This window comes from Streptomyces endophyticus (genome assembly GCF_035798155.1).
GTDB lineage: Bacteria > Actinomycetota > Actinomycetes > Streptomycetales > Streptomycetaceae > Streptomyces > Streptomyces endophyticus.
Genome location: NZ_JAOZYC010000170.1, coordinates 1 through 54,148 on the forward strand (window position 1 = coordinate 1; position 54,148 = coordinate 54,148).

The following is a 54,148-nucleotide window of genomic DNA, read 5'->3' on the forward strand; positions in this document are numbered from 1 at the left end:
GCCGGGCCCGCAGCTGATCTGCCGCACCAGCTCGACGGCCCGCTCGCGCGCGGCGGTGTCCGGCGCCGCGGGTGCCGCGGGTGCCGCGGCGCTCCGGGACAGGCCTGTGTGCACCGCGCCGTGGTCGCCGAGGACGAAGACGGCGGCGTCGACCCCGGTGAGCCGGGCCGTCGCGGCGGCCGCCGTCCGGGCGAGTTCTTCGAGGTCGCGGGCGCCCTGTACGTCGACGACGGCCCGGGAGAGCAGGGTGAGGTGGTCGAACTGGGCCTGGCTGTCGGTGAGTTCGCGGGCCCCGCGGAGCGCGGCGCGTACCACGGCGCGGATCTCCTCCGGTTCGGCGGGCACCGTCAGATAGGCCTCCCCGCCCGCGTCGAGCGCCCGGCAGCGGTCCGCCGGGACCGAGGGGCGGGCGGAGAAGTGCACGACGGGGATCCCGGCGAGCGAGGGCAGCGCCTTGACCCTGCGGCACAGCTCGAACCCGCTGAGGTCGGGAAGGCCCACGTCCACGAGCGCCACATCGGGCAGCGCCCCCGCGCGCAGCCGCACGTCGAGCTCGACGAGGGCCTCGCCCGCGGAGCCGACCGGGATGACGACGTGGCCCGCCCGGCTCAGGACGGCACCCAGGGCGTACCGGCTGGCGGCGCTGTCGTCGACCACCAGGACGGTGCATCCGACGGCGGTCCCAGGTCTGCGAACCATGGCGTTCACGAGAAGGCCCCTCAGGAAACGGAGCGGGTGCGGGCCCCCTCGGCTCGCCGCACCAAACTACCGCCGGACACCCGTGTGGCGACCTGTGCTTCGTCCGGTTCACCGTTCCGGGTGGCGCGGCCCAACCCGGCTTACCTGCCCGGTACTTCCCGCCCGGTACTTCCCGTTCGGTGGGCAATGCGGCGAGTGACGGGTAAGGTCGCGTCCCGTGACCGCACGCCTAGCCGACATCGCAGCACAAGCGGGGGTCAGCGAAGCGACCGTCAGCCGCGTGCTCAACGGGAAGGCGGGGGTCGCCGCGGCCACCCGCCAGTCCGTCCTCGCCGCCCTCGACGTGCTCGGCTACGAGCGCCCCGTGCGCCTCAAGCAGCGCAGCGCGGGCCTCGTCGGCCTGATCACGCCGGAACTCGAGAACCCGATCTTCCCCGCGCTCGCGCAAGTCGTGGTGCAGGCCCTGACCAGGCAGGGTTACACCCCGGTCCTGGCCACCCAGACCCCCGGCGGCTCCACCGAGGACGAGCTCACGGAGATGCTCGTCGACCGCGACGTCAGCGGCATCATCTACGTCTCCGGGCTGCACGCCGACACCACCGCCGACACCCAGCGCTACGAACGCCTTCGCGGCCAGGGCGTCCCCTTCGTACTCGTCGACGGGTACGCGCCGGCGGTCGCGGCGCCCTTCATCTCGCCGGACGACCGGGCCGCGGCCCGGCTCGCGGTGACACATCTGCTCTCGCTCGGCCACACCCGGATCGGCCTGGCGGTGGGGCCGCGCCGCTTCGTGCCCGTACAGCGGAAGATCGAGAGCTTCGTACGCACGATGGCGGAGCGGCTCGACCTGTCCGGGGACGAGATCGAGCACGACCTCGTCCAGCACTCCCTCTACACCCTGGAGGGCGGGCAGGCCGCGACGTCGGCGCTGCTCGACCGGGGCTGCACGGCGGTGGTGTGCGCGAGCGACATGATGGCGCTCGGTGCGATCAGGGCGGTGCGCGAGCGCGGCATGGACGTGCCGAAGGACGTCTCCGTGGTGGGTTTCGACGACTCTCCGCTGATCGCCTTCACCGATCCGCCGCTGACCACGATCCGCAAGCCGGTGCACGCGATGGGTCAGGCTGCGGTGCACACGTTGCTGGAGGCGGTGGGCGGCACGCCCGCACCGCCGAGCGAATTCGTGTTCATGCCGGAGCTGGTGGTGCGGGGGTCCACGGCCGCGTCAGCAGCGGTATCCGTAGGGGTTCGGCCTCGTCCGTAGGGCGTAGCGGGTGCGTCCGTGACCCGCCCAAGGGATGATCGGTCGGGGGGTCGTGATCTGGCAGACTCTGTGCCTATGGGTGAAATGACCGTGACGACACGTGAAGGCCGAAAAGGGGCCACACCCTCACCCATCGCGGAAGACCGCGCCGGGCGTCGCCTTCGGGCGCCGCGGCGCCCGCGCCTCTGGTTCGAGATCCTGCTGATCGCGGTGAGTTACTACACGTACTCCCTGATCCGCAACGCGGTCCCGGAGCAGAAGGCACAGGCGCTGCGCAATGCCGACTGGATCTGGCAGGCGGAGCACAGCCTCGGGATCGCCGTCGAGCAGACCGTCAACCATGCCGCGAATTCGGTGAGTTGGCTCATCGTCGGCATGAACTACTACTACGCGACACTGCACTTCGTCATCACGTTGGGCGTGCTGGTGTGGCTGTTCCGCTACCATCCCGGCCGCTACGCGGCGACCCGTCTCGCGCTGTTCGCGACGACGGCGGTCGCCCTCGTCGGTTACTACTTCTATCCGCTGGCGCCACCGCGCCTGATGACCGGCAGCGGCTTCATCGACACCGTCGCGGTGCACCAGACCTGGGGCTCGATGGCCTCGGGCAACCTGAAGAACATGTCGAACCAGTACGCGGCGATGCCGTCGATGCACATCGGCTGGTCGCTGTGGTGCGGCATGACGATCTTCGCGCTCGCCTCGGTGCCGTGGGTGCGGGTCCTCGGGCTCGTGTACCCGGCGCTGACCCTGGTGGTGATCGTGGCGACCGCGAACCACTTCTGGCTGGACGCGGTGGGCGGCATGCTGTGCCTGGCGTTCGGGTTCGCGGTGGCGCGGGCCTGGTACGGGGCGCTGCCGCACGCGCTGCCGCGGCTGGTGGCCCCACCACAGATGCCGGTCAAGGCCTGAGGCCTGTCGGCGCAGGGGCGGCACCGGACGGTGCCGCCCCTGCGCCGTGCGTCAGGCGCCCCGGTGCGTGATCCGGCCGTCCGTCACCGTGAGGACGACGGGGGCCTCGGCGACCTCGTCCGCGGGGGCCGTGACCGGGTCGAGGCCGAGCACGGTGAGGTCCGCGCGCAGGCCGACCGCGATCCGGCCGCCTTCCGCCGCCTGGCCTGCGGCGATCGCCGCGTGCGAGGTGACGCCTTCCAGCGCTTCGAGGCCGGTGAGCCCCTGTGCGGGGCCCGCCGCGCCTTCCGGCACCCGTGCCATGGCGAGCACCTTCCGGGCGTCGTAGTGGGCGATCGGCCAGTCCGAGCCGAGCGCGAGCACGGCGCCCGCGTCCCGCAGGTCACGGGTGCGCCAGGCGCGGGCGGCGCGCGCGTCACCGAGCCGCTTGGACCACTCGTCGCTGTGGTCGCCCTTCGTGTACGCGGTGTGCGGGGGCTGCATCGACGCGGCGACGCCGAGCGCGGCGAACCGAGGGATCGTGTCGTCGGGCACGGACTCGATGTGCTCGATCCGGTGCGCGCCGCGGCCGCTCTCCCCGAGCGCCTCGATGGTGTCGAGGGCGTGCCGGACGGCGGCGTCGCCGATGGCGTGCGTCGCGGTCCGCACGCCGGCCGCGTGCAGATGACGCACGGCTTCGCTGTACGCCGCCGGGTCCGGCCAGAAGGCGTCGGTGCCCTGGCCGTGGCAGTCGGCGTGCTCCAGCCAGGCGGTGCCGCCCTCGACGGTGCCGTCCATGAAGAACTTGACGCCGCCGACCCGCCAGCGGCGTCCGCCGAGCTTCTGGAGCGCGACCAGCTCGTCGAGCCCGGCGCGGTCCACGCCCGGCATGCACCAGGGCGAAACGGTCAGCCGCAGCGGCAGATCGGCGCCCTCCTCCACGGCGGCGAGCAGGTCGAGTCCCGAACCGTCCATGACGTGGGCTCCGGTGAGACCGGTGGCGGCCATGGTGCTCAGCAGCTCGACGAGTCCGGCGCGGCGGTCCTGGTCCGAGGCCCGGGGAGCGACCTCGTACACCAGGTCCATGGCGGCGTGCTCGACGAGGTATCCGGTGGGCCGCCCCTCGCCGTCGCAGACGACCTCGGCCCGCTGGTCGAAGGAGCGCGGTCCCGTGATCCTCGCGGCGTCCAGGGCGGCGCCGCTGACCAGCGCGGAGTGGCCGTCGTACAGCCGCAGGAAGGCGGGCGCGCCGCCGAGTACGTCCTCGATGAGCTCGCGGTGGATGGGCCGCCCCTCGAAGGCGTTGTGGTCGAGCCCCCACCCGACGACCCACCCGCCGAGCCGGTCTGCTGTGCGCAGGGCGCCCCGGAGTCCGTCCAGGTCGACCACTCCGCTGAGGTCGACGCCGGTCGCCATCTCCAGGCCCCAGACGGGGTGACTGTGCGAGTCGACGAGGCCGGGGAGAACGTGGGCTCCGGCGAGGTCGATCCGTTCGGTGCCCGGCCCCTGCCAGTCCCGTACGAGGTCGTCCGTGTCACCGACGGCGACGATGCGGCCTCCGGCCACGGCCAGGGCGGTTACCTCCGGCTGGGCCGGGTCGAGTGTGCGGATGTGGGTGTCGGTGAGGAGGAGGTCGGCGGATGGCATGGTGCGGTTCGCTCCGTTTCTGGTCACGCCGTTGCGTCGGCGGGTGCGGTTCTTGCTGTGGCTGGGTTCGCGCCCCGCGGCGGAGCCGCATATGGACACAGCCCCGCGCCCCTAATTGCCGAACCGTGCATACGTCTCCGGGCGGGATCGCCGTAGGCGCCACGCCAGCGCGAGGCCCAGCACGAAGACCGCCGGGGCCACCGCCAGGAGGATCCAGTTGACCAGCGGGGACGCCCCCGTGAAGAGGTCGACGTGCGTGGCCACCAACCCGATCGCGACGGCCAGGAGAACCGTCGCCACGACCGGCGCGACGACCGTCCGCAGCACACCCTCCTGGTGCGTGATCCGCCGGAAGAAGAACGGGACGGCGAGCGCCGCGAGGAGCTGGAGGGCCATCAGGCCCAGCATTCCCGGGGTGTTGACCCACAGCAGCAGCTGGTCGTACGGGTCCGCCCCGGCCGCCCAGAAGCCGAGCACGACGACCGCGCCGAGAACCGTCTGCGCGAGCCCGGCGACGTACGGGGAACGGTGCTTGGGGTGGATGCGGGCGATAAAGCGCGGCAGGACACCTTCGTCGGCGAGGGCGAGGGCGTACCGGTTGATCGCGTTGTGGAAGGCGAGGAGCGAGGCGATGACGCTGGTGACGATGAAGACGTGCATCAGGTCCGCCGCCCAGCCGCCGACGAAGGTGGTGATCGCGGTGAAGAAGAGGTTCGCGGGGTCGTCGCCCGCCGCCTTGACCACCTGCGCGTCGCCGAAGGACTGGATGGCGATCCAGACGGTGAAGGCGTAGAAGAGGCCGAGGAAGGCGACCGCGATGTACGTGGCGCGGGGCACGGTGCGGTCCGGGTCGCGGGCCTCGCGGCGATAGATGACGGTCGACTCGAAGCCGGTGAACGCGGCGAACGCGAAGGCGAGGACCGCGGCCGTGCCGGGCACGAGGACGTTGCCGGGTGCGAAGGAGGCCAGGGACAGGCCGTGCGCGCCGCCCTTGAGGAGCACACCGCCCGCCAGCAGGATCAGGATGCCCGTCTCCGCGACGAGCAGGACACCGAGCACCTTGGCGCCGAAGTCGATCGAGCGGAAGCCGCCGTACCAGATCAGGACCAGGCCGACGAGGGAGACCGGCAGCCAGGGCACGTCCGCGCCGAAGAGGGAGTGCACGGTGTCCTGCGTGGCGGAGCCGAGGAGCCCGTAGACGCCGATCTCCATGCCGTTGTAACCGACCATCGCGAGCAGCGCCGCCCCGATTCCGGCCGGCTTTCCGAGGCCCTGCGCGATGTACGAGTAGAAGGCGCCGCCGCCGGTGACGTGGCGGCTCATCGCGGTGAAGCCGATGGCGAAGACGGCGAGCGTGATGCCGGCGAGCAGGTATCCGGCGGGCGCTCCGACGCCGCCGAGGGAGATGGCGATGGGCGCGACGCCCGCCATGACGGTGAGCGGGGCGGCGGCGGAGATCACGAAGAACGCGATGTCGGAGGTGCCGAGGGTGCCGGTGCGCAGGCCGGGTGGCGCGCTCGGCGGTGCGGTCTCGGTCTTCGGGGAAGTCACGGTCATACGGCAGGAAGCCCCTCTGGCGGACGGCCCGGACTGCGGACGGGCGTAAATCTAAAGGCTTTTGGTTTTCGCAATGTAACCTCCCGTTGGGCATACGGGAAGACCCGATTTTGTGGAGCCACGGAGGAGGAACCTGGATGGGGCGGCCGCGCAAACCCCTCCTGGACCGGGAGCGGATCACCACGGCGGCGCTCGCCATCGTCGACGAGAACGGCGAGTTCAGCGTCCCGCAGGTGGCCCGCAGGCTGGGCGTGCAGACGGGCTCGCTCTACCACCACGTCGACGGCCGCGACGGCATCGTGGAGCTGCTGCGCGAGCGGATCTGCTCCGCGATCGACGAGACGCCGCTGACCTCGGGCCTCCCGTGGGACGAGGCGATCGCCGGGTGGGCCCGCTCCTACCGCGCCGCGTTCGCCGCGCACCCCAAGGCGATCCCGCTCCTGACGACCCATCCCGTGCGGGCGCCCCGGGTCCTCGCCCAGTACGAGCTGGGGGTGGCGCTGCTGCTCGACGCCGGGTTCGCGCTGCCGGACGTGATGCCGGTGATCATCGCCCTGGACAACACGGTGCTCGGCTCGGCGCTCGACATGGCGGCGCCCGACGCCATGTGGGAGCCGACGGAGGAGGGCCTGACCCCGCTGCTCGAACGGGCCCTGGGCGCCGGGCCCGAGGGCCGTACGGACGCGGCGTTCGAGCTGGCGCTCACCGGGTTCGTCGCGCGCTGCCGGGTGCTGCTCGACGCGTAGGGCTCGTGTAGGGCCCGCGTAGGGCGCCGGGACCTTCGTCCCGCGCGTTCACGACCGATGGCATCTGCCGCCGGGGCCCGTCCGGGGGGATCGTCGAAGGTCCAGACCTCGACGGTACGGACGGAGCGCCGGTTTCATGGCAACGGCTACGGCAACGGTACGCAAGGGCACGGCAGGCGCGAAGGTGGCGGCTCCGGGCGACGAGTCCCACCCCTTCGGCGCGCTGCAGCGCAAGCACGCCCCCGAAGACGAGGGGACGGCCGTGGCGACGACCTTCGTCCACCGGGGGCCTTCGGGTCTGCCGTGGCTGTCGGGCACGACGTCGGTGAAGGTGGCGTGACGGCAGAGACCGGGTGACGGGGCCCGTCACCCGCCGTAGAACCGCTCCTCCATCACGGCCCGCGCGCGCCGCGTAGTGCGCCGGTAGTCGTCCAGCATGTCCCCCACATGCCCGGGGTCGTACCCCAAGTACCGGCCCACCGCGCCGAGTTCACGCCCGTCCGACGGGAACGTGTCGCCGGGCCTGCCGCGCACCAGCATCACCGCGTTGCGCACACGGGCGGCAAGGACCCACGCCTCGTCGAGGATCTCCGCGTCCTCGGCGGGGATCAGCCCGGCGGCGCACGCCGCGGCGAGGGCCTCGCGGGTGCGCGTGGTGCGCAGACCCGGTTCCGCCCAGCCGTGCCTGAGCTGGAGCAGCTGCACCGTCCATTCGACGTCGGAGAGGCCGCCTCGGCCCAGCTTCGTGTGCAGCGTGGGGTCGGCGCCGCGCGGCAGCCGCTCCGACTCCATGCGGGCCTTGAGGCGGCGGATCTCCAGAACGGCGTCGTCGCCGAGGCCCTCGGCGGGATAGCGCAGCGGGTCGATCAGATCGATGAAGGCGCGGCTCAACTCCCCGTCCCCCGCGACGGGTTGGGCCCGCAGCAGCGCCTGCGACTCCCAGACGAGGGACCAGCGGCGGTAGTACGCCTCGTAGGACTTGAGTGTGCGCACCAGCGGGCCCGACTTGCCCTCGGGGCGCAGGTCCGCGTCGATGAGCAGCGGCGGATCGGCGCTCGGCAGGGCGAGGAGCCGGCGCATCTCGGAGACGACCTTGTTGGCGGCCTGCGCGGCCTCGTGGTCGTCGACGCCCTCGCGGGGCTCGTGCACGAACAGTACGTCGGCGTCGGAGCCGTAGCTCAGCTCGTGCCCGCCGAAGCGGCCCATGGCGATGACGGCGAAGCGGGTGGGCAGCGTGTCGCCCCAGCCGTCGCGGACCACGGCGCGCAGCGTCCCGGCGAGCGTGGCGGCCGTCAAGTCCGATACGGCGGCGCCCACTTGGTCCACCAGGGCGCCCCGGTCGGTGACGGCGGGCGTGTCCTCGGTGCCGTACGAGGCGATGATGTCGGCGGCCGCCGTGCGCAGCAGCTCGCGGCGGCGCACCGCGCGCGCCGAGGAGACGCCCTGCTCGCCGCCCTCCGCCCGCCGCACCGCCGCGAGCGCCTCCTGCTCCAACTGGGCCTGGCCGCGCGGCTCCAGGCCCCGCTCGTCGCCGAGCAGCGCCACCGCTTCGGGGGCGCGCATCAGCAGGTCGGGGGCGAGGCGCCCGGCGGACAGGACCCGCGCCAGGTTCTCGGCGGCCGCACCCTCGTCGCGCAGCAGCCGCAGATACCAGGGCGTCTTGCCCAGCGCGTCCGACACCTTGCGGAAGTTGAGGAGCCCCGCGTCCGGGTCGGCGGAGTCCGCGAACCAGCCGAGCAGCACCGGGAGCAGCGTCCGCTGGATGGCGGCCTTGCGGCTGACCCCGGACGCCAGCGCCTCCAGGTGGCGCATCGCGGCGCTCGGGTCGGCGTAGCCGAGCGCGACGAGCCGCTCGCGGGCCGCGTCCGCACGCAACCTGGTCTCACCCGGGGCGAGTTGGGCGACGGCGTCGAGCAGTGGCCGGTAGAACAGCTTCTCGTGCAGGCGGCGGACGACGGAGGTGTGCCGCCGCCAGGCCCGCTTGAGGTCCGTGATGGGTTCCGTGCGCATGCCCATCGAGCGGCCGATGCGGCGCAGGTCGGGATCGCCCTCGGGCACCAGGTGCGTACGCCGCAACTTGTAGAGCTGGATACGGTGTTCGAGCGTGCGCAGGAACCGGTAGGCGTCGTCGAGCTGCACGGCGTCGACCCGGCCCACGTATCCGCCGTCGGCGAGCGCGGCGAGCGCGTCCAGGGTCGTTCCACTGCGCAGTGCGATGTCCGTGCGCCCGTGCACCAACTGCAGCAGCTGCACGGCGAATTCGACGTCGCGCAGGCCGCCGGGCCCGAGCTTCAGCTCCCGGTCCTTCTCCCCCGCCGGGATGTTCGCCACGACCCGCTTGCGCATCTTCTGCACATCGGGCACGAAGTTCTCCCGCTCGGACACCTGCCACACCATCGGCGCCACGGCCGCGACGTACTCCTCGCCGAGGTCCAGGTCGCCCGCGACCGGGCGGGCCTTGAGCAGCGCCTGGAACTCCCAGGTCTTGGCCCAGCGCTGGTAGTAGGCGAGGTGCGAGGAGAGGGTGCGCACGAGCGGCCCGTTGCGCCCCTCGGGCCGCAGGTTGGCGTCGACGGGCCAGATGGTGCCCTCGACGGTGGTGTCGGAGCAGATCCGCATCATGTGCGAGGCGAGCCGGGTGGCGGCCTGGATCGCCTTCCCCTCGTCGGCGGACCCGTCGGCCGGCTCCCCGACGAAAATGACGTCGACGTCGGATACGTAATTCAGTTCATGGCCACCGCACTTGCCCATCGCGATCACGGAGAGCCGGCACAGCGCGGCGTCGGCGGGGGACGCCGTGCGGGCGATGGCGAGGGCCGCGCGCAGCGTCGCCGTCGCCAGGTCGGCGAGTTCGGCCGCGGTCTCGGTGATGTCGGTCGTGCCGCACACGTCGCGGGCGGCGATGGACAGCAGGCAGCGCCGGTAGGCGATGCGCAGCGACACCTCGTCGGTGACGTCGACGAGCCCCTGCTCGAACTCCTCCACGCCGGGGTGCAGATCGCCCGACTCGTACGTGACCAGGGCCCGCCAGTCCTTCGAGTGCCGGGCCAGGTGGTCGGCGAGCGCCTCGGAGGAACCGAGCACGCCGAGCAGCCGGTCGCGCAGCGGCTTCGCCGCGACGAGCGTGTCGACCAGCTCGCGCCGCGCCGTCTCGTCGTCCTGCGCCTCGACCAGTCTGACGAGGCCGAGGAGCGCCAGGTCGGGGTCGGCGGCGGCGCCGAGCGCGTCCAGGAGCAGCGGGTCGGAGCGCACGGCGGACAGGCCGGGGGCGTCGAGCAGCCGCTCGGCGGTGGACGGGTCGGTGAAGCCGAGCCGCAGCAGCCGGGTGAAGGTGCTGCTCCTTCGGCCGCCCGTCCACCGTCCCCCTTCGTGCGGCACCGACATCATCGCCCGGCCTCCTGTTCGATCAACGGTGGCCTTGAGCCTACTGCGCTGCGGGCTGCACCGATGAGTTGTGCGGCCGTGGCAGGTCCCCACTTGCGTACGAGTGGCCACGTACAAGGAAAGGAACGCCCACGATGGAGCACGACGCCCGCACCGGCACCGGCACGCCGCGCACGTCGATCGATCCGCGCTACAGCTCCCCCGGCGCCGAGCCCACCCCGTGGGCGGCGGCCGAACGGCTGCTGACCGGCGCCGAACTGTTCTGGGTCTCCACGGTGCGCCCCGACGGCCGCCCCCACGTCACGCCTCTCCTCGCCCTCTGGCGGGACGGGGCCCTGCACTTCACCTCCGGCGAGCGCGAACGCAAGTCGCTCAACCTCGCCGGGAACCCGGAGGTCGTCCTCACCACCGGCACGAACGCCTGGGCGGCGGGCTTCGACGTGGTGGTCGAGGGGCGGGCGGCACGGGTCACGGACGCGGACCGCCTGCACGCCCTCGCCAAGGCCTGGGAGGAGAAGTACGGCCCGGCCTGGCACTTCGAGGTCCGTGCCGACGGCGCGTTCCAGGGCCAGGAGGGCCCGTCCCTGGTCTACGCGGTCGCGCCGCGCACGGTCTTCGGCTTCGGCAAGGGCGAGGAGTTCACACAGACCCGCTGGCGATTCGAGTGACCGCAGGACACCCGGTGAGAGGACAGACCATGGAGTGGACCCTCGAGGTGATCGTCGTTCCCGTCTCCGACGTGGACCGCGCCAAGGACTTCTACGCGAACAAGGTGGGCTTCAAGGTCGACCTGGACAGCCAGGTGGCCCCGGGCATCCGCATCGTGCAGCTCACGCCGCCGGGCTCCCGCTGTTCGGTCACTCTGGCGGAGGGCCTGCCCGGAGCGCCTGGCCAGCCGACCATGGCCCCCGGCTCGCTCACCGGTCTCCAGGTCTGCGTCACCGACATCGCGGCGGCGCGCGAGGAACTGCTGACGCGCGGTGTCGACGTCAGCCCGGTGCAGCACGCGGGGCCGCAGGGGTGGCAGGAGGGCCCCGGCGAGGTGTGGAACTCGTTCATGTTCTTCACGGACCCGGACGGCAACGGCTGGACGGTGCAGGAGGCGCCGGCGCCCCTGTCGGAACGCTGAGCACCGGCGTCCACGTGGGTCCGGAACCGGCGATTCGCCCCTACCTTGTCCCCATGGAAATGACCCTTGAGGTAATCGGCCTGCCGGTGTCGGACATCGACCGGTCCAAGGCCTTCTACGTCGACAAGGTCGGCTTCCGCTGCGACGTCGACCGCGAAGTCATGCCCGGCGCCCGCATCGTCCAGCTCACCCCGCCCGGCTCCGGCTGCTCGGTCACCCTCGCCGCGGGCGTCCCGTCCCCGACGGGCACCGCGACCCCGGGCACGTACCACGGCCTGCAACTGTGCGTCACCGACATCAAGGCGGCCTACGAGGAACTCCGCGCCCGCGGCCTCGACGTCTCGGAACCGGTCCAGTACGCCCCCGACGACGGCGGCACCTTCATGCACTTCACCGACCCGGACGGCAACGGCTGGTCCATCCAGGAATACCGAAAGCGCTCCGCTGTGCCGTTGCGGGACGCGTTGTAGACCGGGCGGGTCCCGGAACGTTCGCCCCTGCCTTGGCGGACCAATGCCTCACGGGCTGCCGGCGGCCGAGATGCTCTGCACGACGTTGCCCAGGACGGCGAGAATCCCCTGCCCGAACCCGGTCGGCGCGATCAGCACGCCGAACACCAGCACGATGAACACGGTCGTCCACTGGTTGGCCTTGCTCTGGAACTGGCCCTTCCGACCTATGCGGAAGTAGATGATCACGGCCAGCAGGACCGCGACGTTGAGCGTCAGGATCACTTGGCCCACCCCCTTCTGATCAGGACCGTGCCGTCGGCCGCCGTGGTGGCGGTGCTTGCACTGGATCGCCCGGACAGCCGACGGCGGGCCGTGCGCCGCGCCGGGCGACGGCCGCTCACCGGGACGCACCCGGTGGCCGCAGCCCTTCTCCGCCCATCACACAGTCCTCACCCCGTGCCCCCATGAACGAACTCCCCCTCAGGCCAGATGCGTTGGCGCAACCCCGCTCCAGTCATATGACAGCACGCACCACTGACATGACGTAAGGATGCGATCACAGAGAGCAGTGTCATTCGGCCAGCACAGCTCTCCCTTGCGCCCACCCCGCAGCAGCGGCCTGCTCGCTCGACGCCGCCGATGCCTCGCCGCTCCCACCACACACGGCGGGGCCGCCGGTCACAGACCGGCGGCCCCGAAAGCCTGATGCGGTGCGAAACCGCGCTGACCTGCCCTTACAGCACCGGCAGGTTCTTCCGCAGCTCGAAGGCCGTGACCTCCGAGCGGTACTCCTCCCACTCCTGCTTCTTGTTGCGCAGGAAGAAGTCGTAGACGTGCTCGCCCAGTGTTTCGGCGACCAGTTCCGAGCGTTCCATCAGGGTGATCGCCTCGCCGAGGTTCTGGGGGAGCGGCTCGATGCCCATCGCGCGGCGTTCCGCGTCGGAGAGGGCCCAGACGTCGTCGTCGGCGCCCGGAGGGAGTTCGTAGCCCTCTTCGATGCCCTTGAGGCCGGCCGCCAGGAGGACCGCGTAGGTGAGGTACGGGTTGGCGCCGGAGTCGATGGAGCGGACCTCGACGCGGGCCGAGCCGGTCTTGCCGGGCTTGTACATCGGGACGCGGATGAGGGCCGAGCGGTTGTTGTGGCCCCAGCAGATGTAGGACGGGGCCTCGCCGCCGGCGCCGGCCGTGCGCTCCGAGCCGCCCCAGATGCGCTTGTAGGAGTTCACCCACTGGTTGGTGACGGCGGAGATCTCGGCGGCGTGCTTGAGCAGGCCCGCGATGAAGGAGCGGCCGACCTTCGAGAGCTGGTACTCGGAGCCCGACTCGTAGAACGCGTTCCGGTCGCCCTCGAAGAGGGAGAGGTGCGTGTGCATTCCGCTGCCCGGGTGTTCCGAGAACGGCTTCGGCATGAAGGTGGCCTGGACTCCTTGTTCCAGCGCCACCTGCTTCATGACCAGGCGGAACGTCATGATGTTGTCCGCCGTGGAGAGCGCGTCCGCGTAGCGGAGGTCGATCTCCTGCTGGCCCGGCGCGCCCTCGTGGTGGCTGAACTCGACCGAGATGCCCATCGACTCGAGCATCGTGATCGCCTGGCGGCGGAAGTCCATGCCCACGTTCTGCGGGGTGTGGTCGAAGTAGCCGGAGGTGTCGGCGGGCACCGGGCGGGTGCCGTCCAGCGGCTTGTCCTTGAGCAGGAAGAACTCGATCTCGGGGTGGGTGTAGAAGGTGAAGCCGAGGTCGGAGGTCTTGGCCAGGGCCCGCTTCAGGACATAGCGCGGGTCGGCGAAGGACGGCGAGCCGTCGGGCATCAGGATGTCGCAGAACATGCGCGCGGTGCCGGGGGCCTCCGCGCGCCACGGCAGGACCTGGAAGGTGCCCGGGTCCGGCTTGGCGATCATGTCGGACTCGTAGACACGGGCGAAGCCCTCGATCGCGGAGCCGTCGAAGCCGATGCCCTCATCGAACGCCTGTTCCAGCTCGGCCGGGGCCACGGCCACCGACTTGAGGAAGCCCAGCACGTCCGTGAACCACAGACGTACGAACCGGATGTCGCGCTCTTCAAGCGTACGGAGCACGAATTCCTGCTGCTTGTCCATCTCTCGCTTCCACCCATCCTTGCTGGTCAGACCGCCTGTTCCCACGCCGTACAGAGGGCCTGGTCACATCCCACCACATGCCGGTTTCCGGCGCGTTGCCGACCTTGATCGTCACTGATCGGCCGGTGATGTGTTCATAGTGCCTGGCGAAACCCTCAGGGCCATAGTGCGCGCCTTACGACCCGTACCGCCGGACGACCGGCGGGGGCCTCGCGCCAGGGGCTGCGGGCCGACCCTCGATGCGCCCAAATCAGCCTATCCCGACCGGAGTTGAGCCGACTTGACGCCTTCTTGATCGTCTCATTCCCCCCGCGTGAACGGTTGTTGGCAAGAGTGGCCTCCTCTGCGTGTGCATTACACATGCACCTCAGCATCTCCAGTACCTCTATCCAGGGGGGTTCCACATGAGATCCAACCGCGGCACACGCCGCACCCGGGCAGGCCTGAGCATCGCGGCCACCCTTCCGCTGCTCGCCGGCGCCCTTGCCCTCGCCGCCCCGGCACACGCCCAGCCGAGCCGCGACACCCTCTCCGGCACCAGGCCGCTGTGGGCCACCGGCGCCGCCGACAAGGGCGACACCGCGGACGGCGGCAAGGTCACCGCTCGCGTCTACCTGGCGGGCCGGGACGCCAAGGGCCTCGCCGCGTACGCGAAGGCCGTGTCCGACCCGTCGTCCGCGCGGTACCAGAAGTATCTGAGCGCCAAGGAGGCGCGCGGCCGCTTCGGGGCGACGAAGGAGCAGATAGCCGGGGTCACGGCCTGGCTGAAGTCCTCGGGCCTGACCGTGACCGGATCCACCGCGCACTACCTCTCCGTGTCGGGCGACGTGGCCGCCACCGAGAAGGCCTTCGGCACGCAGCTGCACGACTACACCAAGGGCGGCCACACCTACCGCGCCCCGTCCGGCACCGCCTCCGTCCCGGCCTCCCTCGACGGCGCCGTGCTCACGGTGACCGGCCTGGACAGCGCCCCGCACAAGGCGACGAAGCAGGACCAGCTGCCGCCGCCGAGCGCCGTGTTCCGCAACGCGGGCCCGTTCTCCACGTACTACGGCTCCCACACCGCGAGCACGCTCCCGGACGCGTACGGCACCAAGGTCCCGTACGCCCCGAAGGGCTACACGGGCAAGCAGCTGCGCGCCGCGTACGGCGCCGGCAAGGCGACCGGCAAGGGTGTGAAGGTCGCGATCACCGACGCGTACGCCTCGCCGACCATCGCCAAGGACGCGGCGGTGTACGCGAAGAAGCACGGTGACGCGGCGTACAACACAGGGCAGTTGAAGCAGGTGCTGCCGAAGACGTACACGAAGACCAAGGAGTGCGACGCGGCCGGCTGGTACGGCGAGGAGACCCTCGACGTCGAGGCCGTGCACGCGACGGCCCCGGCCGCCGACATCACGTACGTGGGCGCGGCCTCCTGCTACGACGACGACCTGCTCGACTCGCTCGGCAAAGTCGTCGACAACCACCTCGCCGACATCGTCTCCAACTCCTGGGGCGACATCGAGGCCAACCAGACGCCGGAGCTGGCCGCCGCGTACGACCAGGTGTTCCAGCTCGGCGCCGTCGAGGGCATCGGCTTCTACTTCTCGTCCGGCGACAACGGCGACAACGTCGCGTCGACGGGCACGAAGCAGGTCGACACGCCCGCCAACTCGGCGTGGGTGACGGCGGTCGGCGGCACCTCGCTCGCCGTCGGCAAGGGCGACCGGTACCAGTGGGAGACCGGCTGGGGCACCCTGAAGTCCAACTTGGCCGCGGACGGCAAGAGTTGGACCGACTTCCCGGGTGCGTACACCTCCGGCGCGGGCGGCGGCACCAGTAAGACGGTCGCGCAGCCCGACTACCAGAAGGGCGTCGTACCGGACGCGCTTGCCGGTGCCAACGGCGGCAAGAACCGCGTCGTGCCGGACATCTCCGCCATCGCCGACCCGAACACCGGCTTCCTGGTGGGGCAGACGCAGACCCTTCCCGACGGCTCGCTGGGCTACGACGAGTACCGCATCGGCGGCACCTCGCTCGCCGCGCCGGTGGTCGCGGGCGTGCAGGCGCTGGCGCAGCAGACCGGCGGCGGCAAGTCGCTCGGCTTCGCGAACCCGGCGATCTACGACCGGTACGGCTCGGCGAAGTACCACGACGTGGTGGACAAGCCCGGGGGCAAGGACCTCGCCGTGGTCCGCGTCGACTACGCCAACAGCTACGACGCGTCGGAGGGCCTGCTCACCTCGGTGCGCAGCCTCGGCAAGGACGCCTCCCTGAAGGCCGTCAGCGGCTACGACGACGTGACGGGGGTCGGCTCGCCGGCTCCGGGTTACGTGAACTCGTACCGGCGCTGACCCGAGGACGCCCCGGCGGCGGGTGGGCGCTCACCCGCCGCCGGGGCCCCGCGCCTCGCGGATACCCGGTAGGGGTAGGGTGCGGGGCATGGCGAGGACGCGGAGCGGCACGGGGCGCGGGCAGCGGCTGCTGCTGTTCGCCGCGCTGCTCCTCGGGATCGTCGGGATGCATACGCTGGGGCATCCGTCGGGCCACGACGCTGCGATGCCGACGGAGAGCGCGCACGTCGCGATGGCCGCCGAGCACGGCTCCGCCGCCACCGTTCACGAACGCCCCGACTCCCCCGGCCACAGCGGCATGGACCCGCTGAACGTATGCCTCGCCGTCCTCGGCTCGTTGACGCTGCTGTTGCTGACGGCGGTGGTGCTTCGCCCGCTGCTCGTGGCCGTAGCGCCGGGGCCGCGCGCCCGCGGCCTGGCCCTGGCCCAGCGCCCGAACCCTCCCCCACCCCGAAGACTTCTGTCCCAGCTGTCGGTACTGCGTATTTAGGGCCCTTCTGACGGATCTTGCCGGAGTCGCGAGCCCTGGCACGCACATCTGCCGCGTTGTCGTCGGTTGCCAACGCTCCGCGTTGACGCCCTCCTCCGCCTTGCAGCTGCACGCACCAGACCCCGCTTGTCGGCACCGCCCGTGGCGGTCGTCCGCGTCCGGCCTGACCCGTCAGAAGGACCCTGGCCTGCGCCCCGTTTCGCACGCCTGAATTCACCCTCATCGACAGCGAGGTACACACGCATGCGCGAAAACACTCCGCGCACCCCCACCCGCCGCACCCTGCTCGGCGCGGCGATCGCCGTGGCCGGGGCGGGCACCCTGGCGGCCTGTTCCGGTTCGTCGTCGGGCCACGGCGGCCACGGCGCGGCCGGATCCGCGCCCGGCGGCTACGTCGACCCCGCGGGCAAGGAGGTCGCCGCCGCCGAGAAGAAGCGCGGCGCCGACGGCCGGGTCCGCGAGGTCCGGCTCACGGCCGCCGCGGCCCCGCTCGACCTGGGCGACCGCACGGTCAAGTCCTGGTCCTACGGCGGCGATCTGCCCGGCAAGGAGGTCAGGGTCACGGCCGGCGACACGCTCGATCTCACCCTCGCCAACCATCTCCCCGAGCCCACGTCGATGCACTGGCACGGCATCGCGCTGCGCAACGACATGGACGGCGTACCGGGCCTGACCCAGAAGTCCGTCGCGCCGGGCGCCGACTTCACGTACCGCTTCAAGGTCTCGCACCCCGGCACGTACTGGTTCCACCCGCACTCCGGCACGCAGCAGGACCGCGGCCTGTACGCGCCGCTGATCGTGGAGGACCCGAAGGAGCCGCTCTCCTACGACAAGGAGTGGGTGGTCGTCCTCGACGACTGGGTCGACGGGGTGGCCGGTTCGACGCCGGACGCGGTGCTCAAGGAGCTGCGGTCCGGGATGGACCACGGGGGCGGTTCGGGCGGCGGCCACTCCGGCCACGACATGCCGGGGATGGAAGGCATGTCGATGCGCTCCACGCGCACGGAGGAGTCCCCCTCGCCCTCGGCCGACAGTCCCTCCCGCATGATGATGGGCGCGAAGAGCGACCTGCTGGGTGGCGACGCGGGTGACGTGAAGTACCCGCACTACCTGGTCAACGGCCGTACTCCCGCGGCCCCTTCGTCCTTCGAGGCCCGCCCCGGCGACCGCATCCGGATCCGGTTCATCAACGCGGGCGGCGACACGGCGTTCCGCGTCGCGCTCGGCGGCCACGAGATGACGGTGACGCACACCGACGGCTTCCCGGTGCGCCACGCGAAGACGGAGGCGTTGCTGCTCGGGATGGGCGAGCGGTACGACGTGCTGGTCACGGCGGGCGACGGGGTGTTCCCGCTGACGGCGCTCGCGGAGGGCAAGAAGGCGTCTGGGCTCGCGGTGCTGCGTACGGGTTCGGGCGCGACACCAAAGGCCACGTCCCGCCCCAGGGAGCTGACCGGCCGCCTCCTCACGGCGGACAAGCTCCGCGCGGACGAATCGGTGGCCCTCGCCTCCCGCAAGCCGGACCGCACGATCAGGCTCCAACTGACGGGCGGGATGGCCAAGTACGACTGGGCGTTCAACAAGAAGCCGTACGACCCGGATCAGCGTCACCCGGTGCGCGCGGGCGAGCGGGTCCGCCTGGTCTTCGCCAACTCGACGTCGATGTGGCACCCGGTGCATCTGCACGGCCACACGTTCTCCCTGGCGAACGTCGCCGACGGCCCCCGCAAGGACACGGCGATCGTCCTCCCGAACGCCACCCTCACGGCCGACTTCGACGCGGACAACCCGGGCCTGTGGATGGTCCACTGCCACAACGTCTACCACTCGGAGGCGGGCATGATGACGGTGCTCGGCTACCGCGGCTGACCTCCGCACACGACTGAGGGCGGGGCACATCCGTGTGCCCCGCCCCTTCGTCGTACACGCCGTCGTACACGCCGCCGTACACGCCGTCGTACACGCCCGTCAGCGGCGCGCGGGCTCCTGCTCCGTCGGAACGTGGGAGGCCACCAACCGCCCCGGTGCCACCGAGGCACGCCCACGGTCCACCGCGTACGCCACCGCCGCGACGCCCAGGCCGAGCACCGCCAGGGCCGCGCCCGCGGTCGCCGGGGACGTCACGCCGAAGCCCGCGGCGAGCGCGAGGCCGCCGATCCAGGCGCCGCCGGCGTTGGCCAGGTTGAAGGCAGCCTGGTTCGCGGACGAGGCGAGGGAGGGGGCCGCGGAGGCCTTCTCCATCACGATCAGCTGGAGCGGGGAGCCCGTCGTGAACGCCGCCATGCCGAGCAGGAAGACGGCCAGGGCCGCGCTCCACTCCGCGCGCATGAGGAGCGGGAAGAAGGACAGGACCACGACCAGCGAGGCCAGGCCGCCGAAGAGGGTGCGGCGCAGGGAGTGGTCCGCGAGACGGCCGCCCATGAGGTTGCCGATGGTGGCGCCGACGCCGAAGAGCGCGAGCAGCAGCGTCACGGACGCGTCCGCGTAGCCCGCCGCGTCCGTGAGCATCGGCGTGATGTAGCTGTACGCGGCGAAGAGCGCGCCGAAGCCGGCGACCGTCGTGCCGAGCGCGAGCCAGACCGGGAGGGACTTCAGGGCGCGCAGCTCGCCTCGTAGCCCCGCGGCCGTCTCGCTGTGGCCGTGGTCCGCGGGGACCAGCGCCACCAGCGCCGCGATCGCGACCAGGCCGATCGCGCTGACCGCGAGGAACGTGGCGCGCCAGCCCAGCTGCTGCCCCATCGCGGTCGCGGCGGGCACGCCGATGACGTTGGCGATGGTCAGGCCGAGGAACATGAGCGAGACCGAGCGGGCCTTGCGCTCGGGGGCGACCAGCGAGGTCGCCACCACCGCGCCGACGCCGAAGAACGCTCCGTGCGGCAGTCCGCTGACGAAGCGGGCGAGCATGAGCGAGTGGTAGTCGGGGGCCGCCGCCGAGACCGCGTTGCCGACGACGAACAGCGCCATCAGGCCGATGAGGACGCGGCGGCGCGGCATCCGCGCGGTGACCGCGGCGAGCAGCGGCGCGCCGATGACCACACCGAGCGCGTACGCGGAGACGAGGTGTCCGGCGGCCGGGATCGATATGTGCAGGTCGTCGGCGACGTTGGGCAGCAGGCCCATGATGACGAACTCGGTCGTGCCGATGCCGAAGGCGCCCACGGCGAGCGCGAGCAGGGCGAGGGGCATGAAGGAACTTTCGGGTAGCGACGGCGTAGGTGCGACATACGTAAGTTTACGTACGGAACAAAGTCTCGCCCATCGACTATTCCGTGAGGTTAAAGCGCCGTGACGAGCGGTGGACCGCTCGGCGTCACAAGTCGACCCGCGCCGCGATCGGCAGATGGTCGCTCCCGGTCCCCGGCAGCGTCCACGACGTGACCGGCTCCACACCCTTGACCATGATCTGGTCGATGCGCGCCATCGGGAACGCGGCCGGCCAGCTGAACCCGAAGCCGCTGCCCGCCGCACCCTGCGTGGAGCGCATCTGCGCGGTGACGCCGTTCAGCGCGCGGTCGTTCATGGTGCCGTTCAGGTCGCCGAGGAGGACGACCTTGCCCAGCGGCTCGTCGGCGATCGCCTCGCCGAGCGCGTCCGCGCTCTTGTCGCGCTGGCTGGCGGTGAACCCGGAGTTGAGCTTCACGCGCACCGACGGCAGATGGGCGACGTACACCGCGACCTTGCCCTGCGGTGTCGCGACGGTCGTGCGCAGCGCCCGCGTCCAGCCCAGCTTGATGTCGACGGGCTGGGTGTCGGAGAGCGGGTACTTGCTCCACAGCCCGACCGTGCCCTTGACCGCGTGGTACGGGTAGGCGCTCGCGAGCGTGTCCCGGTACGTCGGCAGCGCCTGGGCCGTCACCTCCTCCAGGGCGATGACCTGCGCGCCGGACGCGGCGACGTCCTTCGCGGTGCCTGCCGGGTCGGAGTTCTCGGCGTTGACGTTGTGCGTGACGACGGTCAGGTCGCCGCCGCTGTCCGTCTTGTCGGTGAGCAGCCCGCCGAAGAGGTTGAACCAGACGATCGCCGGGGCCAGCACCGCGACCACCGCGGTCGCCGACCTCCGTACGAGACCCAGGACGAGCAGCACCGGAATGAAGACACCCAGCCACGGCAGGAACGTCTCGGTCAGGGAGCCGAGGTTGCCGACGGTGTTGGGGATCTGCGCGTGCAGCAGTATGACGAGCGCGAGCAGGATCGCGAGCGCCGCGAGGACGAGCCCGCGCCGCCAGTAACCGCGGTCACCCAGCGGTCGGCCACCCTGACGTCGGAGCCCGGCTCCCGGTCCGGTGGTCCCGGTTCCGCTGCCGTCGCCGCCCTTGTACGCCTGCGCCATGCCGTCGTCGCCTCACTGCCTGCCGTGCCCGCTGCCCCCGCCAAACAGTAGGCGATGAGCAGCGGCTTTCTGTCTCTACGACCAGGGGGACGTACGCGGTGGTGTGCTGAGTTCCGTACGAGGCGCCAGGAAGGAACGCTGTGACGAAACCCGCACATCGGCCACCCGACCATCGCGTCAGTGGCCCGCGCGCAACCCCACGAGCACCGTATCGACAATCCGCTCGGCCAGATCCTCCGCCAGCGGCGCGTCGGTCCGCATGACGGTGCGCAGCAGCATCGGACCGGTGAACAGATCCGCGGCGAACTCGACGTCCGTGCCGGCCGGCAACTCCCCGTCGGCGACCCCGCGCCGCACCACGTCGTGCGTCGCGCGCCGCCGGGGGTCCACGACGAGCTCCTGGTACGCGTCCCAGAGCCTGGGCAGGGTCTTCATCTGCGCGAGGACGTTGTGCAGCAGGGCGGAGGTGCGCATGCTGAGGCCGCGTCTGCGCATGTGCTCCAGGAGCCGGACGAGGTCGTCGCGCATCGAGGTGCCGGGCAGATCTGCGGGGTCGGGCTCCTCGATGGAGGCGACGACGTCGACGAAGAGCGCTTCCTTGCCGCTCCAGCGCCGGTAGATGGTGGCCTTGCCGACGCCGGCGGTGCGGGCGATCCGCTCGATGGACAGCTCGGTGAGCGGCACGCCCTGTTCGAGCAGCTGGATGACGCCCTCGATGATCGCCTGCTCGACGGCCTCGCTGCGCGGACGGCCGCGCGCGGGGGCGGACGGTGTCGGGGCCCCGGGGATCCTTCGCCGCCGTGTCTGCCCCTCGGCCCGTTCCGTGCCCGCGTCCACCGCGCTCCGCCTTTCGCCGCGCCCCGGGCCCCGCCGCTGTGGCGAGCCCCGGCGCATTCTCTCAACCAGCAGGTCAGTGCCGGGTCAGTGGCCCGCGCCGACCTTCTCCGGCTGCTCGCCGCTGTGCTCGGCCGGCGGGTCCTTGGGCTTGCGCGGCAGGAACAGGCCGGTGACGACGGCGCTGAGCACGGCGACGCCCGCACCGCACAGCGCGGTGATGTGCATGGCGTGCACGAAGGAGTCGTTCGCCGCCCCGACCAGCGCCTCGCCGCGCGGCCCGAGCTTCTCGGCGACGCCGAGCGTGGCCTCGATGGAGGCGCTCGCGGCGTCCCGGAGCCCGGCGGGCAGCGGCAGCAGCTGGTCCTCGATCCCGTTCTTGTACGCCGTGGACAGCACCGAACCGAGCACGGCGATCCCGAGCGCGCCGCCGACCTGGCGGAACGTATTGCTGAGCGCGGAGGCCGAACCCGCCTTCTCGCGCGGCAGCGACTGCATGATGACGACGCTGGTCGGCGTCATGACATGGGCCATGCCCGTGCCCATGAAGAAGAAGATGATCTCCATGACCCACATCGGGCTGTCCTGGTCGAGCAGGGTGAACGCGGCGAGCATGGCCGCGAGCAGCACAAGCCCTCCGGTCGTGGTGACGCGCACGCCGAGCCGGTCGACGACGAGCCGGGCGCGCGGCGCGAAGATCAGCTGGGCGGCGGCGAGCGGCAGCAGGAACGCGCCGGTCTGCAACGGCGAGTAGCCGCGCACGCTCTGGATGTAGAAGGACGCGAAGAACGTGACGCCCATCATCGCGAAGAAGACGAGCGCGATGCCGGCCATGGCGGCCGAGAACACCTTGTTCTTGAAGTAGTTGATGTCGAACGACGGGTGGTCGCTGCGCTTCTCGTACAGCACGAAGGCGACCAGGACGGCGAGGCCCGCGGCGATGGTGGCCAGCACCTGGGCGCTGGTGAAGTCGCCCTCGTCGCCGCCCTTGATGATCCCGTAGACGAGCAGGACGAGTCCCACGACGGACAGGACGACGCCGACGAGGTCGACGCGCCCCGGCTTCGGGTCCTTGGAGTCGGGCACGAGCGCGAGCATCAGCACGATGGCGATGATCACGATCGGCACGTTCACGAGGAAGACCGAGCCCCACCAGAAGTGGTCGAGGAGCAGTCCGCCGGTGATCGGCCCGATCGCGATGGCGAGCCCCACGCCGCCGGCCCAGATGCCGATGGCCTTCGGCTGCTCGTCCCGCTCGAAGACGTTCATCAGGACGGCGAGCGTGGCCGGCATGACGAAGGCGGCGCCGAGTCCCATCACCGCGCGGAACGCGATGAGCTGGACCGGCGTGCCGGACTCCGCGGCGAGCGCGGAGCCGATGCCGAAGACGACGAGACCGCCGATGAGGACCTTCTTGCGCCCGATCCGGTCACCGAGCAGTCCGGCCGTGAACAGCAGGCCCGCGAAGACGAGCGTGTACGCGTTGATCGCCCACTCGAGTTCGCTCTGCGAGGCGCCGATGCCCACGGGCTCGGGGGTCGAGATCGTCTTGATCGCGACGTTCAGGATCGAGTTGTCGAGGACGACGATCAGCAGGCTCAGCATGAGCACGCCGAGGATCACCCAGCGACGGCGGTGCACGGACTCGGGTACGCGGGAACCCTGGGAGTCCCGGGAGGCGGCGGAAGTGGTCATGCGAACGACCCTAGACCCATTTCGATACGGAACCGTCTCGTATTGAAAGTCCCGGGAAAAGCCTTACCGAGGCTTTACATGGGCGGGATGCGGGATCGGGAGGAGGCCTGGCGCGGGGGCGGCACGCGGTGCCACCATGGAGGCGATCCGGGGACGCCGTCAGGGCGCCTCGAGACGACATGAAGGAGCCGTTGCGATGACGCAACCCACAGAGCTTTCGGCTGCCCAGAACACCCAGAATCAGCAGAACTCCCAGAACGCCCAGCAGTCCACCGTGTTGTACGGGGGCAAGGGCTCGCGGCGGGTATCGGTCCGGGACATCGGCCTCGCCAAGGAGCGGGGCGAGAAGTGGCCCATGCTCACCGCGTACGACGCGATGACCGCGTCGGTCTTCGACGAGGCCGGCATCCCCGTGATGCTGGTCGGCGACTCGGCGGGCAACTGTCACCTCGGGTACGACACGACGGTGCCGGTCACCCTCGACCAGATGGTGCTGCTCTCGGCGGCGGTGGTACGCGGCACGTCCCGCGCCCTGATCGTCGGCGACCTGCCCTTCGGGTCCTACCAGGAAGGGCCGACGCAGGCGCTCCGCTCGGCGATGCGGCTGGTGAAGGAGGCCGGGGTCACCGCGGTGAAGCTGGAGGGCGGCGAACGCTCGCACGCCCAGATCAAGCTGCTGGTCGACGCCGGGATCCCGGTCATGGCGCACATCGGCCTGACCCCGCAGTCGGTCAACACCCAGGGCTACCGGGTCCAGGGGCGTGGCGAGGAGGCGGCGCAGCAGCTGCTGCGCGACGCCAAGGCGGTCCAGGACGCGGGCGCGTTCGCGGTCGTCCTCGAACTGGTTCCGGCGGAGCTCGCGGCCGAGGTGACGCGGGTCCTGCAGATCCCGACCGTCGGCATCGGCGCCGGGGCCGGTACGGACGCGCAGGTCCTGGTCTGGACGGACGCGCTCGGACTCACCGGGGGCAGGATGCCGCGCTTCGTGAAGAAGTACGCGGAGCTGCGCGGCGTGATGTCCGACGCGGCGAAGGCGTTTGCGGAGGACGTCATCGGCGGAACGTTCCCTCAGGAGGAGCACTCCGTCCACTGAGCCATTTCCGGTACGACCGCGGCCCGCCGATCTTCCCCCGTCGGCGGGCCGCGTCGCGCTCCGCGGGTGATCGGGGGGGTGTGTTGCGCGGCACCGCTCGGGGCTCTGCCCCGGACCCCGCTGCTCAATCGCCGCAGGGGCTCCAAGGGACCTGGCCCTGTCGCTGGCGAGGCTTCAAGGACCTGCCGCTGTCGGCGAGCTGTCGGTCGGGTGTCGGTGGGTTGTCGGTGGTGGCTGGCAGCTTGGTGGGCATGACGCGAATCGACAAGAACTCCGTGAGCGACCGGCCGGTCGCCGTATCCGTGAGGGGACTGGTCAAGCACTACGGCGAGACCAAAGCCCTGGACGGCGTGGACCTGGATGTGCACGAGGGCACCGTCATGGGTGTCCTCGGTCCGAACGGCGCCGGCAAGACCACCCTCGTCCGCTGCCTCTCCACCCTGATCACCCCCGACTCCGGCACGGCGATCGTGGCGGGCTACGACGCGGTGCGCCAGCCCCGCCAGCTCCGCCGGGTCATCGGCCTCACCGGCCAGTACGCCTCGGTCGACGAGAAGATCTCCGGCCGCGAGAACCTGTACATGATCGGGCGGCTGCTCGACCTGTCCAGGAAGGACGCGAAGGCCCGTGCCGACGCCCTCCTGGAGCGGTTCTCGCTGACCGACGCCGCGACCCGCCCCGCGAAGACGTACTCCGGCGGTATGCGCCGCCGGCTCGACCTCGCCGCCTCGATGATCGGCCGCCCGCACGTCCTCTACCTGGACGAGCCGACGACAGGACTCGACCCCCGTACCCGTAACGAGGTGTGGGACGAGGTGCAGAGCATGGTGCGGGACGGCGTCACCGTCCTGCTCACCACCCAGTACATGGAAGAGGCCGAACAGCTGGCCTCCGAGCTCACCGTCATCGACCGCGGCCAGGTCATCGCCGCGGGCGGCATCGAGGAGCTGAAGGCGAAGGTCGGCGGCCGCACCCTGCGGATCCGCCCGGCCGACCCGCTGGAGCTCGGCCCGCTGTCGCACGCGATAGACGACATGGGGATCACGGGCCTCGCCACCACCACCGTGGACACCGAGTCCGGGGCCGTCCTGGTCCCCGTGCTCAGCGACGAGCAGCTCACCGCCGTGGTCGGCGCGGTCACCGCGCGCGGCATCACGATCGCCTCGATCGGCTCCGAACTGCCCAGCCTGGACGAGGTGTTCCTGTCCATCACCGGCCAGAAGGCCTCCGCCCCGGAGGACGCAAGGCCCGAACTCGAGGAGGCCGCCGTATGAGTGCCACCACCCTTACTCCCCCGGCGGTCCCCACGATCACCGTCGACGCCGACCCCAAGATCGGCCTGCGCGGCCATCTGCGACACACGGGCGCGCTGGTCCGCCGCAACCTGCTGTGGATCCGCAACGACCCGGAGTCGATGTTCGACGCGGTCCTCATGCCGATCGTCTTCACGCTCCTGTTCGTGTACGTCTTCGGCGGCTCGATCGGCGCCTCGATGGGCGGCGGCCAGGACGCCTACGTCCAGTACGTGATCCCCGGCATGATCGCGATGATGAGCATGAACATCGCGCAGGGCGTGGGAACCGGCTTCAACGAGGACTTCCACAAGGGCATCATGGACCGCTTCCGTACGCTGCCCATCGGGCGCGGATCGGTCCTCATGGCCAAGGTCTCCGTCGAGCTGCTGCGGCTACTCGTCGCCACCACCGTCCTGATGATCGTCGCGCTGCTCGTCGGCTTCGACATCACCAACTGGGTCGGTCTGCTCGGGGCGTTCAGCCTGACCGCGCTGTTCGGCTCCTCCATCATGTGGATCTTCCTGACGCTCGGCGTCACCATGAAGACCGCGCAGGCCGTGCAGGCCATGGGCTTCCTGGTCATGATGCCGCTGCAGTTCGGCTCGTCGATCTTCGCGCCGACCCAGTCGATGCCGGGCTGGCTGCAGTCCTTCACCGACTGGAACCCGATGTCGACGCTCGCGGACGCCTGCCGCGGCCTCATGGTCGGCGGCCCCGCCGCCCACGACGTGTGGGTGACGGTCGCCTGGTCGGTGCTGCTCACGGCCGTCATGGCGCCGATCGCGATCCGCAAGTTCACGAAGCAGAGCTGACCGGCGCGGAACGGGGCAGGACGACCCCCGTCGACTCATTCGCGTCAGTCGTCAGTTGTCAGTCGTCCAGCAGGGCGGTGGCCTCCTCCAAGGAGAGGCCGCCGCCCTCGGCGTGTGCCCGTTCGTACGTCGACCCGTCGAGCAGCGCGCGGACCTCCGCCTCGGTGTCCGCGCGCCAATTGCGTTCGAGGAGCGCCGGCTTGTGGCCCTCCGGAGCCGCCGCGTCGGACGCGCCCATGAGCCGCGCGGCGGCCACCGCGTCACCCTCCCTGCCCCGCTGGGCGAGGGCCCGGGCCGCCGTGCACAGATGCAGCCCCACCAATTGCGGCATGACGAGCGCGGACAGCGGGTCCCGCGCGATGTCGAGACAGCGCCGCACGTTCTCGACGGCGTCGTCGGCGTGCCCGTCGACGGCGTCGATCATCGCCTCCATGCCGATGGTCATGCCGTGGAAGAACCCGACCTGCGCCACCTTGAACTCACTGCGCAGCAAAGCGAGTTGCTCACGAGCCTCGACGGTGCGGCCGCTGAACGCGAGATGGGATACGAGGAAGAGACGGGCGGCCGGCCGGGACTCGTTGGTGTGCCGGCGCCCGTCCTCGAGCGACTCCCACAGCAGCCTCTCGCCCGCCTCGATGTCCCCCTGCTCGATCCGCGCCTGGCCGAGCCTGACCTGGAGGATCGCGGCCTGGGAGTGGGCGCCCATGCTGTGCGCGAGCTCACGGGCGCGCGTGTAGTCGGCGGCGGCGCCCTCGAAGTCGCCGAGCTTCTCGCGCGCCTCGCCGCGCGCCGACAGCGCCTCGGCCGTCCCCCACTCGTCACCGAGCCGGCGGAACAGAGCCAGCGACTCGTCGGCGTACTCGAGCCCCTCCTCGGCCCAGTCGCTGCGGTTGGCGAACACGTTGGCCCGCATCTGGAGGACGAGCGCCAGCTCCCAGTCGTAGCCGAGCTCGCGGCAGGTCCGCGCGGAGACGGCGGCGAGCTCCTGCAGCCGGTCCATGTCCCCGGTCATCAGGACGGCGAAGTACCAGATGTTGCCGGGCGGACGGCAGGCCTGCGGGAGGTCGGCGCGGTAGGTCTCGATGACGGCCCTGAGCCGGGCCTGGCCCTCCTCGGTCTGCCAGTGGTCCATCTCCATGTCCATGTAGCCGAGCCGGCACAGATGGACCTGGCGGCGCGCCTCTTCGAAGAGCTCGCCGGTCAGCGGGGGCGGGAGGTCGGTGCAGCGCTGGAGCAGCGGCGGCGCGGGGCGCGGGGGCCCGGCGAAGGGGTCGGGGCCGAGCGCGGCGGCCTCCCCCGTCCACGTACGGGCGTCGACGCGCAGGTCCCGCATCTGCCAGAACCAGGCCAGGGACAGGACGAGGCTGAACGCCTCCTGCTCGTCACGGGCCGCGACCGCGTGCCGCAGGGCCGTGCGCAGATTCTCGTAGTCCCGCTCGATCCGGGCGATGGCCGCGCGCTGGCCGCTGCCGCGGAGCAACGGGTCGGTGGTGCGGGCGAGTTCGCGGTAGTACGTGAGGTGGGCACGCTCGGCGGCGGCGCGCTCACCCGACTCGTCGAGGCGGTCGCCCGCGTACTCGGAGACGGTTTCCAGGAGGCGGTAGCGCATGGCGCCGCTGCCCTCCTCCGGGGCGGCGACCACGAGCGACTTGTCGACGAGGGAGGCCAGGGTGTCGAGCGCGTCCGGGCCGCAGACCGCCTCGGCGGCGGACAGGTCGCAGCCGCCGCTGAACACGGAGAGGCGGGCGAGGGTGTCGCGCTCGGGTGCGTCGAGCAGGTCCCACGACCAGTCGACGACCGCGCGGAGCGTCTGCTGGCGGGGCAGGGCGGTGCGGGCGCCGGAGGTGAGGAGGCGAAAGCGGTCGTCGAGGCGGTCGGCGATCTGGCGGGGCGTGAGCATCCGGAGCCGCGGCGAGTTCGATGGCGAGCGGGAGGCCGTCGAGGCGGCGGCAGATCTCGCCCACCGCCGCCGCGATCTCCTCGGACCCGTCCACCGTGAAGCCGGGACGCACGGCGGCGGCGCGCTCACCGAACAGCCGCAGCGCGTACGGCTCCGGGAGCGGTTCCACCGAGTACAGCAACTCGCCCGGTACGCCGAGGGGTTCGCGGCTCGTCGCCAGGATCGTGACGCCGGGGCAGTGGGCGAGGAGGTCCTCGGCGAGGGCGGCGGCCGCGTCGATGACGTGCTCGCAGTTGTCGAGGATCAGCAGGAGGCGGCGGTCCTCGCAGTGCTCCACGAGGCGGACGAGGGGGTCGTCGCCCTGGCGCTCACCCGCGACGCGCAGCTCTTCGGCGCCGGCGCCGCGCAGCACGGTCTCGCGGGCCCCGAGGGCGCCGACGACCGCCTCCGGCACGGCGGCCGGGTCACTGACCGGAGCCAGCTCCGCGAGCCACACCCCGTCCGGTGCGGTACCGATCCCCTCGGCGGCCTCCTGCGAAAGCCGCGTCTTACCGGCCCCTCCGGGCCCGAGCAAAGTCACCAGCCGCACGCGCCCCAGGTCGGCCCGAATGGCACCGAGGTCACCGTCCCGCCCGACGAACGAGGTGAGCCGCGCACGGAGATTGCCGGGCAGATCAAGCCCCTGCGGCGATTGAGCAGGCCTTTCAAGCCCTTGCGGCGATTGAGCAGGCTTTTCAAGCCCCTGCGGCGATTGAGCAGCGGGGTCCGGGGCGGAGCCCCGTGGCGTGGGAGCCACGGGGGCCAGCAACTCTCCGTGCAGCGCGCGAAGTTCCGGCCCCGGATCCGTGCCCAGGCTCTCGGAGAGCCTCCGCCGCACCCCCTCATACGCCGCCAACGCCTCCGCCGCCCGCCCCGCGGAGCGCAACGCCCGCAGCCGCAACACCTGCAACGACTCATCCAACGGGTGGGCGTCCCCGAGCGAGGTCACCTCCGGCAGGACCTCGTCCGCACGGCCGAGGTCCAGACACGCGGCGAGCCTGGTGCGCCGGGCGTCGAGGCGCCGGGTGTTGAGGCGCATGGCCTCGACGGACCGGTCCGGGAGATCGGCGAGGGCAGGCCCCCGCCACAGCGCGAGCGCGTCGTCGAGAAGGTCGAGCGCCTTGGCCGGGTCCCCGTCCGCGAAGGCCCGCACCCCGTCCCCGGTCAGCCGCTCGAAGCGGAACAGGTCGACGTCGTCCGCCGCGGCGGCGAGCCGGTAGCCGCCCTCGGACGAGGTGATCGCCCCGGCCCCCAGGGCCCTGCGCAGCCGCCCGACCAACGCTTGCAGCGCGCCCGCCGCGTCCGCGGGCGGCTCGTCGCCCCACACCTCGTCGACGAGGAACGCGGGCGGTACGGCGCGGCCGGGCCGCAGCGCGAGCACCGTGAGCAGCGCACGAAGGCGCGCCCCGCCGACCGGGACGGCCGTGCCGTCGTCGCGGAGCGCCTGCGTGGTGCCGAGAATGCGGTAGCGCACGGGCCTATTGTCCCTGCTGCCTCGCGGCCCCGTCGCCGAGGACCTCAAGTGCGACGAGGACGCCGTCCTTCCGCCAGGTGGGATCGTCGCCGGTGAACCATTTCGGGCAGGTCTCCACGGCGCGCAGCGACCGCTCCCCCGGCACCCGCTCGTACATCCGCGACCCCGTGGCCGTCTCTTCGTACACGTGGCTCACCACATGCACGGACCGCACGCGCCCTCGGGTACGAACCCACTCGCCACCGTGCCGCTCGACGGTCAGCAGACCGACGGCGCGGGCCCGTGCAGGCGGTGGAGCGGGGCAGGCCCACCCTGCGGCGAGCCCGTCGTCCGTACGCAACAGCACGGGCCGCCTCCCGTCGTCATCCGGGTCGTCATCGTCCAGATCCTCAAGCCCCTCCAACTCCTCCGACTCCTCCGACTCCTCCGGCTCCCCGAAGGGCTCGGCCTCGACGTCCCCCTCCACCACACTCACGTACAACTCCCAGTCCTCCCCGTCCGCTCCGCCCCGGAGCACCAGCGGCCACTCCACCTCGTCCCCCACGGAGAACGGCGTGCCGCAGCACTCCATCTGCCAGTCCTCGTACCAGACGTTCCAGATCGCCATGGGCCCCACCCTGTCCGGAACTCCGGTCCGCGCGCGACACGTTTACCTCGTACGGCGGGTACTACGGCAGGTACGTTCAGGGACGCCACACCCGCCGGATCAGCGACCTCAGGAGCCCCACCCCATGACCACCGCCACATCCCGTCGCGGCGACAACAGGATCAGCCCCGTCTTCCTCGGCATCGCCGCGATCACGGCGGTGGCCGGCTGGGCGGTGTGGACGGACTTCGCGTCCCAGCCCGGCTTCGCCGTCTTCCTGTTCGTGACGGGCGCCTGGGTCGTCTCACTCTGTCTGCACGAATACGCGCACGCGCGCACGGCCCTGCACAGCGGCGACATCTCGATCGGCGCGAAGGGCTATCTGACCCTGAACCCGCTGAAGTACACACACGCCCTGCTCAGCATCGTGCTGCCCGTGCTCTTCGTGATCATGGGCGGGATCGGCCTGCCCGGTGGCGCCGTCTTCATCGAGCGGGGGCGGATCCGGGGGCGCTGGCGGCACAGCCTGATCTCGGCGGCGGGCCCGCTGACGAACGTACTGTTCGCGATCGTGTGCACGGCGCCGTTCTGGCTGGACGCGCTGGACGGGGTGCCGGACACCTTCCGTTACGCGCTCGGGTTCCTCGCCCTGCTCCAGGTGACCGCGGCGATCCTGAACTTCCTTCCCGTACCGGGCCTCGACGGGTACGGGGTGATCGAGCCCTGGCTGTCGCAGAAGATCAGGCGGCAGGTCGAGCCGTTCGCGCCGTTCGGTCTGCTCGCCGTGTTCGCCGTGCTGTGGATCCCGGACATCAACCAGTGGTTCTTCGACGCGGTCGACTGGGTGCTGGGCGCGCTCGGGGTGCACGAGTGGGACACGTACTGGGGTCTGCAGTTCTACCGGTTCTGGCAGGGCACCCCGGAGATCTCGACGTTCACGCAGTAGGCGCGGCCTGCGCCTTCGCCGCCTGCTTCTCGGCCTTCGCCCTGCGCAGGTAGAACCACGACATGTTCGACGTGACGCCCGCGATCAGCACCCACACGATCCCGAGGAAGCTGCCCTCGACGAAGGAGACCACGGCCGCCACGGCGGCCAGGGCGCAGACGACCAGGGAGAACAGTGCGATGCGGGGCATGGGGGGCGGCTCCAATGCGGACGGCGGTGTTTCGTCGACCAGTGTCCCCCATGCCCCACCGGGGCCGGAACGCGGCTATACGTCCGTCATACGTCCGTGACGCGCAGCCCCGCGTGCGCCTTGTAGCGGCGGTTCACCGAGATCAGGTTCGCGACCAGGGACTCGACCTGGTGGGCGTTGCGCAGCCGGCCCGAGAAGATGCCGCGCATGCCCGCCACGCGCCCGGCGAGCGCCTGGACGAGCTCCACGTCGGCGCGCTCCTCGCCGAGGACCATGACGTCGGTGTCGATCTCCTCGACCTCCGGGTCGATGAGCAGGACGGCCGACAGGTGGTGGAAGGCGGCCGTGACCCGCGAGTCCGGGAGCAGCGCCGCGGCCTGTTCCGCCGCGCTCCCCTCCTCCGGCTTCAGGGCGTACGCGCCCTTCTTGTCGAAGCCGAGCGGGTTGACGCAGTCGACGACGAGCTTGCCGGCGAGGTCCTCGCGCAGGGCTTCGAGGGTGGCGCCGTGGCCGTCCCACGGCACCGCGACGATCACGATGTCGCTGCGGCGGGCGCACTCCGCGTTGTCGGCGCCCTCGATGCCGAGGCCGAGCTCGTCCGCGGCGGCCTGCGCGCGCTCGGCGGCCCGGGACCCGAGGATCACCTTCTGGCCCGCACGGGCGAAGCGGTACGCGAGTCCCTTGCCCTGCGGTCCCGTCCCGCCGAGAACACCGACGACGAGGCCGGACACGTCGGGCAGGTCCCAGGGGTCCTTGGCCGGGGCCTTCTGGCCGCTCCGGCTGCTTTCGGTAGAGGTCATGCAGCGACCCTACTCAAGGGTATGTGGCTCGTACGGACGGACTTCCCTCGAACGAGACGAACGGGCCCACCACTTGAGGCACCATGCACCCCCATGGACGCCGTACGAGTAGCACTGCTGCGCGAGGTACTCGCCGGAACCGAGTGGCCCTCCGCGACCCGTCGCTTCGCCGGGGCGCTGCGCTCCTCGGTCGGCGCGCACGGCGGCGGGCTCCTCCTCGTGGGCACGCCGACGTACGAGCCGTGGCATCTGGCGGCCCATCTGGTCGACGAGGCGGCCTGGTCCGGTACGCCCGAGCTCGCCCCCACTCTCGTGCGGCACGCGGCGCGCCCGGACGACCCCGCGCACCTGGCCGTCGGCCTCGGCCGGCTCGAAGCGGCGCGGCGCGGTGAGACGCTTCTCGTGGTCACGCCGACCGAGCCGGGTGCCCCGCTGTTGGAGCGGGTGCATGACGCGCGCCGCGCGGGGGCGACGATCCTGGCGCTCGACGCGGAGGCCTCCGGCGGTGCGGATCTGCATGCCATGGCCCACGACGGGCTGAGCGTTCCCGGCGACACGGACCTCGATCTCGACACGGTGCAGCATCTGGTCAGTGCGGCGGCCGGGGAGAACGCGGCGGCTGCTCCGCGGGGGCGGCGGGGGTTTCGTGATCGGTTGTCGCGGCTTGCGGATCACTTGACGGCGCCGCCGCCCGCGCGGTGGTGATGTGTCGGTCACCCGCGCGGGGCTCTGCCCCGGACCCCGCCCCTCAATCGCCGGGGGGGCTTGATTTGTCGTGCCAGTTCGGGTCCGTCTCCCACTCCAGGTTTCGTTCCCTCGCGGTGTCCATCGCGTGCTGGGCCTCCTCGCGGGAGGCGTAGGGGCCGAAGCGGTCCTTGTTGGGGCACTCCGGCCCCTCCTCGACCTTCTTGTGCTCCAGGCAGTAGTACCACTCGCCCGGCTTTCCGACGGTTCGCTTCTTGAACAGCGCCACGGCGGCTCCTCTCGTCCCCGCCATGCTCCCCCACCCGCGCTCGTTACACTCGCTGGCATGTCTGGCCAGTCGCAAGCTTCGCCCACCCTGCTCGTTCCGGGGGAGATCTCCCCCGTCCGCTCCGTACCCGGGAACATCCGGCGACCCGAGTACGTCGGCAAGCCCGCGCCGACCCCGTACACGGGCCCCGAGGTGCAGACCCCGGAGACCGTCGAGGCGATGCGGATCGCCGGACGGATCGCGGCGCAGGCCATGGCGGAGGCGGCGAAGGCGATCGCCCCGGGTGTCACCACGGACGAGTTGGACCGGATCGCGCACGAGTACATGTGCGACCACGGCGCGTACCCGTCCACGCTCGGCTACCGGGGCTTCCAGAAGTCGCTGTGCACGAGCGTCAACGAGGTCATCTGCCACGGCATCCCGGACTCGACCGTCCTGAAGGACGGCGACATCGTCAACCTCGACGTCACCGCGTACATCGGCGGTGTGCACGGCGACAACAACGCCACGTATCTGGTGGGCGACGTGGACGACGAGTCGAGGCTGCTCGTCGAGCGGACTCGTGAGTCCCTCGATCGCGCCATCAAGGCGGTCAAGCCGGGGCGCCAGATCAACATCATCGGCCGGGTCATCGAGTCGTACGCCAAGCGTTTCGGCTACGGAGTCGTGCGCGACTTCACGGGCCACGGCATCAACTCGTCCTTCCACAGCGGCCTGATCGTCCCGCACTACGACTCCCCGCAGGCCACGACCGTGATCAAGACCGGCATGACGTTCACGATCGAGCCGATGCTCACGCTCGGCACGTACGAGTACGACATGTGGGAGGACGGCTGGACCGTCGTCACGAAGGACCGCAAGCGGACCGCGCAGTTCGAGCACACACTGGTGGTCACGGAGAGCGGCGCGGAGATCCTCACGCTGCCGTAGCGGTCTGCCGCGATCCGCCGCGGTCTCCGTCTTCCGGTTTTCTGCTTTTACGTTCCCTTGATCGCGTCGCTGGGTACGCTTTTACCGACAGCTTGTCGGAAACCCGGAGGCCGCCCGATGGACACCCCGTTCTCCACCCTGATCCGCACCGCTTCGCACGAGCAGCACACGGAGGCGGAGACGTCGACGTTCATGGGTGACCTGCTCGGCGGGCGGCTCGGCGTGGACGCGTACGCGCGGTACACGGAGCAACTGTGGTTCGTGTACCGGGCACTTGAGGACGGTGCCGGGAGCCTTGCCGACGATCCGGTGGCCGGGCCCTTCATCCAGCCGGAGCTGCTGCGCGTACCCGAGCTGGAGCGCGACCTCGCGCATCTGCGGGGGCCGGACTGGCGGGAGACCGTCTCCGCGCTACCGCAGACGCGGGCGTACGCGGAGCGGGTCGCGGAGTGTGCGGCGTCCTGGCCGGGCGGGTATGTGGCGCACCACTACACGCGCTATCTCGGCGACCTCTCGGGCGGGCAGATCATCCGCGACAAGGCGGAGAAGACGTGGGGCTTCGCGCGCAAGGGGGACGGGGTGCGGTTCTACGTTTTCGAGGGCGTGACCAATCCCGCGGCGTTCAAGCGGCACTACCGCGAGCTTCTTGACGCGATCGGGGTGGACGAGTTGGAGAAGCAGCGGGTGGTGGCGGAGTGCAAGGCGGCGTTCGCCTTGAATACCGGGGTGTTTCGGGGGCTGGGTGAGGAGTTTCGGTCGGCCGCGTGATCGTTGAGCCGTAGCGGCGTTGCGGCCTCGGGGCTCCGCCCCGGACCCCGCTGCTCAATCGCCGCAGGGGCTTGAACAGACCGAATCAAGCCCCGCCGGCGATTGAGGCGCGGGGTCCGGGGCAGAGCCCCGTGCGGGTGGGCGTCACAGGCGGACCCGGCCGCCCACCTCCACCAGGCCCCCCGGCAGGGGAGCCGTGAGGATTTGGGAGCCGCGGCCCTGGCGGATGTTCAGTGATCGGTCGAGGTGGCCGGTCAGTGCCAGCGCCGCCGCCCCCGTCGCCTCGTCCTCCACGATGCCGTCACCGCGGCCGGGGAAGCCGCGGGTCCTGACCCGGCCCGCCGCCTCGTCCTCCCAGGCCCACGCGTAGATCCACTCGCCCTCCGGAGGAACCGGCAGCGCGTCCACCTCGGCGGCGGAGCCGTACTGCCGCAACGTACGGCCGGGCGCCCACTCCGCACGCGCCACGATCCAGCTGAACTCGCCGTCCTGGCGCGCCCCGACGACACCCGCGGGCACGACGAGTTCCGGCACGTCGAGCAGCCAGGCCGTGCCGACGCAGGGGTGTCCGGCGAACGGCAGGCGCGCGGTCGGCGTGTAGATGTCGATGACGCCACGCTCGGGGTCGTCGACGAAGACGGTCTCGCTGAAGCCCAACGTGACGGCGAAGGCCTGGCGTTCGTCCTGGTCGGGGATGCGGGAACCGTCGCGGACCACGCCCAGCGCGTTGCCCTCGCGGCCGCCGGGGCCGCAGAAGACGCGCACCACGTCGTACTCGATGCCGTACTCGTTCATGGCGGCAGTCAACCACGCGACACCCGACGCTTGACCAGCCCTTGACCTTTCCCTGACTTGGCCATGGGCGGTACTGAGGTAAGCCTCATATAAGTTAGGTCGGCCTTAGTTGCCCCGGTGTCTGTGCACCCCCCGTGTCACCGCTGTACGTCTTGGAGCCCGCATGCGAGCCGCCCGACTCACCGTTTCCACCGCCGTCGCCGCGGTGGCCGCCCTGACCGCGGTCACCGGCTGCACGCAGAAGAGCGACGCCAAGAGCGCCGGTTCCGGTGCGATCAAGGTGACCGCCGACGACGACAGCTGCAAGGTCTCGAAGAAGCAGTTCCCGGCGGGCCACGTGGAGTTGGCGGTCGAGAACAAGGGGTCCCGGGTCACCGAGGTCGAGATCCTCTTCCCGGACGACCGGATCGTCTCCGAGCGCGAGAACATCGGCCCCGGCACCAGGCACAGCCTCACCGCCGAGGTGAAGAGCGGCGACTACCGCATCGCCTGCATCCCCGGCATGAAGGGCAAGGGCCACCGCCAGGACGTGCAGGTGACCGGCGGCAAGAGCACCGTGAAGCGGGACCCGCGGCTCGACGCCGCCGTCGCCGCCTACCGCCAGTACACCCAGGCGCAGGCCGACGAGACGCTGCCGAAGGTGAAGACGTTCACCGACGCCGTCCGCGACGGCGACCTCGACGCCGCCAAGAAGGCGTACGCCCCCTCGCGCATCGGCTGGGAGCGCACCGAGCCGGTCGCCGAGTCCTTCGGTGACATCGACCCGAAGGTCGACGTGCGGGCCGACGGCCTCGAAGAGGGCCAGAAGTGGACCGGCTGGCACCGCCTGGAGAAGGCGCTCTGGAAGGACAAGAAGATCGGCAAGGAGGAGAAGGGGCTCGCCGATCGGCTCGACAAGGACCTCAAGGACTGGCAGCAGCGCGTCGGCAAGGCGGAGATCACGCCCACCTCCATGGCCAACGGCGCCAAGGAGCTGCTCGACGAGGTCGCCACCGGCAAGGTCACCGGCGAGGAGGAGCGCTACTCGCACACCGACCTCGTCGACTTCAAGGCCAACGTCGAGGGCGCGGAGAAGGCGTACGAGCTGCTCAAGCCGGTCGCGTCGAAGAACGACGCCGCGCTGGCCAAGGAGCTGGACAAGCAGTTCGCCGCGCTGGACGAGTTGCTCGACAAGTACCGCGAGGGCAAGCAGGGCTACGAGTTCACCTCCTACGACAAGGTCGGCAAGGCGGACCAGAAGGAGCTGTCCGACGCGGTCAACGCGCTGGCGGAGCCGCTGTCGAAGCTGGCGGCAGCGGTCGTCAAGTAGCCGTCGCCACGCAGCCGTCAGCCGTACACGTGCACACGCACCACGAGAAGAGGGTCGCCATGACTGACGACGAGACCTCCAACTCCCCTTCCCCGTCCCGGCGTTCCCTGCTCGCCGTCGGCGGCGCCGGGCTCGCGCTCGGCGCCGCCGCCGCGGGTGGCGCCGTCGCCCTGGCCCGCTCCGACGACGGCTCGGACATGCAGCCCGCGGGCGAAGCGGGCGGCGCGGTGCCGTTCCACGGCGCGCATCAGGCCGGGATCGCCACGGCGGTGCAGGACCGGCTGCACTTCGCGGCGTTCGACGTGAAGACCACCGACCGCGAGGAGTTCGTGCAGCTCCTGAAGGACTGGACGAAGGCCGCCGCGCGGATGACCGAGGGGCGCACCGTCGGTGAGGGCGCGTACGGCGGGCTCGTCGAGGCGCCGCCGGACGACACGGGCGAGGCGCTGGGGCTGCAACCGTCCCGGCTCACGCTGACGATCGGCTTCGGCCCCTCCCTCTTCGATAAGCACGGGAAGGCCCTCGGCATCGCCGACAAGCGTCCGGACGCGCTCGTCGACCTGCCGAAGTTCCCCGGCGAGAACCTGGAGAAGACCCGCAGCGGCGGCGATCTGTGCGTACAGGCCTGCGCCGACGACCCGCAGGTCGCCGTGCACGCCATCCGCAACCTCGCCCGGATCGGCATGGGCAAGGTCGCCATCCGCTGGTCGCAGCTCGGCTTCGGCAAGACGTCGTCGACGACGCCGGACGCGCAGACCCCCCGTAACCTCATGGGCTTCAAGGACGGCACCCGCAATATCGCGGGCACCGAGAAGGACCGCCTCGCCAAGCACGTCTGGGTGGACGCTTCGGACGCCGACTGGATGGAGGGCGGTTCGTATCTGGTCGCCCGCCGGATCCGGATGAACGTCGAGACCTGGGACCGTACGTCGCTGCAGGAGCAGGAGGACGTGTTCGGCCGGGACAAGGGCGAAGGCGCGCCGGTCGGCAAGGCGAAGGAGCGCGACGAGCCGTTCCTGAAGGCTATGAAGCCGGACGCGCACGTGCGGCTCGCGCACCCCGACACCAATCACGGGGCGACGCTGCTGCGTCGCGGCTACTCGTTCACCGACGGCACGGACGGGCTCGGCCGGCTCGACGCGGGCCTGTTCTTCCTCGCGTACCAGAAGGACGTGCGCAAGGGGTTCATCCCGGTGCAGCGCAGCCTGGCGACCGACGCCCTCAACGAGTACATCCAGCACGTCGGTTCGGCGGTGTTCGCGGTGCCGCCGGGAGTGCGGGACGGCAGTGACTGGTGGGGCCGCGGCCTCTTCGAGCAGACGGAGGCGTGAGAAGCGATGTTCGCGAACTACTTGATCGGACTGCGCGAGGGCCTGGAAGCCAGCCTCATCGTCTGCATCCTCGTCGCGTACCTGGTGAAGACGGAGCGCAGGGACGCCCTGAAGCCGGTGTGGGCGGGGGTCGGGGTCGCCGTCCTCGTGTCGCTCGGGTTCGGCGCGGGCCTGGAGTTCGGCTCGCAGGAGCTGACGTTCCAGGCACAGGAGGCGCTCGGCGGTTCGCTGTCGATCATCGCTGTGGGCCTGGTGACGTGGATGGTCTTCTGGATGCGGCGCACGGCCCGGCATCTGAAGACGGAGCTGCACGGCAAGCTGGACAGTGCCCTGCGGATGGGCACGGCGGCGCTGGTCGTGACGGCGTTCCTCGCGGTGGGCCGAGAGGGCCTGGAGACCTCCCTGTTCGTGTGGACGGCGGTGCACGCCACCAGCAACGGCACGACGGACCCGGTGATCGGCGCGCTGCTCGGGCTCGCCACGGCGGTGGTCCTCGGCTGGCTGTTCTACCGGGGCGCGCTCCGCATCAACCTGGCGAAGTTCTTCACGTGGACCGGCGGCATGCTGGTCGTCGTGGCGGCGGGCGTCCTCGCGTACGGCGTCCACGACCTCCAGGAGGCCGACTTCATCGGCGGCCTCAACAACCTGGCCTTCGACATCAGTTCCACGATCTCCCCGGACGGCTGGCTCGGCACGCTCCTGAAGGGCGTCTTCAACTTCCAGCCCGACCCGACGGTTCTGCAGGTAACCGTCTGGTTCGTCTACCTTGTCCCCACTCTCGCCCTGTTCTTCGCGCCTCCCGGGCTGTTTTCCCGCAGGGTCGCGGCAGTGCGGGCCTCCTCTTCCCGGTAGGGTTCGGGCCCGTGCATGGGGCCGGGGAGCGGAAGGTGAATCGAACGTCATGAGCGAGGCCAGGAACAGGATCGGCCGACCGGTCGCAGCGGCGGCGGCCGCGGTCGTGCTGTCCCTCACCGCGAGCGGCTGTGTGACCGTGCACGGCGAGCTGGAGATCGTCCCGTCGACCACGAAGGGGCAGGCGGCGCGCGCCGTCGACACCTTCGTGGACGCGTACAACAAGGCGGAGAAGACGTACGACGCCGACGCCGACGCGAAGTACGTCACCGGGGCGCTCGGCGCGATCGACGCGGCGAAGCTGAAGGCCGGCCGCGCGCTCAACCCGAACGGCAACCCGAAGCACGTGCCGCTGAAGCTCACCGACACCCAGGTCACGGTGCCGAAGAAGGCGGGCTGGCCGCGCTGGTTCGTGACGAACTCGGAGACCACGCGGGTCCCCGGCTACCGCTGGGTGATGGTCTTCACCCGGAACGCCGAGAACGCGCCGTGGGCGGTCTCGTACCTGTCGCTGTTCCGCAACGGCACGGTCCCCAAGTTCAAGCAGGACAAGGACGGTTGGGCCGAGTCCGTCGCCCCGGACGCGTCGGGTCTCGCGCAGCGTCCGAAGGACATGGGCAAGAAGTACATCCAGTACCTCAAGAAGGGCGGGGACGGCTACGCCCCGGGCCTGCACACGACGCGCTGGCGCCAGACCCGCGAGAAGATCGACTCGCGGCCCGGCCTCACCACGCAGTTCATCGACGAGTCCCTCAACTCGGGCGACTACGCCCCCGTGGCCCTGCGCACCGAGAACGGCGGCGCCCTCGTCTTCTTCACGACCCGCCGCTACGAGAAGCTGACCGCGTTCCCCGGCAGCAACCTCCCGGCGATCGGGCCGGACGTGAAGGCGCTGATGAAGGGCGAGCCCAAGCAGTCGGCGATGTACGGCTACGTCTCCGGCCAGGCGGCGATCGACCCTCCGGGTACGTCGGGCAAGGTGAACGTGGTCTCCCGTGTGGAGGGGATCACCACCGCCGAAGGCAACTAACGGTCATCCGTCGTTGCGGTCCCGGGGCTCTGCCCCGGACCCCGCGGGCTCTCGTCCAAAGACGAGGCTTGATCAGGGCCAGGCCGACGTGTAGTCCGGCTCCTCCGCCCCCACATACCGCGCACACGCATCCGTCAGCGATTCCAGCAACGTCAGCGGATCGGGAAGCGGATGCTCGGGCCCCCGCACCCAGAACACCTCCCGCTCACCGGGCAACCGCGCCGGCGGCACCAGAACGTACGACCCACGGCAGTGCCACCGCAGCCCGGGATGCTCGTCCATGGTCTCGGGGTGACAGTCCAGCTCGCAGGGCCACCACTCGTCCTCCTCGTCCGGCGTCCCCCGCGTCGCCGTGAAGAAGAGGATGCGGTCGCCGCCGGACTCGGCGACGGGACCGACCTCGATCCCGGCGGCAAGGAGCCGCTCCAGCGCCTCGTGGCCCGCCTCCAGCGGGACGTCGAGGACGTCGTGGACCATGCCCGTCGAGGTGATGAAGTTGGCCAGCGGCTGATGCCTCGCCCAGCGCTCGATCTGCGCGCGGTCCGTCGTGGACTGGGTCTGCCAGGCGAAGGAGACGGGGTGCCTGCCGGGGGTCGGACAGCCGACGCGGTTGCACGAACATCGGTAGTCGGAGGGGTACGCGGCCGGGGCGAGCGGCAGTCCGGCGGCGGCAGCGGCGAAGAGCTGGTCCTCACGGGCCGCGTCGGCGGCCGCGGTGTCCTTCGGGCCGCGCGCGGCCCTCAGCCACCGTGAGATCAGGCCGCCCGTCGTACGCCCCGCCGTACCGCTCCGCCCGCCGAATCGGCGATCCTGCTCCGCGCCCATCAATCCCCTCACCATCGCCGTCGAGCCACTGCTGTCGTGCCGAGTCCGGATGAACCTTGGACCAAAAGTGTCCCACCATCCTGCGCTTCGGGTGGCCACAGTCCACATCCGGGGTATGTGAGGGCGCGCGGGGGCGGGTTCTAGGAGCGGGGAGGGCGGGCGCCGATCCCGTAGAGGGCGTACTCGACGATCGTGTCCGCGTACGCGTGGTCGAGCGGTCCGGTGTTCTGCAGCCAGCGCTGGGCGAGCGGCCCGGAGAACAGGTCGCGGGCGATCGTCGGGTCGACCTCCGTGCGGACCTGTCCGGCCTCCTGCGCGGCGCGCAGCCGGTCGGCGTACAGGTCGAGTCCCGGCATGAGCAGCCTGGCGACGAACGCCTCGGAGAACGCGCGGTCGGCCAGGCCCTCGGCGGCGAGCGCGCGGGCCGGGGCCTCGAACACGGGGTCCTTGAGCACGTCGACGGTGGCGTGCAGCAGCAGCTTGAAGTCGGCCTCGATGTCGCCGGAGTCGGGCAGGACGGCCGGGTCGCCCGGGTAACCGGGGTGCCGCTCGGCGGCGACTTCCGTGTTGCGTTCGTTGAGGTCGATGAAGGCCTCCATCAGGACCTCGGCCTTCGATCCCCACCACCGGTAGATCGTCTGCTTACCGACGCCTGCGCGGGCGGCGATGCCCTCGATGGTGGTGCGCGGGTAGCCGATCTCCCCTACGAGGGAGAGGGCGGCGTCGTAGATCGCGCGGCGGGAGCGTTCGCTGCGGCGGGCGGCGTCGGGGGCGGCCTTCTTCGCCGACTGGCTCTTCGTGGCTGACATGGTTCGAATGTAGCAGCGAGCGAGCCGAGACGTCCCGTCTCGTAACACCTTGACAAGACGGACCGTCTCGCCCACAGTGGAGCACGTCAACGAAACGAGACGATACGTATCGTCGCAATGACTCAAGGAGTACGACCATGACCCGAGGTGGAGCAGGCGGCATGCTGGGCGTCGGCGGCGGCCGCAGCAACATGTCCCGCAAGGCGATGCGCGGCGGCGGCCGCGGTGGACGCGTCGGCGGCGGGGGCCCCGACCCCGTGGCGCAGAAGCGTGAGCTCCTGCGCAAACTGCAGGAGAAGCGCGGCACGCCCGACGCGTCGTGATCAGAACCAGCCGTGAACCACCCGTTCGGTTCACAGCCCCGAGGGCTCCTCCGACCGCACCATGGGCTTCACCCAGCCCTGCGGTCGGAGGAGCCCTCATTGCGTAATCCGCGCCTTGTCGAACGCCGCGCCACACCCCGGCGCTATCTCATGTGCCCACCGGCACACTTCAAGGTCACGTACTCGATCAACCCGTGGATGGACCCGGCGAAACCCGTCGACGTCCCGCTCGCGGTCGCCCAGTGGGAGGACCTGGTCGGCCGCTACCGCGCTCTCGGCCACACCGTCGAGGTGCTCGACCCGCGGCCCGGCCTTCCGGACATGGTGTTCGCGGCGAACGGCGCGACCGTGGTGGACGGCCGGGTGCTCGGCGCCCGGTTCGCACACCGGGAGCGGGAGGCCGAGGCCGCCGCGCACCTGGAGTGGTTCCGGGCGCACGGCTACGCCGAGGTCCACGAGCCCGTCCACGTCAACGAGGGCGAGGGCGACTTCGCCGTCACCGCCTCGTACGTGCTCGCGGGGCGTGGCTTCCGGGCCTCGCCGCTGTCCCACGGGGAGGCGCAGGAACGCTTCGGCCGTCCGGTGATCGGCCTCGACCTGATCGACCCCCGCTTCTACCACCTGGACACGGCGCTCGCGGTCCTGGACGACGCGGGCGACGCTGAGGGCACGGTCATGTACTACCCGGCGGCGTTCTCGCCCGGGAGCCGGGCGGTGCTGCGGCGGATGTTCCCCGACGCGCTGATCGCCTCGGAGGCGGATGCGGTGGCCTTCGGCCTCAACGCGGTGTCGGACGGCCGGAACGTGGTGCTGCCGCAGGGGGCGGTGGGGTTGTTCGGGCCGCTCCGGGAGCGGGGGTTCGTGCCGGTGGGGATGGATCTGGGTGAGTTGTTGAAGGGGGGCGGGAGCGTGAAGTGCTGCACGCTTGAGCTTCGCCCTTGAAGCCCCTGCGGCGATTGAGCAGGCGGCTCCCGGGGTGAGGCCAGGGGGCTCCGCCCCGGACCCCGCTGCTCAATCGCCGCAGGGGCTTAAAGAGAATCGCCGCCCCACCCGTCCCCCCACTCCACGTTCCGGGCCTCGCGGTATGCGGCTCCGTGTTTCTTGGTCACCGTCGTTCGGGTCAGGGCCCCCTCCGGCTCGCAGAGGTCGAGGAGGACCTGGCCCTTGCGGGTCTGGGGTTTGCGGACCACCCGTGCCGGCGCGGGTGTCGGAGCGAAGCGCGTCGCGGCGACGTAGGCGAACTTCTCGTCCTCGTACGCGAGGGAGCCGCCCTTGACCTGGCGGTGCAGCGAGGAGCGGGCGACCCGCGCCGAGAAGTGGCACCAGTCCGTGCCGGGCACGATGGGGCAGGCGGCGCTGTGCGGGCAGGGCGCGGCGATGTGGAACCCGGCGGCGATGAGCCGGTCCCGGGCCTCGATGACGCGGGCGTAGCCGTCCGGGGTGCCGGGCTCGATGATCACCACGGCGCCGGTGGCGGCCCGCGCGGCGGCGTCGACGACGACCCCGCGGTCCCCCTCCGTCAGCTCCTTGAGCACGTACGAGACGGTGACGAGGTCGGCCTCCGGCGTGTCGTGCACCCCGATCCGCCCCCGCTCCCACCGCACGGAGTCCGACAACACGGCCTCGGTCGCGGCCAGTTCACGGCCGAGGTCGAGCGCGGGCTGCGACCAGTCGACGACCGTCGTGGCCCGCTCCCCCGGCCACACGTCCTGCGCCGCCCACACGGCCGCGCCCGTGCCGCCCCCGATGTCGAGGTGCCCGGCGGGCCGCCAGTCGGCCGCGGCGTCGAGCGCGTCGAACGCGGAGCGCACCGCCTCGAACGTGGCCGGCATCCGGTACGCCGCGTACGCCACGACGTCGGCCCGCTCGCGCAGGATCGGGGCGTCGGTCGGGGTGGTCCCCCGGTAGTTCGCGATGAGCCGTTCGACGGCCTTCGCCGCCTGCGTGGGCGGGAGGCCGTCGAGGAGCGCGGCAAGGGTGGACCGGAGGGTGTCGGAGGTCGACTGGAGCGGGGCGTTCACCCCGTGATTCTACGGAGCGCCGGCGGTGCTCACGGGTCCGCGTCAGACCACGGCCCTCGCCACCCGGTTCGCCGCCGCCACCCGTGGCCCGTTGGCGGGGCCGCGGCGGCGGGGGTGCACGGTGTTGGCGAGCAGGATCAGGAACGTGTCGGTCGCCGGGTCGATCACCAGGGACGTCCCCGTGAAACCGGTGTGGCCCGCCGCGCCGCGGCCCGCCAGTTCGCCCATGAACCACGACTGGTCGAGGTGGAAGCCGAGGCCGGGCGGGGTCAGCATCAGGTCGACGAAGTCGGGGCCGAGGATGCGGGCCGTGCCGTAGGAGCCGCCGGTGAGGAGGGTGCGGCAGAGGATGGCCAGGTCGTATGCCGTCGAGAAGAGGCCCGCGTGACCGGCCACGCCGCCGAGCGCCCAGGCGTTCTCGTCGTGCACCTCGCCGCGCAGCATGCCCCGGTCGGCCTTCGCCCAGGGGCGGCGCTGGTCCTCGGTCGCGGCGGCGTCGGGGCGCGGCCCGTACGACGTGGCGGTCATGCCGAGGGGGCGGGTGATGCCCTCGTGGATCAGGACGTCGAGGGGGTGGTCCGTGATGCGCTCGAGGACGTGCTGGAGGAGCAGCATGTTCAGGTCCGAGTACAGATGGTCGCCCGGTGGTGACGAGGGCTCCTCCGCGCGCAGCATCGCCATCCTCGCGGCTGCGTTCTCGGCGTACGGGACCTCGTACAGCGGGAGTTCGGGGCGCAGGCCCGAGGTGTGGGTGAGCAGTTCGCGGACCGTGGTGCCGTACCGGGCGGCGGCCGTGAACTCGGGGACGTAGGCGGCGACCTTCGCGTCGATGCCGAGTCTGCCGCGCTCGATCTGCTGCACGGCGGCGATCGAGGTGAAGAGCTTGGTGAGCGAGGCCAGGTCGAAGGGGGTGTCCACCGTCATCGCCGCGCGGGCCTCGGGCGGCAGCTCGATTCCCGTGTCCGTCACCTCGTCGTACGACGCGTAGCGCGCCGCCCAGCCGTGCGCCGCCTCCACCGCGATCACCGGTCCGCGCCCCGCGAGCGCGACGACCCCGGCGCACCAGGGCCGCGCCCCCTCGGGCAGCCGGCGGACATCGGAGCGGAGCCCGGCGAGCTGCTCCGCGTCGAGCCCTGCCCGCTCGGGGGTGTCGTGGCGCAGTCTCGGCGCGTTCAGCGCTGCTCACCCGCCGCGCGCCGCTGCCAGGGGCGGCACAGGGTCACGAAGGCGAGCGCCGCGACGATTCCGCAGACGAGCTGGACCAGCGCCATCGGGACCGCCGTGTGCTCGCCCGCGATGCCGACGAGCGGGGAGGCGATCGCGCCGATCAGGAACGAGGACGTGCCGAGCAGCGCGGACGCGGAGCCCGCCGCGTGCGGGGTGCGCATGAGAGCGAGGGCGTTGGTGTTGGGCGTGGTCAGGGCCATGCAGGCCATGAGGACGAAGAGGCCCGCCGCGACGGGGGCGAGGCCGAGTTCCTCGGGCGTTCCGAAGACGCCGGTCGCGGCCAGGAGGAGGAAGGCGGCGGCGAGGACGACCAGGGTGAGGCCGATGCCGAGCACCTTGTCGAGGTTGACCCGCCCGACGAGCACCTTGCCGTTGAGCTGGCCGACGGCGATCAGGCCGACCGAGTTGAGCCCGAAGAGAAGGCTGAACGTCTGCGGGGACGCCCCGTAGATCTCCTGGATCACGAACGGGGAGGCCGATACGTAGGCGAAGAGCGCCGCGAACGCGAAGCCGCCGACGACCGTGTAGCCGAGGAAGACGCGGTCGGCGAGCAGGCCGCGCATCGTGCGCAGCGCCTCCCCGGTGCCGCCGCTGTGCCGCCGCTCCGGCGCGAGGGTCTCCGGCAGGAGCTTCCACACGACGGCGGTGAGCGCGATGCCGATGCCGGTGAGCACGACGAAGACGCCGCGCCAGTCGGTGAACCGCAGCACCTGGCCGCCGATCAGCGGCGCGACGATCGGGGCGATGCCGGAGATCAGCATCAGCGAGGAGAAGAACCGGGCCATCGCGACGCCGTCGTAGAGGTCGCGGACCACGGCTCGGGCGATCACGATGCCCGCCGAGCCCGCGAGCCCCTGCATCAGCCGGAAGGCGATGAGCAGGGTGGCGTTCGGCGCGAAGGCGCAGATCGCGGTGGCCACGATGTAGATCAGCAGGCTGACGATCAGCGGTCTGCGGCGGCCCCACTTGTCGCTCATCGGGCCGACCACGAGCTGCCCGAGCGCCATGCCGGTCAGGCACGCGGTGAGGGTGAGCTGGGCGGTGGCGGCGGAGGTGTGCAGCACCTCGGTGACCTCCGGCAGGGCCGGGAGGTACATGTCCATGGAGAGCGGCGGTACGGCGGTCAGCCCGCCGAGGATGAAGGTGACGAGGAGGCTCGCGCCGGCCCCGACCACCGCCCTGGGAACGGGCGTTGGGGTCGCGGCACGGACCTCACCGGTCGTGTCCTCCCCCGTGGTGCTCCCGGTGGAACATCCGCTGTCCTTCATCCCGCTGCCCCTCGTTTCCCTTCGCCTCTCCCGGCCACCTGTGCGATTCCCTATGCTCTCAGCTCGGCGGTGCGGTTGAGACCAATTTGTGAAGCGGGTGGGCACGATGACAGAGCGGGTGCGCTGGGGAATCCTCGCGACGGGTGGGATCGCCGCGTCGTTCACGGCCGATCTGCTGGATCTGCCGGACGCCGAAGTGGTGGCGGTGGCCTCGCGCAAGGAGGCCTCCGCGAAGGTGTTCGCGGAGCGGTTCGGGATCGAGCGGGCCTACGGCGACTGGGCCTCGCTCGCGGCGGACGAGGATGTGGATGTCGTGTACGTCGCGACGCCGCACGCCGCGCACCGGGAGGCCGCCGGGCTCTGCCTGGAGGCGGGGCGCGCGGTGCTGTGCGAGAAGGCGTTCGCGCTGAACGCGCGGGAGGCGGCGGAGCTGGTGACGCTCGCGCGCTCGCGGGGCGTGTTCCTGATGGAGGCCATGTGGATGTACTGCCATCCGCTGGTGCGGCGGCTGAAGGCGCTCGTCGACGACGGGGCGATCGGTGAAGTGCGCACGGTGCAGGCCGACTTCGGGCTCGCAGGACCCTTCCCGCCCGCGCACCGGCTGCGTGACCCCGCGCAGGGCGGCGGCGCGCTCCTGGATCTCGGGGTGTATCCGGTGTCGTTCGCGCAGCTGCTGCTCGGGGAGCCCTCCGCCGTGACGGCGTCCGCGCAGCTCTCCGACGAGGGCGTCGACCTCCAGACCGGGATGCTGCTCTCGTGGGACAGCGGGGCGCGGGCGCTGCTGCACTGTGCGATCAACGCCGGTACGGGCGTGACCGCTTCGGTGACCGGTTCCGCCGGGCGGATCGATGTGCCTGGCGGGTTCTTCTACCCGGAGCGGTTCGTGCTGCACCGGGACGGGCGGGATCCGGAGGAGTTCGTGGCGGCGCCCGAGGACGGGCCGCGCGATTCGATGCGGCACGAGGCGATCGAGGTGATGCGGCGGGTCCGGACGGGCGACACGGAGTCGCCGCTGGTGCCGCTGGAGGGTTCGCTCGCCGTGATGCGGACGCTCGACGCCGTCAGGGAACGGGTCGGCGTCCGCTATCCCGGCGAGTGACAGTCGGGGTTACGCGGGCTTGAGCCCCGGCTCCCCCACGGCCGTCACGAACGAGGCCGCCGTGGTGAGGGCCGCCCCCGGCGTGGTCACCGCGGACACCGTCTTGAAGTCGGTCCGCGCCGCCTCCTGGCCCAACTCCACGGTCGCGTAGCCGCGCTGACCGTTGTAGTGCTTCATGTGCGGGTTACGGGCGAGGTACCCGGCCCAGTTGGACGGCTTGGCGGAGCCGTCCTTGCCGCTGGTGATCGAGGTCGTCACGATCTCGGTGCCCACCGTGCGCGAGCCCTGGTCGTCGGCGTCCCGCTTGATGTCCATGGCGTACGAGACGTGGACGTCGCCGGTGAGGACCATCAGGTTCTCGACGCGGGCCGCCTCCGCGCCCTTGAGGATCCGCTCGCGGGAGGCCGGGTAGCCGTCCCAGGAGTCCATGGAGAGCGTCGTGTTGCCCTCGACCGCGTTGTTCCGGCGGGAGAACGTGACCTGCTGCGGCACCACGTTCCACAGTGCCCGCGAGTCGCGCCAGCCGTCGGTCAGCCAGCGCTCCTGGGTGAAGCCGGGCAGCGTCTGCGAGGCGGCCTCGGACTCGGGCGTCGGCGTCTTCCAGCCGTCGCCGTTGGCCTGGTCGGTGCGGTACTGGCGGGTGTCGAGGATGTCGAACTGGGCGAGCCGGCCCCAGTGCAGCCGCCGGTAGAGCCGCATGTCGGGGCCGCTCGGGGTCTGGGGGCGGCGCAGCGGCTGGTTCTCCCAGTACGCGCGGTACGCGGAGGCGCGGCGCAGCAGGAACTCCTCGGGAGGGTTGCCGTTCTCGTCGGTGTCGCCCGCGTAGTTGTTCTCGGTCTCGTGGTCGTCCCAGGTGACGACGAAGGGGTGCGCGGCGTGCGCGGCACGCAGGTTCTCGTCGCTCTTGTAGAGGGCGTACCGCAGCCGGTAGTCCTCCAGCGTCGTGGTCTCCCGGTTGAAGACGTCGGGCAGGACGCGGTCGGTGTAGTTCCGGGCGCCGCCGGCGGAGGTGACGGCGTACTCGTAGAGGTAGTCGCCGAGGTGGAGGACGACATCGACGTCGTCCTCGGCCAGGTGCTTGTACGCGGTGTAGTACCCGTCGTGGTACGCCTGGCAGGACACGGCGGCGAGGGTGAGCGCGGAGGTCTTCGCGCCGATCGCGGGCGCGGTGCGGGTGCGGCCCGTCGTGCTCACCCAACTCCCCACGCGGAAGCGGTAGTAGTACACGCGCCCGGCGGCGAGCTTGTCGACCTCGACGTGCACGGTGTGGTTGTACTCGGGGTGCGCGGTGGCGGTGCCGCGCCTGATGACCCGCCGGAACCGCTCGTCGAGCGCCAGCTCCCACGCCACGTCGACGCGGGCGGCGGGCAGCCCGCTGCCGGTCTCGTACGGGGACGGGGCGAGCCGTGTCCACAGCAGCACGGAGTCGGGGAGGGGGTCGCCGGAGGCGATGCCGAGCGTGAACGGGTCGCTCTTGATCTTCCGGGCGTCGAGCTCGGCGGCGGCCGCGGTGCCCGCGGTCGGCAGGTTGGTCGCGAAGGCGAGCGCGGCGGCGGCGCCGGTGACGGTCAGGAATCTTCTGCGGCCCAAGTGCTGGGCCGCGACACGGAGTTCGGCTGCGTGCTGCGGTATGTGAGGCATGAAGCGTTATTGCAGTGGCCCGGGACGACCGTGGACTGTCACGTACACAACAGCCACATGGCGGATCGATGATCTCCGCGTGGCCGCACGACCCGTACGCTGCGGCCTCATGAACGCTTCGCAAACGGACCCGGTTTCGCGCACCGCCGTCGTCACCGGCGCGGGCTCCGGCATCGGCCGGGCCGTCGCCCTCGAACTGCTGCACGCGGGCTGGCGCGTGGCCCTCGCGGGCCGCCGCACCGAGACCCTGGAGGCGACCGCGGCGCTCGCCCCGGACGCCGACTCCCTCGTGGTCCGCGCCGACGTGTCGGACGCCGAGGCCGTGGCGGCCCTCTTCGCCACCGTCCGGGACCGGTTCGGCCGCCTCGACCTGCTCTTCAACAACGCGGGCACGTTCGGCCCCGGCGGCGTGGGCATCGAGGACCTGGATTACGACGCGTGGCGACAGGTCGTCGACGTCAACCTCAACGGGGCGTTCCTGTGCGCCCAGGCGGCGTTCCGGCAGATGAAGGAGCAGGACCCGCGAGGCGGCCGGATCATCAACAACGGCTCCATCTCGGCGCACGCGCCGCGCCCGCGCTCGATCGCGTACACGACGACGAAGCACGCCCTGACCGGCCTGACGAAGTCGCTCTCCCTGGACGGCCGCCCCTACCGGATCGCCTGCGGCCAGATCGACATCGGCAACGCGGCGACCGACATGACCGAGGTCATGCAGCGCGGCATCCCGCAGGCGAACGGGGACCTGGCGGCCGAGCCGGTGATGGACGTCGCGGACGTGGGCCGCACGGTGCGGCACATGGCGGAGCTGCCGCTGGAGGCGAACGTCCAGTTCGCGACGGTACTGGCGACGAACATGCCGTACATCGGCCGGGGCTGACGTCCCACGGTCCGGTATGCGGGCTTGATCCACTGGACTAGGGTCACTCGAACGGGCCCGCGCACCGGGTGCGGGCCGGACCAGTGCCGGACGGTGAAGTCATGACCTGCTCACGCTTTCGTACGTCTCGTAAGTCCCGCTCCGGACGGCTCGATCTCGGGCTGCTCGCGCTGCGCGTCGGCACCGGCGGGGTGCTCGCCGCGCACGGCGCGCAGAAACTCCTCGGCTGGTTCGGTGGTGGCGGGGTGTCCGGCACGGCCGCCGGCATGGAGGCCATGGGGTACCACCCGCCGAAGGCGAGCGCCATCGCCGCCGGGCTCGGGGAGGCGGGCGGCGGGGCGCTGCTCGCGCTCGGGCTCGCGACGCCGGTGGGCGGGGCGGCCGCCGCCGGGACCATGGCCGGCGCGGCCGCGGTGCACGCCCCGAACGGCTTCTTCGCACAGAACGGCGGCTACGAGTACGCGGCGTTCCTCGGCTTCGTCTCGGCGGGCCTCGCGGTGACCGGCGCGGGCCGCTACTCCCTCGACCACGCGCTCGGCCACGCCCTTGACCGGCACTGGATGGTGCCGGCGGCGCTCGTCGGGGCGGGCGCGGCGGCGGTGGCCGTGGTGGCGTCCCGCAACAAGCAGGTGGCCGCGCGGCAGGACGAGAAGGAAGAGGAATAACGTCGTCGTCCGTGACGACGAACGACGCCAACAACAACAGCGACAGCGACCTGTGGACGACCATCGACCGCCTGCGCGCCTGGCTCGACACCCACAACGCCCGCCCGCCCCAAGAGGCCCTCCTCCTGCGGATGCTGAAGCTCTCGGAGGAGGTCGGCGAGGTCTCCGAGGCGGTGATCGGCGCGATCGGCCAGAACCCGCGCAAGGGCGTCAGCCACTCTTGGGCCGACGTCGAGTCGGAGCTGTGCGACGTGGTCGTGACGGCACTGGTCGCCCTCGGCACCCTGACACCGGATCCGCGGGGTGCGCTGCACGCGCACGTGGCGAAGGTGGCGGAGCGTTCGCTGGAGCCCCGATCCGCTGCCCGCCCCCGCCCCGCGAATGAGTCCGAGATGCCCGAGCACGAGAAGCCCGTCGTCGTCCCGCACGTACCCGGATGGGCGCGGGGCGGTCGGGAGCTGTGCGCGCAACTGGGTGCGGAACTTGGACCGTTGGCGCTGTGCGTCGATCACATCGGCTCGACGGCCGTAGCCGGCATGGCCGCCAAGGACGTCTACGACGTGCAGGTGAGCGTCGCCGATCTGGACGAGGCCGCGGATGCCTTCGAGGCGCCGCTGGCCGCGCTCGGCTTCGTGCGCTCGCCGTATGTGCGCGACCATGTGCCGGCCGGGCGCGAGGCGGGCGAGGATCCGGGTGACTGGGCGAAGCGCTTCTGGTCGCGCCGGGGCGGTGCCGCGTCGGCCGTCAATCTGCATGTCCGCAGGGCGGGTTCGCCGAACGAACGGCTCGCGCTGCTGTTCCGGGACTGGTTGCGGGCCACACCGGACGCGGTCCCGGCGTACGCGCGCTTCAAGTGCGTACTCGCCGAGAACGTCCCGGACACCGGCACGTACGCCGACGTGAAGGACCCCGTCGTCGACCTGGTCGCGGTCGTCGCGGAGCAGTGGGCGGCGGCCACCGGCTGGCGCCCGCACGCGTGAACCCCGCGCGGGCAGGGCGTACAAGGTGAACGGCTACCATCGCCGCCATGACTGACAGGCACCGAAGCACCGAACTCCCGCGCCTGGGTGTGGCCATCGTCACCATGGGCAATCGGCCCAAGGACGTGGACGCCCTCCTGGAATCGGTGGCGAAGCAGGATGCGGTGCCGGCCCGCGTCGTCCTGATCGGCAACGGGACACCGCTGCCCGCCTACCCCGGCTACCCGTTCGAGGTCACGACCGTCGAGCTGGACGACAACCTCGGCTGCCCCGGCGGCCGCAACGTCGCCCTCGCCCGGCTGCGCGAGTTCGGCGACGTGGACGTGGTCGTGGAGCTGGACGACGACGGGCTGCTCGTCGACGCCGACGTGTTCTCCACCATCCAGCGGCTGTACGCCGAGGATCCCGAGCTCGGCGTCGTCGGCTTCCGCATCGCCGACGAGCTCGGCGAGACCCAGCGCCGCCATGTGCCGCGCCTGCGCGCCAAGGACCCGATGAAGCGGGGCCTCGTCACCGCGTTCCTCGGTGGCGCCCACGGCTTCTCGATGAAGATGCTCGACGAGACCGGCGACTGGCCCGCCGACTTCTTCTTCACCCACGAGGAGACCGATCTCGCGTGGCGCGCGCTGGATGCCGGATGGAAGGTGCTGTACGAGCCGTCGCTGCTGCTCCAGCACCCGAAGACGTCCCCGGCCCGGCACGCCGTCTACCACCGGATGACCGCCCGGAACCGGGTGTGGCTGGCCCGCCGCCGCCTCCCCCTCCCGCTGATCCCGCTGTACCTGGCGGTGTGGACCGGGATCACCCTGCTGCGTACGAGGTCGCTCGGCGGCCTGCGCGCCTGGGCGGGCGGCTTCGCGGAGGGCCTGCGCGCCTCCGCCGGTGAGCGCCGCCCGATGCGCTGGCGGACGGTGTGGCGGATGACGCGGCTCGGCCGCCCGCCGCTGATCTGACCGTACGGGGGTCGGCACCCGCACGCAGATGCTTCGCTGGCCCCATGATTGTCGTCGCCACCAGTGTCATCGCGGTTCTCGGGACCCTCCTGGGCGCCACCCTGAGCCACGTACTGCAGAGCCGCACGGCCGCCCGCGGGCAGGACTTCGCCCGCGCGGAGCGGCTCCGCCAGGAACGCATCGACGCCTACTGCGCGTTCGGCGGCGCGCTCGCCAACTACCGGCGGGGGCAGCTGGACCGCTGGTTCCCCGAGCACGTCGACCGGCCCGGCGAGACGGCCGACGTACACGAACTGCGCCGTGAGGCCTATCGGTTGAGGGCGGCGGCCATGGAGGCGATGTTCCGTGTCGAACTGCTCACCGAGTCCCCGCCGCTGACCGCGCTCGCCCAGGATGCGATGGCCTCCGTCGACCGCATCACCACAGCCGACGACCGTGAGGAACTCCGCGTCATACGCGACGAGTCGCGCGGCCTCATGCACGAGTTCATCGCGGCGTCCCGCCCCCACGTGAACACGGTCGCCTAGGGCCCTTCTGACGGATCAGGCTGGTCCCGGGAGGCCGCATTCTTCGGCTCCGCGAGTGGGGGCTGGTGCGTGCAGCTGCAAGGCGGAGGAGGGCGACAACGCGGAGCGTTGGCAACCGACGACAACGCGGCAGATGTGCGTGCCAGGGCCCGCGACTCCGGCAAGATCCGTCAGAAGGGCCCTAGTAGTGCTTCGTTAGGTTCTGGTTCTGGTGAGTGGTTGGCCGCAGGTGGTGCAGGTGCCGGTCCAGCACCGGA

The 54,148-nt window shown here is 71.3% G+C and carries 50 protein-coding genes and 1 pseudogene; 29 read left to right on the forward strand and 22 right to left on the reverse strand.

Annotation, left to right across the window (positions count from 1 at the left end; translation table 11 throughout):
- Positions 1-699, reverse strand: a 699-nt coding sequence (locus OKJ99_RS34905; protein ID WP_326022316.1) for a response regulator, incomplete at its 3' end; no start/stop codon positions are given.
- A gap of 217 nt (positions 700-916) precedes the next feature.
- Here OKJ99_RS34905 and OKJ99_RS34910 point away from each other — a divergent pair.
- Complete coding sequence (locus tag OKJ99_RS34910; RefSeq protein WP_326022267.1) at positions 917-1,963, forward strand: LacI family DNA-binding transcriptional regulator; 1,047 nt, start codon at positions 917-919, stop codon at positions 1,961-1,963.
- A gap of 75 nt (positions 1,964-2,038) precedes the next feature.
- Complete coding sequence (locus tag OKJ99_RS34915; protein WP_326022268.1) at positions 2,039-2,875, forward strand: phosphatase PAP2 family protein; 837 nt, start codon at positions 2,039-2,041, stop codon at positions 2,873-2,875.
- 51 nt (positions 2,876-2,926) lie between these two features.
- Here the strand turns inward: OKJ99_RS34915 and OKJ99_RS34920 are convergent, their stop codons facing one another.
- Both OKJ99_RS34920 and OKJ99_RS34925 read right to left on the reverse strand, forming a co-directional pair.
- On the reverse strand, positions 2,927-4,501 hold the full coding sequence (locus tag OKJ99_RS34920; protein WP_326022269.1) for an amidohydrolase: 1,575 nt from the start codon (positions 4,499-4,501) through the stop codon (positions 2,927-2,929).
- Between the two features lie 111 nt (positions 4,502-4,612).
- On the reverse strand, positions 4,613-6,058 hold the full coding sequence (locus OKJ99_RS34925; protein ID WP_326022270.1) for an APC family permease: 1,446 nt from the start codon (positions 6,056-6,058) through the stop codon (positions 4,613-4,615).
- Between the two features lie 137 nt (positions 6,059-6,195).
- Between OKJ99_RS34925 and OKJ99_RS34930 the strand changes: the two genes are divergently transcribed.
- Both OKJ99_RS34930 and OKJ99_RS34935 read left to right on the forward strand, forming a co-directional pair.
- Positions 6,196-6,804 (forward strand): TetR/AcrR family transcriptional regulator, encoded by a 609-nt coding sequence (locus OKJ99_RS34930; RefSeq protein WP_326022271.1) that lies wholly within the window; start codon positions 6,196-6,198, stop codon positions 6,802-6,804.
- 136 nt (positions 6,805-6,940) lie between these two features.
- Complete coding sequence (locus tag OKJ99_RS34935; protein WP_326022272.1) at positions 6,941-7,144, forward strand: hypothetical protein; 204 nt, start codon at positions 6,941-6,943, stop codon at positions 7,142-7,144.
- A 26-nt stretch (positions 7,145-7,170) separates the two neighbouring features.
- Here OKJ99_RS34935 and OKJ99_RS34940 read toward each other — a convergent pair whose 3' ends face one another.
- Positions 7,171-10,188: a bifunctional [glutamine synthetase] adenylyltransferase/[glutamine synthetase]-adenylyl-L-tyrosine phosphorylase gene (locus OKJ99_RS34940; protein ID WP_326022273.1), complete on the reverse strand. Its 3,018-nt coding sequence runs from the start codon at positions 10,186-10,188 to the stop codon at positions 7,171-7,173.
- A 134-nt stretch (positions 10,189-10,322) separates the two neighbouring features.
- Here OKJ99_RS34940 and OKJ99_RS34945 point away from each other — a divergent pair, with 134 nt between their 5' ends.
- From OKJ99_RS34945 to OKJ99_RS34955, 3 genes are read left to right on the forward strand one after another with little or no spacing between them, the layout of a single operon-like run.
- On the forward strand, positions 10,323-10,856 hold the full coding sequence (locus OKJ99_RS34945) for a pyridoxamine 5'-phosphate oxidase family protein (RefSeq protein ID WP_326022274.1): 534 nt from the start codon (positions 10,323-10,325) through the stop codon (positions 10,854-10,856).
- 29 nt (positions 10,857-10,885) lie between these two features.
- A complete protein-coding gene (locus OKJ99_RS34950) occupies positions 10,886-11,317 on the forward strand; it encodes a VOC family protein (protein ID WP_326022275.1) in 432 nt (143 codons plus the stop codon).
- A gap of 53 nt (positions 11,318-11,370) precedes the next feature.
- Entirely contained in the window at positions 11,371-11,787 is a 417-nt protein-coding gene (locus OKJ99_RS34955) for a VOC family protein (protein ID WP_326022276.1), read from the forward strand.
- A 48-nt stretch (positions 11,788-11,835) separates the two neighbouring features.
- Here the strand turns inward: OKJ99_RS34955 and OKJ99_RS34960 are convergent, their stop codons facing one another.
- A complete protein-coding gene (locus tag OKJ99_RS34960) occupies positions 11,836-12,051 on the reverse strand; it encodes a hypothetical protein (protein WP_326022277.1) in 216 nt (71 codons plus the stop codon).
- Between the two features lie 452 nt (positions 12,052-12,503).
- Positions 12,504-13,865: a glutamine synthetase family protein gene (locus OKJ99_RS34965; protein ID WP_266720302.1), complete on the reverse strand. Its 1,362-nt coding sequence runs from the start codon at positions 13,863-13,865 to the stop codon at positions 12,504-12,506.
- 404 nt (positions 13,866-14,269) lie between these two features.
- Here OKJ99_RS34965 and OKJ99_RS34970 point away from each other — a divergent pair, with 404 nt between their 5' ends.
- The 3 genes from OKJ99_RS34970 (at position 14,270) to OKJ99_RS34980 (ending at position 18,560) form a co-directional block, all read left to right on the forward strand.
- Complete coding sequence (locus OKJ99_RS34970) at positions 14,270-16,201, forward strand: S53 family peptidase (RefSeq protein WP_326022279.1); 1,932 nt, start codon at positions 14,270-14,272, stop codon at positions 16,199-16,201.
- 88 nt (positions 16,202-16,289) lie between these two features.
- Positions 16,290-16,691, forward strand: coding sequence for a DUF6153 family protein (locus OKJ99_RS34975; RefSeq protein ID WP_326022280.1), 402 nt, complete (start codon positions 16,290-16,292; stop codon positions 16,689-16,691).
- Positions 16,692-16,934: 243 nt separating this feature from the next.
- Positions 16,935-18,560, forward strand: coding sequence for a multicopper oxidase family protein (locus tag OKJ99_RS34980; protein ID WP_326022281.1), 1,626 nt, complete (start codon positions 16,935-16,937; stop codon positions 18,558-18,560).
- A 99-nt stretch (positions 18,561-18,659) separates the two neighbouring features.
- Here the strand turns inward: OKJ99_RS34980 and OKJ99_RS34985 are convergent, their stop codons facing one another.
- The 4 genes from OKJ99_RS34985 to OKJ99_RS35000 all read right to left on the reverse strand — a co-directional run bounded on the left by OKJ99_RS34985 (position 18,660) and on the right by OKJ99_RS35000 (position 23,550).
- Positions 18,660-19,877, reverse strand: coding sequence for an MFS transporter (locus tag OKJ99_RS34985; protein WP_326022282.1), 1,218 nt, complete (start codon positions 19,875-19,877; stop codon positions 18,660-18,662).
- 124 nt (positions 19,878-20,001) lie between these two features.
- Complete coding sequence (locus OKJ99_RS34990; protein WP_326022283.1) at positions 20,002-21,021, reverse strand: endonuclease/exonuclease/phosphatase family protein; 1,020 nt, start codon at positions 21,019-21,021, stop codon at positions 20,002-20,004.
- A 177-nt stretch (positions 21,022-21,198) separates the two neighbouring features.
- Positions 21,199-21,858: a TetR/AcrR family transcriptional regulator gene (locus OKJ99_RS34995; RefSeq protein WP_407700823.1), complete on the reverse strand. Its 660-nt coding sequence runs from the start codon at positions 21,856-21,858 to the stop codon at positions 21,199-21,201.
- 84 nt (positions 21,859-21,942) lie between these two features.
- Positions 21,943-23,550, reverse strand: coding sequence for an MFS transporter (locus OKJ99_RS35000; protein WP_326022284.1), 1,608 nt, complete (start codon positions 23,548-23,550; stop codon positions 21,943-21,945).
- A 196-nt stretch (positions 23,551-23,746) separates the two neighbouring features.
- Here OKJ99_RS35000 and panB point away from each other — a divergent pair, with 196 nt between their 5' ends.
- The 3 genes from panB to OKJ99_RS35015 all read left to right on the forward strand — a co-directional run bounded on the left by panB (position 23,747) and on the right by OKJ99_RS35015 (position 26,750).
- On the forward strand, positions 23,747-24,643 hold the full coding sequence (gene panB, locus OKJ99_RS35005) for a 3-methyl-2-oxobutanoate hydroxymethyltransferase (RefSeq protein WP_326022285.1): 897 nt from the start codon (positions 23,747-23,749) through the stop codon (positions 24,641-24,643).
- Between the two features lie 251 nt (positions 24,644-24,894).
- On the forward strand, positions 24,895-25,917 hold the full coding sequence (locus tag OKJ99_RS35010; RefSeq protein ID WP_326022286.1) for an ATP-binding cassette domain-containing protein: 1,023 nt from the start codon (positions 24,895-24,897) through the stop codon (positions 25,915-25,917).
- Positions 25,914-26,750, forward strand: a complete 837-nt coding sequence (locus OKJ99_RS35015) for an ABC transporter permease (protein WP_326022287.1) — start codon at positions 25,914-25,916, stop codon at positions 26,748-26,750. The genes OKJ99_RS35010 and OKJ99_RS35015 overlap by 4 nt, the downstream gene beginning before the upstream one ends.
- A gap of 58 nt (positions 26,751-26,808) precedes the next feature.
- On the opposite strand, the pseudogene OKJ99_RS35020 reads toward OKJ99_RS35015, so the two are convergent.
- Both OKJ99_RS35020 and OKJ99_RS35025 read right to left on the reverse strand, forming a co-directional pair.
- A pseudogene (locus OKJ99_RS35020) lies at positions 26,809-30,163 on the reverse strand (AfsR/SARP family transcriptional regulator).
- A gap of 4 nt (positions 30,164-30,167) precedes the next feature.
- Complete coding sequence (locus tag OKJ99_RS35025) at positions 30,168-30,770, reverse strand: DUF6578 domain-containing protein (protein ID WP_326022288.1); 603 nt, start codon at positions 30,768-30,770, stop codon at positions 30,168-30,170.
- Between the two features lie 124 nt (positions 30,771-30,894).
- On the opposite strand from OKJ99_RS35025, the gene OKJ99_RS35030 reads away from it, so the two are divergent.
- Positions 30,895-31,695, forward strand: coding sequence for a site-2 protease family protein (locus tag OKJ99_RS35030; RefSeq protein ID WP_326022289.1), 801 nt, complete (start codon positions 30,895-30,897; stop codon positions 31,693-31,695).
- Here the strand turns inward: OKJ99_RS35030 and OKJ99_RS35035 are convergent.
- Together OKJ99_RS35035 and npdG are read right to left on the reverse strand one after the other, a co-directional pair.
- Positions 31,685-31,885, reverse strand: a complete 201-nt coding sequence (locus OKJ99_RS35035) for a hypothetical protein (protein ID WP_326022290.1) — start codon at positions 31,883-31,885, stop codon at positions 31,685-31,687. The two genes, OKJ99_RS35030 and OKJ99_RS35035, sit on opposite strands and share 11 nt — an antisense overlap.
- Positions 31,886-31,971: 86 nt before the next feature.
- Positions 31,972-32,685 carry an NADPH-dependent F420 reductase gene (gene npdG / locus OKJ99_RS35040; protein ID WP_326022291.1) on the reverse strand — a complete coding sequence of 238 codons (714 nt, stop codon included), beginning with the start codon at positions 32,683-32,685 and terminating at the stop codon, positions 31,972-31,974.
- A 93-nt stretch (positions 32,686-32,778) separates the two neighbouring features.
- On the opposite strand from npdG, the gene OKJ99_RS35045 reads away from it, so the two are divergent.
- The gene (locus OKJ99_RS35045) at positions 32,779-33,390 is read left to right on the forward strand and encodes a hypothetical protein (protein WP_326022293.1); all 612 of its coding nucleotides are present in this window, start codon (positions 32,779-32,781) and stop codon (positions 33,388-33,390) included.
- 43 nt (positions 33,391-33,433) lie between these two features.
- Here the strand turns inward: OKJ99_RS35045 and OKJ99_RS35050 are convergent, their stop codons facing one another.
- On the reverse strand, positions 33,434-33,658 hold the full coding sequence (locus OKJ99_RS35050; protein ID WP_326022318.1) for a hypothetical protein: 225 nt from the start codon (positions 33,656-33,658) through the stop codon (positions 33,434-33,436).
- A 57-nt stretch (positions 33,659-33,715) separates the two neighbouring features.
- Here OKJ99_RS35050 and map point away from each other — a divergent pair, with 57 nt between their 5' ends.
- Together map and OKJ99_RS35060 are read left to right on the forward strand one after the other, a co-directional pair.
- Positions 33,716-34,588 carry a type I methionyl aminopeptidase gene (gene map / locus OKJ99_RS35055; RefSeq protein WP_326022295.1) on the forward strand — a complete coding sequence of 291 codons (873 nt, stop codon included), beginning with the start codon at positions 33,716-33,718 and terminating at the stop codon, positions 34,586-34,588.
- 117 nt (positions 34,589-34,705) lie between these two features.
- Positions 34,706-35,356 carry a biliverdin-producing heme oxygenase gene (locus OKJ99_RS35060; RefSeq protein WP_326022296.1) on the forward strand — a complete coding sequence of 217 codons (651 nt, stop codon included), beginning with the start codon at positions 34,706-34,708 and terminating at the stop codon, positions 35,354-35,356.
- Between the two features lie 144 nt (positions 35,357-35,500).
- Here the strand turns inward: OKJ99_RS35060 and OKJ99_RS35065 are convergent, their stop codons facing one another.
- Complete coding sequence (locus OKJ99_RS35065) at positions 35,501-36,151, reverse strand: PhzF family phenazine biosynthesis protein (RefSeq protein WP_326022297.1); 651 nt, start codon at positions 36,149-36,151, stop codon at positions 35,501-35,503.
- A gap of 163 nt (positions 36,152-36,314) precedes the next feature.
- Here OKJ99_RS35065 and efeO point away from each other — a divergent pair, with 163 nt between their 5' ends.
- The 4 genes from efeO to OKJ99_RS35085 are packed head-to-tail and all read left to right on the forward strand — an operon-like array spanning position 36,315 to position 40,673.
- Positions 36,315-37,460: an iron uptake system protein EfeO gene (gene efeO, locus OKJ99_RS35070; RefSeq protein ID WP_326022298.1), complete on the forward strand. Its 1,146-nt coding sequence runs from the start codon at positions 36,315-36,317 to the stop codon at positions 37,458-37,460.
- A gap of 59 nt (positions 37,461-37,519) precedes the next feature.
- Positions 37,520-38,791: an iron uptake transporter deferrochelatase/peroxidase subunit gene (gene efeB / locus OKJ99_RS35075; protein ID WP_326022299.1), complete on the forward strand. Its 1,272-nt coding sequence runs from the start codon at positions 37,520-37,522 to the stop codon at positions 38,789-38,791.
- Between the two features lie 6 nt (positions 38,792-38,797).
- Entirely contained in the window at positions 38,798-39,643 is an 846-nt protein-coding gene (efeU, locus tag OKJ99_RS35080) for an iron uptake transporter permease EfeU (protein ID WP_326022300.1), read from the forward strand.
- Between the two features lie 49 nt (positions 39,644-39,692).
- Positions 39,693-40,673: a hypothetical protein gene (locus tag OKJ99_RS35085; protein WP_326022301.1), complete on the forward strand. Its 981-nt coding sequence runs from the start codon at positions 39,693-39,695 to the stop codon at positions 40,671-40,673.
- A 72-nt stretch (positions 40,674-40,745) separates the two neighbouring features.
- Here OKJ99_RS35085 and OKJ99_RS35090 read toward each other — a convergent pair whose 3' ends face one another.
- Both OKJ99_RS35090 and OKJ99_RS35095 read right to left on the reverse strand, forming a co-directional pair.
- A complete protein-coding gene (locus tag OKJ99_RS35090; protein WP_326022302.1) occupies positions 40,746-41,498 on the reverse strand; it encodes a bifunctional DNA primase/polymerase in 753 nt (250 codons plus the stop codon).
- 140 nt (positions 41,499-41,638) lie between these two features.
- Complete coding sequence (locus OKJ99_RS35095) at positions 41,639-42,307, reverse strand: TetR/AcrR family transcriptional regulator (protein WP_326022303.1); 669 nt, start codon at positions 42,305-42,307, stop codon at positions 41,639-41,641.
- A gap of 137 nt (positions 42,308-42,444) precedes the next feature.
- On the opposite strand from OKJ99_RS35095, the gene OKJ99_RS35100 reads away from it, so the two are divergent.
- Both OKJ99_RS35100 and ddaH read left to right on the forward strand, forming a co-directional pair.
- Positions 42,445-42,630, forward strand: coding sequence for a DUF6243 family protein (locus OKJ99_RS35100; RefSeq protein WP_326022304.1), 186 nt, complete (start codon positions 42,445-42,447; stop codon positions 42,628-42,630).
- Positions 42,631-42,729: 99 nt separating this feature from the next.
- Complete coding sequence (gene ddaH, locus OKJ99_RS35105) at positions 42,730-43,572, forward strand: dimethylargininase (protein WP_407700824.1); 843 nt, start codon at positions 42,730-42,732, stop codon at positions 43,570-43,572.
- A gap of 86 nt (positions 43,573-43,658) precedes the next feature.
- Here the strand turns inward: ddaH and OKJ99_RS35110 are convergent, their stop codons facing one another.
- Genes OKJ99_RS35110 through OKJ99_RS35120 form a run of 3 tightly spaced genes read right to left on the reverse strand, consistent with a single transcriptional unit; the run spans position 43,659 to position 47,146 of the window.
- On the reverse strand, positions 43,659-44,651 hold the full coding sequence (locus OKJ99_RS35110) for a small ribosomal subunit Rsm22 family protein (protein WP_326022305.1): 993 nt from the start codon (positions 44,649-44,651) through the stop codon (positions 43,659-43,661).
- 42 nt (positions 44,652-44,693) lie between these two features.
- Positions 44,694-45,827 (reverse strand): serine hydrolase domain-containing protein, encoded by a 1,134-nt coding sequence (locus OKJ99_RS35115; protein WP_326022321.1) that lies wholly within the window; start codon positions 45,825-45,827, stop codon positions 44,694-44,696.
- On the reverse strand, positions 45,824-47,146 hold the full coding sequence (locus tag OKJ99_RS35120; protein WP_326022306.1) for a multidrug effflux MFS transporter: 1,323 nt from the start codon (positions 47,144-47,146) through the stop codon (positions 45,824-45,826). Before OKJ99_RS35120 ends, OKJ99_RS35115 begins: the two co-directional genes overlap by 4 nt.
- A 106-nt stretch (positions 47,147-47,252) precedes the next feature.
- Here OKJ99_RS35120 and OKJ99_RS35125 point away from each other — a divergent pair, with 106 nt between their 5' ends.
- Positions 47,253-48,245 carry a Gfo/Idh/MocA family protein gene (locus OKJ99_RS35125; RefSeq protein ID WP_326022307.1) on the forward strand — a complete coding sequence of 331 codons (993 nt, stop codon included), beginning with the start codon at positions 47,253-47,255 and terminating at the stop codon, positions 48,243-48,245.
- A 9-nt stretch (positions 48,246-48,254) separates the two neighbouring features.
- On the opposite strand, the gene OKJ99_RS35130 is transcribed toward OKJ99_RS35125, so the two are convergent.
- Complete coding sequence (locus OKJ99_RS35130) at positions 48,255-49,886, reverse strand: alkaline phosphatase D family protein (protein WP_326022308.1); 1,632 nt, start codon at positions 49,884-49,886, stop codon at positions 48,255-48,257.
- A 109-nt stretch (positions 49,887-49,995) separates the two neighbouring features.
- Between OKJ99_RS35130 and OKJ99_RS35135 the strand changes: the two genes are divergently transcribed.
- The 5 genes from OKJ99_RS35135 to OKJ99_RS35155 all read left to right on the forward strand — a co-directional run bounded on the left by OKJ99_RS35135 (position 49,996) and on the right by OKJ99_RS35155 (position 53,891).
- Entirely contained in the window at positions 49,996-50,766 is a 771-nt protein-coding gene (locus tag OKJ99_RS35135) for an SDR family oxidoreductase (protein WP_326022309.1), read from the forward strand.
- A gap of 101 nt (positions 50,767-50,867) precedes the next feature.
- Entirely contained in the window at positions 50,868-51,431 is a 564-nt protein-coding gene (locus tag OKJ99_RS35140; RefSeq protein ID WP_326022311.1) for a DoxX family protein, read from the forward strand.
- Positions 51,432-51,442: 11 nt separating this feature from the next.
- Positions 51,443-52,411: a GrpB family protein gene (locus OKJ99_RS35145; RefSeq protein WP_326022312.1), complete on the forward strand. Its 969-nt coding sequence runs from the start codon at positions 51,443-51,445 to the stop codon at positions 52,409-52,411.
- Positions 52,412-52,458: 47 nt separating this feature from the next.
- On the forward strand, positions 52,459-53,364 hold the full coding sequence (locus tag OKJ99_RS35150; protein ID WP_326022313.1) for a glycosyltransferase family 2 protein: 906 nt from the start codon (positions 52,459-52,461) through the stop codon (positions 53,362-53,364).
- A gap of 44 nt (positions 53,365-53,408) precedes the next feature.
- The gene (locus tag OKJ99_RS35155) at positions 53,409-53,891 is read left to right on the forward strand and encodes a hypothetical protein (RefSeq protein WP_326022315.1); all 483 of its coding nucleotides are present in this window, start codon (positions 53,409-53,411) and stop codon (positions 53,889-53,891) included.
- Positions 53,892-54,148: the final 257 nt, after the last annotated feature.

Excerpts from the sequence above, each read along its gene's own strand:
- OKJ99_RS35015 (WP_326022287.1), top strand. The coding sequence starts at position 25,914 with ATGAGTGCCACCACCCTTACTCCCCCGGCGGTCCCCACGATCACCGTC.
- OKJ99_RS34975 (WP_326022280.1), top strand. The coding sequence starts at position 16,290 with ATGGCGAGGACGCGGAGCGGCACGGGGCGCGGGCAGCGGCTGCTGCTG.
- efeO (WP_326022298.1), top strand. The coding sequence starts at position 36,315 with ATGCGAGCCGCCCGACTCACCGTTTCCACCGCCGTCGCCGCGGTGGCC.
- OKJ99_RS34965 (WP_266720302.1), bottom strand. The coding sequence starts at position 13,865 with ATGGACAAGCAGCAGGAATTCGTGCTCCGTACGCTTGAAGAGCGCGAC.
- OKJ99_RS35060 (WP_326022296.1), top strand. The coding sequence starts at position 34,706 with ATGGACACCCCGTTCTCCACCCTGATCCGCACCGCTTCGCACGAGCAG.
- OKJ99_RS35030 (WP_326022289.1), top strand. The coding sequence starts at position 30,895 with ATGACCACCGCCACATCCCGTCGCGGCGACAACAGGATCAGCCCCGTC.
- efeB (WP_326022299.1), top strand. The coding sequence starts at position 37,520 with ATGACTGACGACGAGACCTCCAACTCCCCTTCCCCGTCCCGGCGTTCC.
- OKJ99_RS34925 (WP_326022270.1), bottom strand. The coding sequence starts at position 6,058 with ATGACCGTGACTTCCCCGAAGACCGAGACCGCACCGCCGAGCGCGCCA.
- OKJ99_RS34980 (WP_326022281.1), top strand. The coding sequence starts at position 16,935 with ATGCGCGAAAACACTCCGCGCACCCCCACCCGCCGCACCCTGCTCGGC.
- OKJ99_RS35035 (WP_326022290.1), bottom strand. The coding sequence starts at position 31,885 with ATGCCCCGCATCGCACTGTTCTCCCTGGTCGTCTGCGCCCTGGCCGCC.
- panB (WP_326022285.1), top strand. The coding sequence starts at position 23,747 with ATGACGCAACCCACAGAGCTTTCGGCTGCCCAGAACACCCAGAATCAG.
- OKJ99_RS34985 (WP_326022282.1), bottom strand. The coding sequence starts at position 19,877 with ATGCCCCTCGCCCTGCTCGCGCTCGCCGTGGGCGCCTTCGGCATCGGC.
- npdG (WP_326022291.1), bottom strand. The coding sequence starts at position 32,685 with ATGACCTCTACCGAAAGCAGCCGGAGCGGCCAGAAGGCCCCGGCCAAG.
- OKJ99_RS35090 (WP_326022302.1), bottom strand. The coding sequence starts at position 41,498 with ATGGGCGCGGAGCAGGATCGCCGATTCGGCGGGCGGAGCGGTACGGCG.
- OKJ99_RS35100 (WP_326022304.1), top strand. The coding sequence starts at position 42,445 with ATGACCCGAGGTGGAGCAGGCGGCATGCTGGGCGTCGGCGGCGGCCGC.
- OKJ99_RS34915 (WP_326022268.1), top strand. The coding sequence starts at position 2,039 with ATGGGTGAAATGACCGTGACGACACGTGAAGGCCGAAAAGGGGCCACA.
- OKJ99_RS35150 (WP_326022313.1), top strand. The coding sequence starts at position 52,459 with ATGACTGACAGGCACCGAAGCACCGAACTCCCGCGCCTGGGTGTGGCC.
- OKJ99_RS35130 (WP_326022308.1), bottom strand. The coding sequence starts at position 49,886 with ATGCCTCACATACCGCAGCACGCAGCCGAACTCCGTGTCGCGGCCCAG.
- OKJ99_RS34990 (WP_326022283.1), bottom strand. The coding sequence starts at position 21,021 with ATGGCGCAGGCGTACAAGGGCGGCGACGGCAGCGGAACCGGGACCACC.
- OKJ99_RS35135 (WP_326022309.1), top strand. The coding sequence starts at position 49,996 with ATGAACGCTTCGCAAACGGACCCGGTTTCGCGCACCGCCGTCGTCACC.
- OKJ99_RS34945 (WP_326022274.1), top strand. The coding sequence starts at position 10,323 with ATGGAGCACGACGCCCGCACCGGCACCGGCACGCCGCGCACGTCGATC.
- OKJ99_RS34950 (WP_326022275.1), top strand. The coding sequence starts at position 10,886 with ATGGAGTGGACCCTCGAGGTGATCGTCGTTCCCGTCTCCGACGTGGAC.
- OKJ99_RS34920 (WP_326022269.1), bottom strand. The coding sequence starts at position 4,501 with ATGCCATCCGCCGACCTCCTCCTCACCGACACCCACATCCGCACACTC.
- OKJ99_RS35085 (WP_326022301.1), top strand. The coding sequence starts at position 39,693 with ATGAGCGAGGCCAGGAACAGGATCGGCCGACCGGTCGCAGCGGCGGCG.
- map (WP_326022295.1), top strand. The coding sequence starts at position 33,716 with ATGTCTGGCCAGTCGCAAGCTTCGCCCACCCTGCTCGTTCCGGGGGAG.
- OKJ99_RS35010 (WP_326022286.1), top strand. The coding sequence starts at position 24,895 with ATGACGCGAATCGACAAGAACTCCGTGAGCGACCGGCCGGTCGCCGTA.
- OKJ99_RS34970 (WP_326022279.1), top strand. The coding sequence starts at position 14,270 with ATGAGATCCAACCGCGGCACACGCCGCACCCGGGCAGGCCTGAGCATC.
- OKJ99_RS35025 (WP_326022288.1), bottom strand. The coding sequence starts at position 30,770 with ATGGCGATCTGGAACGTCTGGTACGAGGACTGGCAGATGGAGTGCTGC.
- OKJ99_RS35045 (WP_326022293.1), top strand. The coding sequence starts at position 32,779 with ATGGACGCCGTACGAGTAGCACTGCTGCGCGAGGTACTCGCCGGAACC.
- OKJ99_RS34940 (WP_326022273.1), bottom strand. The coding sequence starts at position 10,188 with ATGTCGGTGCCGCACGAAGGGGGACGGTGGACGGGCGGCCGAAGGAGC.
- OKJ99_RS35065 (WP_326022297.1), bottom strand. The coding sequence starts at position 36,151 with ATGAACGAGTACGGCATCGAGTACGACGTGGTGCGCGTCTTCTGCGGC.
- OKJ99_RS35095 (WP_326022303.1), bottom strand. The coding sequence starts at position 42,307 with ATGTCAGCCACGAAGAGCCAGTCGGCGAAGAAGGCCGCCCCCGACGCC.
- OKJ99_RS35140 (WP_326022311.1), top strand. The coding sequence starts at position 50,868 with ATGACCTGCTCACGCTTTCGTACGTCTCGTAAGTCCCGCTCCGGACGG.
- OKJ99_RS35155 (WP_326022315.1), top strand. The coding sequence starts at position 53,409 with ATGATTGTCGTCGCCACCAGTGTCATCGCGGTTCTCGGGACCCTCCTG.
- efeU (WP_326022300.1), top strand. The coding sequence starts at position 38,798 with ATGTTCGCGAACTACTTGATCGGACTGCGCGAGGGCCTGGAAGCCAGC.
- OKJ99_RS35125 (WP_326022307.1), top strand. The coding sequence starts at position 47,253 with ATGACAGAGCGGGTGCGCTGGGGAATCCTCGCGACGGGTGGGATCGCC.
- OKJ99_RS34935 (WP_326022272.1), top strand. The coding sequence starts at position 6,941 with ATGGCAACGGCTACGGCAACGGTACGCAAGGGCACGGCAGGCGCGAAG.
- OKJ99_RS34955 (WP_326022276.1), top strand. The coding sequence starts at position 11,371 with ATGGAAATGACCCTTGAGGTAATCGGCCTGCCGGTGTCGGACATCGAC.
- OKJ99_RS35120 (WP_326022306.1), bottom strand. The coding sequence starts at position 47,146 with ATGAAGGACAGCGGATGTTCCACCGGGAGCACCACGGGGGAGGACACG.
- OKJ99_RS34930 (WP_326022271.1), top strand. The coding sequence starts at position 6,196 with ATGGGGCGGCCGCGCAAACCCCTCCTGGACCGGGAGCGGATCACCACG.
- OKJ99_RS35000 (WP_326022284.1), bottom strand. The coding sequence starts at position 23,550 with ATGACCACTTCCGCCGCCTCCCGGGACTCCCAGGGTTCCCGCGTACCC.